General features: G+C 40.9%; 51 protein-coding genes, 1 tRNA gene, 1 rRNA gene, 1 other RNA gene and 4 pseudogenes (1 of these 58 running past the window's edge). 5 read left to right on the top strand and 53 right to left on the bottom strand.

The annotated features are described in order from the left end of the window. The 4 genes from tsaD to QM450_RS07080 form a co-directional block, all read right to left on the bottom strand. Positions 1 to 359, bottom strand: partial view of a tRNA (adenosine(37)-N6)-threonylcarbamoyltransferase complex transferase subunit TsaD gene (gene tsaD, locus QM450_RS07095; protein WP_414320122.1) — the start only. 652 nt of this gene lie to the left of the window's left edge; only the first 359 of its 1,011 coding nucleotides appear in the window; it begins with the start codon at positions 357 to 359; its stop codon lies beyond the left edge, outside the window. Continuing rightward, complete coding sequence (gene rimI / locus QM450_RS07090) at positions 349 to 786, bottom strand: ribosomal protein S18-alanine N-acetyltransferase (protein ID WP_414320121.1); 438 nt, start codon at positions 784 to 786, stop codon at positions 349 to 351. Before rimI ends, tsaD begins: the two co-directional genes overlap by 11 nt. Continuing rightward, a complete protein-coding gene (gene tsaB / locus QM450_RS07085) occupies positions 783 to 1,466 on the bottom strand; it encodes a tRNA (adenosine(37)-N6)-threonylcarbamoyltransferase complex dimerization subunit type 1 TsaB (RefSeq protein ID WP_414320120.1) in 684 nt (227 codons plus the stop codon). Before tsaB ends, rimI begins: the two co-directional genes overlap by 4 nt. 104 nt (positions 1,467 to 1,570) lie before the next feature. Continuing rightward, a complete protein-coding gene (locus tag QM450_RS07080) occupies positions 1,571 to 1,786 on the bottom strand; it encodes a hypothetical protein (RefSeq protein WP_414320119.1) in 216 nt (71 codons plus the stop codon). 282 nt (positions 1,787 to 2,068) lie between these two features. Here QM450_RS07080 and QM450_RS07075 point away from each other — a divergent pair, with 282 nt between their 5' ends. Together QM450_RS07075 and rnjA are read left to right on the top strand one after the other, a co-directional pair. Continuing rightward, a complete protein-coding gene (locus QM450_RS07075) occupies positions 2,069 to 2,302 on the top strand; it encodes a DNA-dependent RNA polymerase subunit epsilon (protein WP_414320118.1) in 234 nt (77 codons plus the stop codon). 1 nt (position 2,303) lies between these two features. After that, positions 2,304 to 3,983, top strand: coding sequence for a ribonuclease J1 (gene rnjA / locus QM450_RS07070; protein ID WP_414320117.1), 1,680 nt, complete (start codon positions 2,304 to 2,306; stop codon positions 3,981 to 3,983). Between the two features lie 105 nt (positions 3,984 to 4,088). Here rnjA and QM450_RS07065 read toward each other — a convergent pair. The 11 genes and pseudogenes from QM450_RS07065 to QM450_RS07015 form a co-directional block, all read right to left on the bottom strand. Next, a pseudogene (locus tag QM450_RS07065) lies at positions 4,089 to 4,966 on the bottom strand (glycosyltransferase family 2 protein). A 327-nt stretch (positions 4,967 to 5,293) separates the two neighbouring features. Beyond that, complete coding sequence (locus tag QM450_RS07060; protein WP_414320116.1) at positions 5,294 to 6,532, bottom strand: hypothetical protein; 1,239 nt, start codon at positions 6,530 to 6,532, stop codon at positions 5,294 to 5,296. Further along, complete coding sequence (locus tag QM450_RS07055) at positions 6,523 to 8,010, bottom strand: glycosyltransferase (protein ID WP_414320115.1); 1,488 nt, start codon at positions 8,008 to 8,010, stop codon at positions 6,523 to 6,525. The genes QM450_RS07060 and QM450_RS07055 overlap by 10 nt, the downstream gene beginning before the upstream one ends. A gap of 545 nt (positions 8,011 to 8,555) precedes the next feature. Beyond that, positions 8,556 to 9,593: an aldose epimerase family protein gene (locus QM450_RS07050; RefSeq protein ID WP_414320114.1), complete on the bottom strand. Its 1,038-nt coding sequence runs from the start codon at positions 9,591 to 9,593 to the stop codon at positions 8,556 to 8,558. Between the two features lie 146 nt (positions 9,594 to 9,739). Next, positions 9,740 to 10,735, bottom strand: a complete 996-nt coding sequence (gene lacD, locus QM450_RS07045) for a tagatose-bisphosphate aldolase (RefSeq protein ID WP_414320113.1) — start codon at positions 10,733 to 10,735, stop codon at positions 9,740 to 9,742. Between the two features lie 10 nt (positions 10,736 to 10,745). Next, positions 10,746 to 11,912 (bottom strand): SIS domain-containing protein, encoded by a 1,167-nt coding sequence (locus QM450_RS07040; RefSeq protein ID WP_414320112.1) that lies wholly within the window; start codon positions 11,910 to 11,912, stop codon positions 10,746 to 10,748. 118 nt (positions 11,913 to 12,030) lie between these two features. Then, positions 12,031 to 12,438 carry a PTS sugar transporter subunit IIA gene (locus QM450_RS07035; protein WP_414320111.1) on the bottom strand — a complete coding sequence of 136 codons (408 nt, stop codon included), beginning with the start codon at positions 12,436 to 12,438 and terminating at the stop codon, positions 12,031 to 12,033. A gap of 3 nt (positions 12,439 to 12,441) precedes the next feature. Then, on the bottom strand, positions 12,442 to 13,263 hold the full coding sequence (locus QM450_RS07030) for a PTS system mannose/fructose/sorbose family transporter subunit IID (RefSeq protein ID WP_061863725.1): 822 nt from the start codon (positions 13,261 to 13,263) through the stop codon (positions 12,442 to 12,444). After that, positions 13,250 to 14,155 (bottom strand): PTS mannose/fructose/sorbose/N-acetylgalactosamine transporter subunit IIC, encoded by a 906-nt coding sequence (locus tag QM450_RS07025; RefSeq protein ID WP_075232293.1) that lies wholly within the window; start codon positions 14,153 to 14,155, stop codon positions 13,250 to 13,252. The genes QM450_RS07030 and QM450_RS07025 overlap by 14 nt, the downstream gene beginning before the upstream one ends. A 26-nt stretch (positions 14,156 to 14,181) precedes the next feature. Further along, positions 14,182 to 14,658 (bottom strand): PTS system mannose/fructose/N-acetylgalactosamine-transporter subunit IIB, encoded by a 477-nt coding sequence (locus QM450_RS07020; protein WP_000156977.1) that lies wholly within the window; start codon positions 14,656 to 14,658, stop codon positions 14,182 to 14,184. Beyond that, positions 14,655 to 16,442: a glycoside hydrolase family 35 protein gene (locus QM450_RS07015; protein WP_414320110.1), complete on the bottom strand. Its 1,788-nt coding sequence runs from the start codon at positions 16,440 to 16,442 to the stop codon at positions 14,655 to 14,657. The genes QM450_RS07020 and QM450_RS07015 overlap by 4 nt, the downstream gene beginning before the upstream one ends. A 324-nt stretch (positions 16,443 to 16,766) precedes the next feature. On the opposite strand from QM450_RS07015, the gene QM450_RS07010 reads away from it, so the two are divergent. After that, positions 16,767 to 17,483: a GntR family transcriptional regulator gene (locus tag QM450_RS07010; RefSeq protein ID WP_414320109.1), complete on the top strand. Its 717-nt coding sequence runs from the start codon at positions 16,767 to 16,769 to the stop codon at positions 17,481 to 17,483. A 271-nt stretch (positions 17,484 to 17,754) separates the two neighbouring features. Then, positions 17,755 to 21,585 (top strand): LPXTG-anchored beta-N-acetylhexosaminidase StrH, encoded by a 3,831-nt coding sequence (gene strH / locus QM450_RS07005; protein ID WP_414320108.1) that lies wholly within the window; start codon positions 17,755 to 17,757, stop codon positions 21,583 to 21,585. Positions 21,586 to 21,901: 316 nt separating this feature from the next. Here the strand turns inward: strH and purB are convergent, their stop codons facing one another. The 23 genes and pseudogenes from purB to QM450_RS06890 all read right to left on the bottom strand — a co-directional run bounded on the left by purB (position 21,902) and on the right by QM450_RS06890 (position 46,257). Then, entirely contained in the window at positions 21,902 to 23,200 is a 1,299-nt protein-coding gene (gene purB / locus QM450_RS07000; protein ID WP_414320107.1) for an adenylosuccinate lyase, read from the bottom strand. Positions 23,201 to 23,254: 54 nt separating this feature from the next. After that, entirely contained in the window at positions 23,255 to 23,482 is a 228-nt protein-coding gene (locus QM450_RS06995; RefSeq protein ID WP_414320106.1) for a phosphoribosylaminoimidazole carboxylase, read from the bottom strand. Positions 23,483 to 23,612: 130 nt separating this feature from the next. Then, positions 23,613 to 24,692 (bottom strand): 5-(carboxyamino)imidazole ribonucleotide synthase, encoded by a 1,080-nt coding sequence (gene purK, locus QM450_RS06990; RefSeq protein ID WP_414320105.1) that lies wholly within the window; start codon positions 24,690 to 24,692, stop codon positions 23,613 to 23,615. After that, complete coding sequence (gene purE / locus QM450_RS06985) at positions 24,679 to 25,167, bottom strand: 5-(carboxyamino)imidazole ribonucleotide mutase (protein ID WP_414320104.1); 489 nt, start codon at positions 25,165 to 25,167, stop codon at positions 24,679 to 24,681. The genes purK and purE overlap by 14 nt, the downstream gene beginning before the upstream one ends. A gap of 201 nt (positions 25,168 to 25,368) precedes the next feature. Further along, positions 25,369 to 26,634: a phosphoribosylamine--glycine ligase gene (gene purD, locus QM450_RS06980; RefSeq protein ID WP_414320103.1), complete on the bottom strand. Its 1,266-nt coding sequence runs from the start codon at positions 26,632 to 26,634 to the stop codon at positions 25,369 to 25,371. 76 nt (positions 26,635 to 26,710) lie between these two features. Next, the gene (locus QM450_RS06975; protein WP_414320102.1) at positions 26,711 to 27,451 is read right to left on the bottom strand and encodes a hypothetical protein; all 741 of its coding nucleotides are present in this window, start codon (positions 27,449 to 27,451) and stop codon (positions 26,711 to 26,713) included. A 24-nt stretch (positions 27,452 to 27,475) separates the two neighbouring features. Beyond that, entirely contained in the window at positions 27,476 to 29,023 is a 1,548-nt protein-coding gene (gene purH / locus QM450_RS06970) for a bifunctional phosphoribosylaminoimidazolecarboxamide formyltransferase/IMP cyclohydrolase (RefSeq protein WP_414320101.1), read from the bottom strand. Position 29,024: 1 nt separating this feature from the next. Beyond that, positions 29,025 to 29,489 (bottom strand): GNAT family N-acetyltransferase, encoded by a 465-nt coding sequence (locus QM450_RS06965; protein WP_281335550.1) that lies wholly within the window; start codon positions 29,487 to 29,489, stop codon positions 29,025 to 29,027. Between the two features lie 44 nt (positions 29,490 to 29,533). Continuing rightward, on the bottom strand, positions 29,534 to 30,088 hold the full coding sequence (purN, locus tag QM450_RS06960; protein ID WP_414320100.1) for a phosphoribosylglycinamide formyltransferase: 555 nt from the start codon (positions 30,086 to 30,088) through the stop codon (positions 29,534 to 29,536). Continuing rightward, positions 30,088 to 31,110, bottom strand: coding sequence for a phosphoribosylformylglycinamidine cyclo-ligase (gene purM / locus QM450_RS06955; protein WP_414320099.1), 1,023 nt, complete (start codon positions 31,108 to 31,110; stop codon positions 30,088 to 30,090). Before purM ends, purN begins: the two co-directional genes overlap by 1 nt. A 36-nt stretch (positions 31,111 to 31,146) precedes the next feature. Then, on the bottom strand, positions 31,147 to 32,589 hold the full coding sequence (gene purF / locus QM450_RS06950) for an amidophosphoribosyltransferase (protein ID WP_414273062.1): 1,443 nt from the start codon (positions 32,587 to 32,589) through the stop codon (positions 31,147 to 31,149). 169 nt (positions 32,590 to 32,758) lie between these two features. Further along, positions 32,759 to 36,483: pseudogene (locus QM450_RS06945) on the bottom strand (phosphoribosylformylglycinamidine synthase). A 198-nt stretch (positions 36,484 to 36,681) separates the two neighbouring features. Next, positions 36,682 to 37,389 carry a phosphoribosylaminoimidazolesuccinocarboxamide synthase gene (purC, locus tag QM450_RS06940; protein ID WP_414320098.1) on the bottom strand — a complete coding sequence of 236 codons (708 nt, stop codon included), beginning with the start codon at positions 37,387 to 37,389 and terminating at the stop codon, positions 36,682 to 36,684. Positions 37,390 to 37,557: 168 nt separating this feature from the next. Continuing rightward, entirely contained in the window at positions 37,558 to 38,898 is a 1,341-nt protein-coding gene (locus QM450_RS06935) for a bacteriocin secretion accessory protein (RefSeq protein WP_414320097.1), read from the bottom strand. A gap of 12 nt (positions 38,899 to 38,910) precedes the next feature. Beyond that, the gene (gene comA, locus QM450_RS06930; RefSeq protein WP_414320096.1) at positions 38,911 to 41,064 is read right to left on the bottom strand and encodes a peptide cleavage/export ABC transporter ComA; all 2,154 of its coding nucleotides are present in this window, start codon (positions 41,062 to 41,064) and stop codon (positions 38,911 to 38,913) included. Between the two features lie 421 nt (positions 41,065 to 41,485). After that, entirely contained in the window at positions 41,486 to 41,662 is a 177-nt protein-coding gene (locus tag QM450_RS06925) for a hypothetical protein (protein ID WP_414320095.1), read from the bottom strand. A gap of 54 nt (positions 41,663 to 41,716) precedes the next feature. Beyond that, positions 41,717 to 41,897: pseudogene (locus tag QM450_RS06920) on the bottom strand (hypothetical protein). 56 nt (positions 41,898 to 41,953) lie between these two features. Then, entirely contained in the window at positions 41,954 to 42,133 is a 180-nt protein-coding gene (locus QM450_RS06915; protein ID WP_414320094.1) for a bacteriocin, read from the bottom strand. Between the two features lie 208 nt (positions 42,134 to 42,341). Next, the gene (locus tag QM450_RS06910) at positions 42,342 to 42,530 is read right to left on the bottom strand and encodes a class IIb bacteriocin, lactobin A/cerein 7B family (protein WP_061863746.1); all 189 of its coding nucleotides are present in this window, start codon (positions 42,528 to 42,530) and stop codon (positions 42,342 to 42,344) included. Between the two features lie 559 nt (positions 42,531 to 43,089). Then, complete coding sequence (locus QM450_RS06905) at positions 43,090 to 43,326, bottom strand: acyl carrier protein (protein WP_414273058.1); 237 nt, start codon at positions 43,324 to 43,326, stop codon at positions 43,090 to 43,092. Positions 43,327 to 43,331: 5 nt separating this feature from the next. After that, complete coding sequence (plsX, locus tag QM450_RS06900) at positions 43,332 to 44,324, bottom strand: phosphate acyltransferase PlsX (RefSeq protein WP_414320093.1); 993 nt, start codon at positions 44,322 to 44,324, stop codon at positions 43,332 to 43,334. Continuing rightward, entirely contained in the window at positions 44,321 to 45,091 is a 771-nt protein-coding gene (recO, locus tag QM450_RS06895) for a DNA repair protein RecO (protein ID WP_414271243.1), read from the bottom strand. The genes plsX and recO overlap by 4 nt, the downstream gene beginning before the upstream one ends. Further along, complete coding sequence (locus QM450_RS06890; RefSeq protein ID WP_414320092.1) at positions 45,088 to 46,257, bottom strand: pyridoxal phosphate-dependent aminotransferase; 1,170 nt, start codon at positions 46,255 to 46,257, stop codon at positions 45,088 to 45,090. The genes recO and QM450_RS06890 overlap by 4 nt, the downstream gene beginning before the upstream one ends. A gap of 153 nt (positions 46,258 to 46,410) precedes the next feature. Here QM450_RS06890 and QM450_RS06885 point away from each other — a divergent pair, with 153 nt between their 5' ends. Then, a complete protein-coding gene (locus tag QM450_RS06885) occupies positions 46,411 to 47,421 on the top strand; it encodes a YeiH family protein (RefSeq protein WP_414320091.1) in 1,011 nt (336 codons plus the stop codon). Positions 47,422 to 47,449: 28 nt separating this feature from the next. Here the strand turns inward: QM450_RS06885 and QM450_RS06880 are convergent, their stop codons facing one another. The 15 genes and pseudogenes from QM450_RS06880 to rrf form a co-directional block, all read right to left on the bottom strand. Further along, positions 47,450 to 47,887 carry a CoA-binding protein gene (locus QM450_RS06880; protein WP_414320090.1) on the bottom strand — a complete coding sequence of 146 codons (438 nt, stop codon included), beginning with the start codon at positions 47,885 to 47,887 and terminating at the stop codon, positions 47,450 to 47,452. Between the two features lie 122 nt (positions 47,888 to 48,009). After that, complete coding sequence (locus tag QM450_RS06875; protein ID WP_000010179.1) at positions 48,010 to 48,978, bottom strand: ribose-phosphate diphosphokinase; 969 nt, start codon at positions 48,976 to 48,978, stop codon at positions 48,010 to 48,012. Between the two features lie 216 nt (positions 48,979 to 49,194). After that, on the bottom strand, positions 49,195 to 49,689 hold the full coding sequence (locus tag QM450_RS06870) for a beta-class carbonic anhydrase (RefSeq protein WP_414320089.1): 495 nt from the start codon (positions 49,687 to 49,689) through the stop codon (positions 49,195 to 49,197). Between the two features lie 159 nt (positions 49,690 to 49,848). Next, entirely contained in the window at positions 49,849 to 50,544 is a 696-nt protein-coding gene (locus tag QM450_RS06865; RefSeq protein WP_414320088.1) for a TIGR00266 family protein, read from the bottom strand. Positions 50,545 to 50,615: 71 nt separating this feature from the next. Then, positions 50,616 to 51,980: a DNA repair protein RadA gene (gene radA / locus QM450_RS06860; protein WP_414320149.1), complete on the bottom strand. Its 1,365-nt coding sequence runs from the start codon at positions 51,978 to 51,980 to the stop codon at positions 50,616 to 50,618. Between the two features lie 41 nt (positions 51,981 to 52,021). Next, positions 52,022 to 52,513: a hypothetical protein gene (locus QM450_RS06855; RefSeq protein ID WP_414320087.1), complete on the bottom strand. Its 492-nt coding sequence runs from the start codon at positions 52,511 to 52,513 to the stop codon at positions 52,022 to 52,024. A gap of 16 nt (positions 52,514 to 52,529) precedes the next feature. Continuing rightward, the gene (locus QM450_RS06850) at positions 52,530 to 53,069 is read right to left on the bottom strand and encodes a histidine phosphatase family protein (protein ID WP_414320148.1); all 540 of its coding nucleotides are present in this window, start codon (positions 53,067 to 53,069) and stop codon (positions 52,530 to 52,532) included. A gap of 1 nt (position 53,070) precedes the next feature. Continuing rightward, positions 53,071 to 53,514, bottom strand: a complete 444-nt coding sequence (locus tag QM450_RS06845; protein WP_020900461.1) for a dUTP diphosphatase — start codon at positions 53,512 to 53,514, stop codon at positions 53,071 to 53,073. A 215-nt stretch (positions 53,515 to 53,729) separates the two neighbouring features. After that, positions 53,730 to 53,827: signal recognition particle sRNA small type (gene ffs / locus QM450_RS06840), an RNA gene on the bottom strand. Between the two features lie 32 nt (positions 53,828 to 53,859). After that, positions 53,860 to 54,327, bottom strand: a complete 468-nt coding sequence (gene tadA, locus QM450_RS06835) for a tRNA adenosine(34) deaminase TadA (protein WP_414320086.1) — start codon at positions 54,325 to 54,327, stop codon at positions 53,860 to 53,862. A gap of 199 nt (positions 54,328 to 54,526) precedes the next feature. Continuing rightward, a complete protein-coding gene (locus QM450_RS06830; protein WP_001832534.1) occupies positions 54,527 to 55,813 on the bottom strand; it encodes an adenylosuccinate synthase in 1,287 nt (428 codons plus the stop codon). Positions 55,814 to 56,044: 231 nt separating this feature from the next. Beyond that, positions 56,045 to 56,281: a sigma(X)-activator ComW gene (comW, locus tag QM450_RS06825; RefSeq protein WP_414320085.1), complete on the bottom strand. Its 237-nt coding sequence runs from the start codon at positions 56,279 to 56,281 to the stop codon at positions 56,045 to 56,047. A gap of 616 nt (positions 56,282 to 56,897) precedes the next feature. Beyond that, a pseudogene (tnpA, locus tag QM450_RS06820) lies at positions 56,898 to 57,284 on the bottom strand (IS200/IS605 family transposase); the annotation flags it as partial. 182 nt (positions 57,285 to 57,466) lie between these two features. Then, positions 57,467 to 57,540, bottom strand: a tRNA-Asn gene (locus QM450_RS06815). Positions 57,541 to 57,545: 5 nt separating this feature from the next. Then, a 5S ribosomal RNA gene (gene rrf / locus QM450_RS06810) occupies positions 57,546 to 57,661 on the bottom strand. Between the last annotated feature and the right edge of the window lie 10 nt (positions 57,662 to 57,671).

The raw sequence follows: 57,671 nt of genomic DNA, 5'->3' as shown, positions 1-57,671 counted from the left end.
ATGAGGTGGCCAGCCATGTGGTTAACGGGAATTAGAGGTAGTCCATGTGCCCAGGCAAAAGCCTTGGCAGCTGACAAACCAACTAGCAAGGCTCCGACCAAGCCTGGTCCATAAGTAACCGCAACAGCTGTTACATCTTCTTCTGTAATCCCTGCTTCTGCCAGCGCCTCCTCGATACAGGCTGTAATGACCTCAACATGGTGACGACTAGCCACTTCAGGAACTACGCCCCCAAAACGTTTGTGACTCTCAATTTGACTAGCAATGACATTGGACAAGAGCTGGTCGTCGTTTTTCAGTACGGCGACACTGGTCTCATCACAGGATGTCTCAAATACTAAAATATATCTATCCTTCATCTATTTCTCTCTTCATGATAATGGCGTCCTCAACTGGATTATGGTAATAGGATTTTCTCTCAGCGATGACTGCCATCTTTTCTTTCTTGTAAAATGCTTGCGCTCGGTGGTTAGACTTTCTAACTTCGAGAAAAATCTCCTTGTCTGCTGGTAATTGAGCAAATAAGACTGATGCTATCCCCTGACCTTGATAGGCTTTTTTGACAGCGATTTGCAGGACTTCTGCTTCAAAAAAATTTTCCTGTACAGCTAGAAATCCAATCACTTCTGTCCCATCATAAGCCAGAGCGTACCAAGTCTGGTCTTGGGACAGATCTGCTTGGATTTGTTCCAGCGTCCAAGGACTGACTGGGTAAACAGCTTCCATGACAGCGTAGATGTCTTGAGCCAAGTCAGACTGCTGTTGGATTCGTTTGATCTCTATCATAGGCGTTTAATGTAAGACTCACCAGACTCGGTGTGGTTCTTAAGCCAGTTTTCCTCAGCTTCAACTCGTTTGAGGTAATTTGGCACAAAATCGTGCAAGGAGTCTGCTTCCTTGTCCCAAGCCAAAAGAGCAAGATTGGCTGCATTAGGCAATGTTTCTTTATAATTAGTCCTTGGCAAGTGTTCTTGAATCTGCTCCACAAAAGGACCAACTTCTCCGACAAAGGTTACCTGACTAGCACCCTTGATTAGCCCAATCACTCGCTCAAAGGGCAGGTGTGCTTCTGGTATGACAGGTTTGGCATTTTCATAAAATCCTGCATAAACATTGTTGCGACGCGCATCCATCAAGGGGACGAACAAACCTTCTTGTTGGTAGGGCACCAGAGCCAAGAGGCTAGACATACCAACTAACTCGATATTCAGAGTATGAGCCAAAGTCTTAGCCGTTGCGACCGCAATTCGTAAGCCTGTGTAGCTACCCGGCCCTTCCGCCACCACGATTCGGTCCAAATCCTTGGGCGTCCAATCCAAACTTGCCATCAAAAAATCGATGGCAGGCATGAGGGTAATACTGTGATTTTTCTTAATATTAATAGTCGTCTCGGCAAGAACCTGCTTGTCCTCTAAAATAGCGAGAGAAAGAGCCTTGCTGGACGTATCAAAAGCTAATACTTTCATAACACATTCCTATCTTTTTGTCTGCTTACTATTATACTACAAAAGCTGGCACATGGGAATTTTCTTTGCCCCCAAACAAAAATGCCCCAGCATGAGCAGGGCATCTAAGCATTTAATCCAAAGTAAAATACAAACCAAACGACATAGGTAACGAGGAGGAGAAAAAGCGAGTAGAGAGTCACAAAGATAATTTTCCACAAGAACTTGGTTTGTCGTTGTTCCAGTTTTGTAAACAGAAGATTCCCCGCATAAACGCAAGCAACAAAAACAATAAAAGCTACCAAACGAGCTCCGATAGCAAAAGCAAATAAGTTATACATAGGGCAACCTCCTTGACTTAAAATCTATATGGAATTATGACAAGCAATAAATTTCACTTCCATTATCAATATAACACATTTTCCTTACTTTTGCAAACGCTTACTCAACAAATCGTCCCCCGACTTTCTCGTTTCTGTCTTTTACTAATTCCCCTTTTTATGTTATAATTGAGATAATTGTAACGAATCAAGGTCAATAAAGACAAAAAATGAACTGGAATCAAACCAGCTTCAAACTGAGCATTTTTGAATATAGCTGACCTGAAAACAGAAAGGAAACATATGATTTACAAAGTTTTTTATCAAGAAACAAAAGAACGCAGCCCACGTCGTGAAACAACACGCTCACTATACTTAGACATCGATGCTAGTTCAGAACTTGAAGGACGTATCGCTGCCCGCCAACTTGTCGAAGAAAATCGTCCAGAATATAATATCGAGTATATCGAACTCTTATCTGACAAATTGCTAGACTACGAAAAAGAAACTGGCGCATTCAAAATTACGGAGTTCTAATATGGCCTATACTCTTAAACCAGAAGAAGTCGGCGTTTTTGCCATTGGTGGTCTAGGAGAAATCGGAAAAAACACATATGGTATCGAATATCAAGATGAAATCATCATCGTTGATGCAGGGATTAAATTCCCAGAGGATGATCTTCTCGGTATCGACTACGTTATCCCTGATTACTCCTACATTGTAGAAAATATCGACCGCGTTAAGGCTCTTTTGATTACACACGGACACGAGGACCATATCGGAGGGATTCCTTTCTTGCTTAAGCAAGCCAATATCCCTATCTATGCAGGTCCACTGGCCCTTGCCTTGATCCGTGGAAAACTCGAAGAACATGGACTTTTACGCAACGCTACACTTCACGAAATCAACCACAACACGGAGTTGACTTTTAAAAATCTCAAGGCAACTTTCTTTAGAACAACCCACTCAATTCCAGAGCCTTTGGGTATCGTTATTCACACACCTCAAGGGAAAATCGTCTGTACAGGTGACTTCAAGTTTGACTTTACACCAGTTGGTGAACCTGCCGACTTGCACCGTATGGCAGCCCTTGGTGAAGAAGGCGTGCTCTGTCTCCTGTCTGACTCGACAAATGCAGAAGTGCCAACTTTTACCAACTCTGAAAAGGTTGTAGGCCAGTCGATCATGAAGATTATCCAAGGTATCGAAGGACGGATCATCTTTGCATCCTTTGCCTCAAATATCTTCCGTCTCCAACAAGCAACAGAAGCTGCTGTTAAGACTGGTCGTAAAATCGCTGTCTTTGGTCGCTCTATGGAGAAGGCCATTGTCAATGGGATTGAACTTGGCTACATCAAGGCGCCTAAGGGAACCTTTATCGAGCCAAATGAAATCAAAGACTACCCTGCGGGTGAGATTCTGATCCTCTGTACAGGTAGTCAGGGCGAGCCAATGGCAGCCCTCTCTCGTATCGCTAACGGAACTCACCGTCAAGTGCAACTCCAACCTGGTGATACTGTTATCTTCTCATCTAGCCCAATTCCAGGAAACACCACTAGCGTTAACAAATTGATTAACATCATTTCGGAAGCTGGTGTTGAAGTTATCCATGGTAAGATTAACAACATCCATACATCTGGACACGGTGGTCAGCAAGAACAAAAACTCATGCTCCGCCTCATCAAACCTAAATACTTCATGCCTGTTCACGGTGAATATCGCATGCAAAAAGTCCACGCTGGACTTGCCGTAGATACTGGAGTTGAGAAAGACAATATATTTATCATGAGCAATGGTGATGTGCTTGCCCTTACTGCAAATTCTGCTCGTATCGCTGGTCATTTCAACGCTCAGGATATCTATGTCGATGGAAATCGTATCGGTGAAATCGGCGCTGCTGTCCTCAAAGATCGTCGTGATTTATCTGAAGACGGTGTCGTTCTAGCTGTCGCAACCGTTGACTTCAAGTCTCAGATGATTCTATCTGGACCAGATATTCTCAGCCGTGGATTTGTCTACATGAGAGAGTCCGGCGACTTGATTCGCCAAAGCCAACGTATCCTTTTCAATGCAATTCGCATCGCTTTGAAAAACAAGGACGCCAGCGTTCAGTCTGTAAATGGCGCTATCGTAAACGCTATTCGACCATTCCTTTATGAAAATACGGAACGTGAACCAATCATCATTCCGATGATTCTCACACCAGATGAAGAATAAGAAAAAATTCTCTGAAATCCTATGACTTCAGAGAATTTTTTTATTTTACAATAAGTTGTACTAATTATTTTTCTTTAATCAACTAGTCTATAAATCCTATCGCTCTCACCGACGCTTGGCCTCAATAGCTTTTTTCACCAAAATCTGTTGATAAGCTTCCATATCTCCGCGTTTCAATGCTTCTTCTTCATGAATGGATAATCGCCATTTATAAGCCTTAATTTCCTTATCCAACAACTCCTGAGGTGCCCCAATCAGATTCAAAATAGTCAGACGCTCTTCAATACTCTTTAAAGGATAAACATCTGCAAGATTAACTGTTCTAGTCACACTTGTGGAGCGTTTTCTATGAATATAAATGGCTTTATTCATATAGGCAATCTTATCTGCTTGAAGGTAAACCTTATAGGTCGTATAATCGTCCTCTACCTTCTGATCCGTTGGATAGACAATATCCTTGAAAAGCTCCGCTTTATAGAGTTTTGCCCACGGAACAGTAAAACATTGACTAAGATTATATTTTCCGTCATATTGATGATGGAACCAATCAAAAGGGCTATACACTTGTTCAAAATAGTTGTCTGCACCTACATGGATTAAAAAACTCCCCTGATCTTCAATAAACTGAGTGAAATTACCAATTGCAATATCTGCATCCGTTTTTTCCAATAAATCATAAAGGCTTTGGATATGGTCTAACTCTAGCCAATCATCATTATCAACAAAGACAATGTAATCACCTGTCACAGCTTCCAAGGCACGATTACGACTGGAAGCAACTCCTCCATTTGGCTTATGGTAAACTTTAACACGCGCATCTTGATTCTTATATCGTTGACAAATAGCTGCTGAACCATCCGTTAAGCCATCATTGATTAAAATAACTTCAAGATTTTGATAAGTTTGTTGAAGAATGCTATCTAAACATTTTCAAGATAGGCCTCTGACATATAAACAGGAACGATAACACTTATTTTTTCAATTTTTAGTCTAAGTGCTTCAAATATCGCTGGATTGATACAATCATATTCTCTTAGCCACAAACTCTTGATTATATTTCTTCCATACTAAGTTGATGATTGAAATACAAATTGTCAGCAAGTGAAGTACTAAACTAGATGCTATACATTTGTTGATGTCTTTATCCAAGCCCAACTACTCTATCATCATAGAAAAAAATTTCATTTTCATGGAATTACTTAGACGATGCAGTCTGCATTATATGATTTATCCTAAACTTACCCCAGCATTAACAATAGATGCTATAAAAATAAATGGATTTCATGATGATTCTTTTGTTTCTCCGTCATTTAAAGAAGTAACTTCAACTCTTCCCTGATCGCTAAGTACGGATTCATCTTTTGTTTATCATAAGCAGATTGATATTTTTCTGGATTTACAAGTTGAGATAATTCGTCAATCATATCTGCGATACAATCCCTTGGAAACACATGGTCAGTGGCATAAAACTCTGGCTGGTGGCACGTTTCCTTAAAAGCATAAAGGATCATGCCATTTTCAAGAGCTGCACGGTTGCCATCAAGTATTTCCTGCGCATGAGAAATATCCAGATAAATGCTACACGTTTGTAAAAGTTTCTCATATATCTCTCTAGACAGACCTGGGTAGAGATGAACATTTGCATGACAATCCAGATCTAGCAGGCGCCCTCCCATTACTGTTAAAGCAGCAATATGAAATTCAAAATCTGGTAGGGCAGATACAAGGACTTCAATTTGCTCTAGTTCTTGCGTATCTGTCAAAATTAAAATATGCGGACGAAACTCCCTAAAGACACCAAGAAACGTTGGCAGATAAATCAGGGGAAGATTCATATTGTCTATCTTTAATTTCAAATCTCGGGTCAGTAATTTCCCACAACGCTCTTTTAGATATGAAATATCTTTCGCGGATAACTCTTCTCTCATATAAAATACTAACTGATTAGATGAGAGGTTAGGCATATCCCTAAGTAAGCTTATATCTGATAATACTAAACAATCACCTGTAGATAATTGTTTATCTAAAATCAGTTTTCTTGCTTCATCAATTGAAGAAAGCCCCTGTTCCCGACCATTTGCTTCTCGATAAAGTGCACGATCATGAGATGAAAAAAGATAGAGTTGCTCTTGATTTTCCTGACCATAAATGTCTATCTCTTTTTTTCCACCACTCCAAATTTCTCTATGAAAACAAGTTCCCGATAAATCGTAATGATCTCTTGCACAACAAACACCTTTGTTATCATACCATTCGACTACCTCCACCATTTGTGGCCACTGAGGATAGCAGTAAATCTTCCCTTTTTTATTTCCTTCCGCTATGATATCTCCTGAAGAAAGAACCTCCCAAAATCGAGGTAAGGGAAGTTGGGTCATGTGTAAGGGACTTGAATTTTCATGATTAGAAAAAAAACTAGTAAAAATATTGTTAATCGTTAATAGTTTCAGTTCCATCCCCATAAGTTCTAAATCTTTTTTTAGGCGATCGTCATCTGAAGACCATTCCCTCGTCAGATAATAATATATCATTTCTTTTTTTATTCCCATTCTCTAGTCAACAATTCATACCATTGTTTTGTTATGCAGTCTGATAAATATTCTTCAGCTAAGCGGTAAGAGCCTTCCCTGAACTGTTTGATTTGTTTGAAGGCTTTCTCTAAAGCTTTTGTTAAACCACCCACAATTTCCTCATCCGAACGAGCATCAAAAGGAACTAAATAACCATTTTTACCCTCCTGAATAAAGGTCTGATTTCCATATGGTACATCTAGACCAACAAGAGCTTGTCCAGAACCAATTGCTTCTAACAAAGTTATACCAAAAGTTTCCCATTCCGAGGTAGCCAGGTAAAGTTCATACTCTTTGAAACGGTTTGAAATTGTCTGATGCCCCTTAAGATTGATATAATTTTGTGCTCCTAGATTGGCAATCTCTGCTTCAATATCCTGCCATAGCATTCCTTGACCATAGATATCTAAGTTGACGTCTGGACAAATTTCATGAAAAGCAACGATGGCTTTAATTGCTAAGTCTAACCGTTTTCGGCGTTCAAACCGCGCGGCAATCATCACAGAATAAGGTTTTCGTTCATCAGCTAATTGCAACTGTTCTAGGGCAGCTACTGGAAGAACGCGAACTTGGCCAGTTTTTCCTAGTAATCCTAAATGCCCTTCTAATTCTTCCTTCTGTGCTTGTGTTGATACTAAAATATCATCAAATTCTTCGGCATATTGAAAAAGGTGATAATATTCAGAATTGATCTGATCTCCCCAATGATGGATGGAATGCACAACACAGGATAATCTTGCATCTCCTTTTAAACGTAAAAGAGGTGATGTGAAGGGAAGATTCTCTAGACGATCAAGAAATACATGATCCTCTTTACTAAACTGCAACTCTGATAAGGCTCGCTCCAAAAACTCTGATTCACTATAGAACCACTCCGCTCCACACCGATAAACTGCTTCAGTATCCTCACCTGGCTCTTTCTTAATCTCTTCAAAGGCTATGGAACCATCTCTATTATGAAACAGTCGGCGAACAACTCTAGCTACTATACCAAATCCAGCATCCACTGCTGTAAAAAATTCTGTGAACAGCTTTTTCTTACCATAATGTTCTCTACGAAGTAAACGACCAAATACATAATAATCTACATAATCCACATAATCCGGTTTTAGACTGTTTTTATGTAGAATGGTAGTCACACCATCTTGTTCTTGAAAAATCAATTCACAATTATTTTCCTTACATTCAGCAGTCAAATGTAAGAGCTGCTTCATATCATCTATACGGATTCCCAAGCTCATATCACGCTGATCTGTCAACAACATATGTGCTAACAGGATTTCTTCCTCAAGATGACCCAAAGATAGGTAGTAGTCCCATTTATATCGAGGAGGGACCTGTGTAAAAACAAAACTGGCAGGGAGGCCCAAGTCGCGAAAAACCTTCCCACGATATGCTTGAGCAACATCTACACCATTGGGTTCTAAACCCACCATAAGATTAAAAGTGTAAAGCATTCTTTAACTCCAAACTAAACTCTAATCACAAGCATCAAAGCATGGACTCCATAAAAGAAGTGAACTAGCGAATGATTAGATTATCTACTAAAACTTTCTCATTTATCTAACGAATTGAGGTAAGCTTTAATCGCCACTACCATCGCTTCAGGAGTTTGTGAAGAAAAAATCTGACTTCCTCCTGTTTGGTCCTTACTAGTATTATCAAAAACTCCAAGTGTTCCATCTCGCAAGCAAGAGAGTTTTTTCCAAAAAATCTTTATAAAAATCTAGTATTTTTTAGTCAAAAGCCTAAATTTATTCCATTTTAATTATACCTTATTTTTAGCAAAAGAGCTATCATATAAATATATCTATTAGATATTATTGACGCATTCAACTATCAATATAAGTCAATCCTCTTTATTCAGTAAAAATATTTGATATATAGAATTATCTTCTAAACTTGAGATTATTTCCTTATTTTTCAAGAATCAAAAAACCTAGATTCTAACAGCTAGTAAATAACTAACGGTTAAAGTCTAGGTTTACTCAGAAAACAATCATTATTTCACAACAAGTTCGTAACGAGTTTTGCTGGTGAAAGTTTCACCTGCTTTGAGAATGACTTGGTCTTTAAGGTCACTATGAATAGCATCTGGTAAAGCTTGCGCTTCTAGAGCAATCCCATTGTGCTGAATCATTGGCTGACCAGCGATAATGACACTCTCATCCACAAAGTTTGCTGTGTAGACCACAAAGCAAGGAGCCTCTGTCTTGAAGAGCAAGAAGCGACCTGAACCTTGGTCATAGAGGAATCCAGCATTGTCATGTCCTGCAGGAAGAGCAAATGGATGGTCCAAACCAGATACGAGTTGGATTTGCTCATCTTCTTCTGCAAAGATATCTTTCAACAAGGCACCATTATAGATATGTTTGACCACATCACGATTAGCATCTGGGGTTTTAGCTGGAACACCATCAGGAGCAATTGGATAAATCCCATCTGTATTCAATTGGAAGACATGACGGTCAATCGTCTGGGTGAAATCACCTGACAAGTTAAAGTAGCTATGGTTGGTTGGATTGACCAAGGTATCCTGGTCTGTCGTTACCTTGTAACTAACTTCGTAGGCACCACTTTCTTCCAAGTTGTAGCTAATCCAGATCTTAAGGTTTCCAGGGAAACCTCCTGTCCCGTCTGCTCTTTCTGTGTAAAGAGTCAAACCATTATCATTCACTTCGACTAGCTCAAACAAGCTAGAATCCCAACCAGTTGAGCCACTGTGGTTACAGTTGCTAGCATTGTTGACTTCAAGATCATAGGTCTTCCCATTGAGTTCAAATGTTGCTCCTGCAATACGACCTGCAACTGGACCTACACTTGCTCCATGTTTAGGGCTATTTCCCACATAACTTTCGAAATCGTCAAAACCTAGAATAACATTGGCAAAATTGCCAGCCTTATCTGGAGTTACATAACGTAAAATTGTTGCTCCATAGGTCATAATTTCCAGTTGGTAACCTGCCTCCGTTTCAAAACGGTAAGCGAGGACATCCTTGCCATCAACTTTCCCAAATACACGTTCTGTGTATGCTTTCATCCTTCTCTCCTTTTTCTATTTCAATTAAGTAAACAAACCATAGAAAGCGCATTCACGTTCTATGGTTTTATTGTATGATTTACAGACACCTTTGTCAAGAAACCATAAATATTTTCTTAACAAAAGTAATTCCTTCTATTTCTATCCTATGCTTCTACACGTTCAGTCCATGAAGTAGCTGTTGTTTGAAGTACTTTATTGAGTTCATCAATGTTTTCAAATCCAGTTGTACGAAGCCATTCGCGAGCTGCTGCTTCACCATCTTTGATGTAAGCTTCAACTGATCCAGCCCATGTTGCACGTCCACAAAGAACTCCGTTGAAGTTTGCGCCTGATTCGTGGGCAAAGACAAGAGTTTCTTGGAAGAGCTTAGCGGATACACCTGCACTCAAGTAGATGTAAGGAAGGTTAGTTGCTTCATCTTGCGCTTTGAAGAATGCTGCTGCTTCTTCACGTGTATGAACGATTTCTCCATCACCAAAGCCTTCAACGTATTTCACGTTAACTGGAACTTCTACTTTTAAGACATCAATGTTGAAACGTGGGTCTGAGAAGACCTTCATCGCACCAATAACTTTATGTGGTTTCACTTTAGCGTATTCTGCAGAACCTGCATCAGCGATCTTTTCATCGTAAGCCAAGATTTCAAGGAAGAATGGAATATCTTCTGCCACACACTCAGAACCGATACGTTCGATGTAGGCTTGTTTTTGTTGGTTGAGTTCGTCAGAGCTATCTACGTCATAGTAAAGCAAGAACTTAACTGCATCTGCACCTTGTTCTTTGATACGTTTTGCAGACCAAACATCCAAGCAGTCTGGCAAACGTTTTGTGCTTGTTGTGTCGTATCCTGTTTTTTCATAAGCAAGGAGAAGACCTGCATTTTGATCAAGAGCTTTTGTAGCTGGAAGTCCGTACTCAGGGTCAAGAAGCATAGATGAAGCGTATTTAGTCAATTCATCTGCTACCAATACTTTAAGTTCTTCCATTTGAGCTACTGTTGGCTCTTCTGTTTGGTATTGAGCCATAAGGCGTTTCAAAGCACCACGTTGGTCAAAGGCAAGAGCTGAGATGATACCATTCTCATCAGAGAGTTTTTCCAAACATGCACGTTTATTTGGGCTTAATGTTAATTTACTCATAGATTCTTCCTTATTTTTCAAATTCGTGAATAATAACACCTTGAACAACACGGTTAACTGTACCTGTAGGTGATGGTGTATCTGGTCTGTTACCAACTTTAAGTGAAGTCAAGAGAGCAAATAATTGACCATAAACAATGTAAGGGAAGACACGGTAAACGTCATTCAGAACCCCACCGCATCCAAGTGCTACTTCCTTAACATTTTCAAGTCCGAAGGCTTGATCGCTCAAGAGAACAACACGACGAGCAATTTGGTCTCCTGCAACTTCACGAACCAAGTCCAAGTCGTACTTACGAGTATAATCTGTTGTCGTACCAAATACAAAAACAACTGTATCTTCGTTGATCAGAGATTTTGGACCGTGACGGAAGCCAACTGGGCTTTCATACATAGTCGCAACCTGACCAGCAGTCAATTCCAAAATCTTCAGTTGCGCTTCGTGAGCAAGTCCGAAGAATGGACCCGCACCTAGATAAATCACTCTATTAAAGTCTAGATCAACCAACTCTTTGACATCTGCTACATTATCAAGGACTTTACGAGCTAAACTAGATAGCACTTCAAAACGTTCAGCTTTAACAGCAAATTCTGTTGGATCAAATACTAAAAGGGCTGTCAACATCATTGAAGTGAAGCTTGAAGTCATCGCAAAGCCAGCATCGTTAGAAGCAGCTGGTTGTAGCAACAATAGATTGCGGTCATCACCATGCGCTTGAAGAGCCAATTTCCCTTCAGCCGCACAAGTAATAGTCACTTGATAAAGTTCATCAACCAAGGCCTTGGCCAAGTCAACTGTTGCCACACTCTCAGGTGAGTTCCCGCTACGCGCGAATGATACCAAAACAGTCGCCACATCTTTTTTCAAATAAGTTTGTGGGTTTGCTACGATATCAGTTGTCGCAATAGCATTAAAATTCCATTTACGTTCATCATAAACTTCCTTGAAGTAAGGAACGAGAGTATCACCTACATAAGCAGAAGTTCCAGCACCAGTCAGGATAACCTTGATGTAGTCATGTTTGTCAGCAATTCCTTGCAAGAAGGCTGCAATTTCATCACGTCGTGCTTGATAAGCTTCAAAAGCTTCTTTCCAAACGTCTGGTTGTTGATAAATTTCGCGAGTTGTGATTTCTGCCCCCAACTCAAGCAATTCTTCTTTTGTATAATCTAGCATTGAGTTCCTCTAATCTATTATTATATTGTTTTTTATTTAAAATATGGGAATGGGAGTAAGCCCCATTCCCATTTATATTCTATGAAATATGTTCTAACAGTATTTCTGTTATTACACCTTATTCATCTTCATCGTCATCGTCGAAGCTTGCCAATAAATCATTAACTTTGACAATGCTTTCTGAAGCACGACTCTTATAATCTGCATCAGCGCCGGTTAGGCTCGCATTGATAAACTCGATAACCATTGGAAGATTCATTCCTGCATAAAGTTCAATGTCACGACCTTCCATAATCAGACGGCTCACCACATTACATGGTGTTCCACCAAGGAGGTCAGCAAAGACTAGGAAATCATCCAAACCTTCGACAGCGGCTTCAAATTTCGCAGTGAAATCTTCTGGTCCATCTTCTGGAAGAAGAGCAACTGCATGAATATTTTCTTGTGGACCCATAATCATTTCTGTGCTACCTTTAAGTTCTTCACAAAAACGTCCATGACTCACTAAAATTAATGATTTAGTCATAAATTATGCGCCCATTCCAAGTGCAAATTTACCAAAGGCAGAAAGAGCCAAGGCAAGCACGATAATGATACCGATAGCTTTTGTAGAGTTCATACCTTTCTTACCAAGCAACCAGAAGATAAAGGCAGTGAAGATTGCTGGAAGCAAGCGTGGGAAGATTGAGTTCAAGATGTCTTGGAAGTCAATCATCTTTTCACCGATTGGCAATTTGTATGAAATTTCAAAGTTGATCATTGTTGCTACAAGAGCACCCATCATGAACACACCAAGTACAGATGCAGCTTCAATCAAAGCTGTCAAAGTACTTTGCATGTTGTTGATAAGGTTAACCCCTTCTTTGTATGCAAATTCCAACTGTTTCCAACGGAAGATGTCATACGCTACTGCAACTGCGATCCAAAGGAAGATACCCCAAGGTTGACCAGCGATAGCCATTGTTGCAGCGATAGATCCCATGATAGCAGGTACAAGTGAACCAAAGATAGTATCTCCAAGAGGAGCGAATGGTCCCATCAAACCTGTCTTGATACCGTTAACCGCATCTTTTGAAACAATCCCATCTTTTTCTTCCATGGCAAGGTCAAAACCAGCGATGATTGTGTGGAAGAATGGTGAAGTGTTGAAGAATTGAGTATGAACTTTCATCATTTCTTTCAACTCAGGAGTTCCATCTCCATACATTTTACGCAATTGTGGCAAGATCATGTAAAGGTAACCTGATGCTTGCATACGTTCGTAGTTCCATCCCAATTGGAAAGTGAACAAGCTACGTTTGTTAATTTGATTAAAATCTTCTTTTGTTAATTTGTAATTAGAATTCGTCATCTTCAATTTCCCCACTTTCTGATGGTGTAGAAGGTGCTGCTACAGCAACTTTTTGGCTGTTCTTGAAGTGAACAACTGCAAGGAAGATACCTACGATAGAGATACCGATCATAGATAATCCTTTGAAGTTGTTGGCAAAGCCAATTTTTTCAGCAACGTCAGCAGGAAGAGTGCCAATGATACCAGCAACTGCTCCACCAAGACCTGTTACGTATGAGTAAAGAACAGTCAACATAGCTGTCAAACCGAATCCCATAGCAAGGTAGTGAAGGTTACGTTTAACTGGAAGGTAACGAAGCAAGATAGCGAATCCAAGACCTGGAAGCATACGACCTGCAAGAGTCAAACCGTCTGCAACCCATTGGAATTCTTTAACAAGGTTTACAACTGCTTGTACGAATTCTCCACCAAAAGCAAGGGCGAAGAATACTGGAAGGGCACGAGAAGCAGCCCATGGAAGCGCACCAAGAAGGTAGTTACGTTCGATTGCTTTATAGTCAAAGCGTTCGATCGCAGCATCAATACGGTGTGCGAAGAATGTAGTAGTCATACGACCAAGTACGTCGAAGTAAGTCAAAAGTGCCGCTACTGGTACAGCGATTGTAGTGATCGCAAGATCTGTTTCGATACCTTGTGAAACTGAGAAAGCTGTCGCAAGAACCGCACCAGAAGTTGCGTCGATACGAGAAGCACCACCGAAGGTACCTACCCCAAGGACAAACAACTGCAAGCTACCACCGATAAACAAACCAGTTGTCAAATCTCCCATGATCAAACCAGTAATGAAACCAGCGAATACAGGGGAACCTGCAGAAGAAACGATCGTCAACTCATCACAGATTTGATAAGCTGAGTACAGAGTGAGAAGTAAAATTTGCCACCATTGTATCATAACAATGACCTCCTAAAAATTTTTTCCTATTTTAATAAGCTCAAAAAGTCTGAAACTGGATCATTTGGAACCATTTGAGCAGTAAGTTTAACACCTTTTTCCGCCAATTTGTGGAAATCTTCTACGTCTTTATCTACAACGTTGATTGAACGTGTGATAGAACGAGTTTCTGGTGTTTGAGACATATTACCAACATTGACTGCTTCAAGCGGTACCCCTGCTTCCACTAATCCAAGGAAGCGGTCTGGTTTACGAGCAACAATAAACAAACGTTGGCTATCATATTTTCCAGCAAGGATATTGGCTGCAGCTTTTTCAACTGGCAAAATACTAAGTTTTACACCTGGTGGTGTTGCAAGTTTCAATCCGCTCTTTTCAACGTCGTTATTAACAACTTCATTGTCAACGACCATGATACGTGAAACATTCAGTTTAGCAGACCAAAGGTTTGCTACTTGTCCGTGGATCAAACGTCCATCAATACGGCATCCTACAATTGTCATAAATTTTCCCCCTTTATATGTTTTAGTGTAGGTTTACGAGTTAAGTGTATGTGATCTTTATACTCCCCTTCAGTTTCAAAGATAATGATGCGGTTAGCACCTTCCTTGAGATAGCTGTGCGGAATATAAAGCGATAAGGTTGGACCAACATTCCAGAAACGACCTAGATGATGGCCATTGACATAGGCAATCCCTTTGCCAAACTCAGATAGTTCTAAGTAGGTGTCCTTCGGAGCCTCAACTTCAAAGTCATAGGCATAAAAGGCAGGTTGTCCTTCTGTCCATCCTTTTGAGAAATCAATCTTTTCAGGATTATCTAGTGGAAGCGGATAGTGTGCCCAGTTCAGCATGAAGTGTAGGTCTTTACAGACACCTGTACGAATCCCTTTTCGTTGTGTATCTGCTAGGAACTTATGCCCGTAATTGACACGCCCCATATTTTCTACCAGAACATCAAAACGAGAGAGCGCTTTCTTTTCTCCTTGATAGAAGATGTCCTCACCAATTTCTGTCTGGTACTGAGTTGCAACCCATTTACCATCTACAAATAGCTGAGCTCTGTCTCGACCGTCAATGATACGGATGCGTTCTTCTTCTGCATCCCAACTAGCTTCTGTACGATAGAGTAGGTAGCCATAGCTTTGTCCCAACTCTTCCATTTTCTTAGGATAGAGACTTTTAGTTGGACTTGTTAGGCTATCCAAGGTCTCAAAGAGAGAAACTTTCTCGACCAGTGGAATGTTTTCAACTTCCATGCTCTCTTTGTAAAGCGGTTCTAATTGTGGATACTCAGGATAGTAAGTTGCCATCATTTTCTTAACTGCCATGTATTTAGCAGTTGGATTCCCAGCTTCATTAAGGAGAGCGTCATAATCATAAGATGTTACTTGTGGTAAATCAATAGTTCCTCGAGCTGAACAACCATTCATAAATCCAAAGTTGGTTCCACCGTGGAACATGTAAAGGTTGATAGAGCCTTGCTCTAGTACCTCATGTACGGCTTCTGCTAACTCCTCTGGCTCACGCGTGATGACTGGTTCTTTCCATCGGTTAAACCATCCATCCCAGAATTCCATACACATGAGTGGCCATTTCTTGCCATACTCATCAAAGAATTCTTGCATTTGCGAGAAGTTAAAGTTTGCTTTTGAACCAAAGTTCCCTGTCACAAAGAGATCATCTTCAATCAAGGTACCAGCTTTCAGAGTTGCTCGCCATGGACCATCAGATGTAAAGAGCGGACAAGTCACTGAACGTTCTTCCATCAATCGGCGAATCTCACGCAAGTAGGTTTTGTCCTCACCGTATGAACCGTACTCATTTTCAACCTGCATCATGAGGATGTTACCACCATTATCCAACAATCTTGAAACAAGACGTGGAAGTAAATGATCATAGTAGCGTCCTACCATTTCTATAAAGGCTGGATCAGAGGAACGGATTCGCATGTCTTTATTTAAAAGCCATGCTGGTAAACCACCGAATTCCCACTCTGCACAGATGAAAGGAGATGGTCGTACAATAGCATACAAGCCTAAATCCTGAGCTGTCTGAAGAAATTTTTCAATATCAAGATTGCCTTCAAAATTGAAGTTTCCCTCAGTTGGTTCATGTAAATTCCAAGCGACATAGGTTTCAACAGTGTTAAAACCTAAAGCCTTGAGATTGTACAATGAATGATACCAGTCTTCTTCAGGAATTCTAAAATAATGAATGGCACCAGATAAAATTTTGAATGGTTCCCCATCTAGGTAAAAATCATCCTCAATTTTAAACCTTGTCATTTTACCACCCCATACTTTTCCGTTTGCGCTTTCATTTGTTGTTATATTAAATGATAAACTAATGAATCCATCTTGTCAATAGATTTTTCAAAAATTATTTAAAATTTTTCTTTTTTTTACTGAATTGTTTTCTAAAATTCTTGTAAAAAAATTTTTTCTTAAATATTCTCGATCCAGATAGCATAAATATATAAGTTTATAACCTCAAATAATTTGTAAGTCAATCACTTAGCCTATTATTTTATTTTTTTACATTATTTACTATCATTTCCAAACCATTTATGGTAAAATCGAAGATGGAGAAGGAAAAAATGAGGTGAAAATATGGCAATTCCAAAGTATCAATATATCAAAGATGAATTGAAAAACAAAATCATTTCAGGTCAATTTGCAAGTGGCGACAAGTTCTACACTGAAGCAGAATTGATTGCAATGTATGACGTAAGTTCGATTACTGTTGTTCGCGCCTTAAACGACCTTGCTAAAGACGGTTATATTGTCCGCCAACAAGGAAAGGGAACCTTTGTGGCTCGCGCTCGCAAGCACAAACTCGTAGAATTTTCTGATGTAGAAATTTTTGAAACCAAGGACGATAAAGTCACTGTTCTTTCCATTGAACGCGGTAACGATCTTAACTACTTAGAAAAATTGGGATTGCGTGGCGATCAATTTTATTACAAAATCGAACGTATCCGTGAATCTAACGGTGTTACTTATATCTACCACACATCTTATATCCCTGAACAATACATCAATGCAAACTATCCAAATCTTGAATACTATAGTTCTATCTATAATCGTTTCAAATTGGACTACCACATTCACATGAATGACGAGCATTTTGAAGAAATCAATGAAATTGTATTTCCAACTCCAGAACATGCTGCTTCTATCCTAGGAGTCGACGCTCAGTTCCCAACTGTTCTCCAAACCAAGACAACTAAACTTGAGTCAACTGGCCAAGTGTTGGAATACATTGAAACTTACAAACGTTCTGATTTCTATAAGATTAAATTTATCTCATGTGATCGCGATCACTAAACATTAAAAAGTCTGAGACAATTGTTTCAGGCTTTTCTGTTTTTCATTATAGCACGCCAGCTTTTAGTAGGAAATAGCAAATGACTTTAAACTATAATTTGGAGAAATTTTACTAAAAACAGAGCAAAAATTGAAAAGCAGTTCAAATTAAATAACTTCTTATATTTTTTATAGGTATTTTATTAAAATACTTGACTTTACTAGATTCAGATAATACAATGGAATCAGTTTGTGAAAACGCTACCAAAACAATAAATTAGGAGGTTATTTAATGAAACCAGAAAATAAACAGCGTTTCTCTATTCGTAAATACGCAATCGGAGCCGCTTCTGTCTTGATCGGCCTTGCCTTTCATGCGCAAGCTGTTGCCGCTGATGGAGTCGTACCTACTACAACAGAGAATCAACCTACTATCCAAGCCGCAGGAGAATCGTCTCCACAGGCCAGCGAAGAAAAACTTGAAACTAGTCCTACACCAGAAGCCGTAGCTCCTGCAGCTCCTGCAACACCTGTAACAAACACTGAAGCACCAAAAGTTGAAGCTACTCCTGCACCTATCGTAGAAAAAACTGTTACAACCGAAGAAACTCCAAGAAAACCAGAAGTAACTGAAGAAGCTAAGCAGCCAGAATCAGAAAAGGTAGAAAACAAAGAAGTTGCTAAAGTTGAAGCTCCTGTAGTCGCTACAGAGAGAACAGCTCAAGTCAATGAAAAACTGGCTAAAAAGAAAATCGTTTCAATCGATGCAGGGCGTAAATACTTCTCTCCTGAACAACTGAAAGAAATCATCGACAAAGCCAAACACTATGGCTATACTGATCTTCATCTCCTAGTCGGAAATGACGGCTTGCGCTTTATGCTAGATGATATGTCCCTAACTGTTGGTGACAAGACTTATGCCAGCGATGATGTCAAACGTGCTGTTGAAAACGGAACAAATGCCTACTACAACGATCCAAACGGCAATCATCTAACTGAAAGCCAAATGACCGACTTGATTAACTATGCTAAGGATAAAGGTATCGGCCTTATCCCAACAGTGAACAGTCCTGGTCACATGGATGCTATCCTCAATGCCATGAAAGAACTAGGTATTGAAAAGCCTAACTTTAACTATTTTGGTAAAGAATCAGCACGTACTGTCGACCTTGACAATGAAAAAGCAGTTGCCTTCACAAAAGCTTTGATTGACAAGTATGCAAGCTACTTTGCTGGTAAATCTGAAATCTTCAACATCGGTTTGGATGAGTACGCTAACGATGCTACTGATGCTAAAGGATGGAGCGTTCTTCAAGCCTATAAATGGTATCCAGAAGATGGATTCCCAGACAAGGGCTATGACAAATTCATCGCCTATGCTAATGACCTAGCTCGTATCGTCAAATCTCACGGTCTAAAACCTATGGTCTTCAACGACGGTATCTACTATAATAGCGATACAAGTTTTGGTACCTTTGACAAGGACATCATCGTCTCTATGTGGACTGGTGGCTGGGGCGGTTACGATGTCGCTTCTTCTAAATTACTAGCTGAAAAAGGACACGAAATCCTTAACACTAATGATGCATGGTACTACGTTCTCGGCCGTAATGCTGACGGACAAGGGTGGTATAACCTAGATCAAGGATTGAACGGTATTAAGAGCACACCGATTACTTCTGTACCAAAAACTGAAGGAGCTGACGTTCCTATTATCGGTGGTATGGTAGCTGCTTGGGCTGATACTCCATCTGCTCGCTACTCTCCATCTCGTCTCTTCAAACTCATGCGTCAATTCGCAAACTCAAATGCTGAATACTTTGCTGCTGATTACGAGTCTGCTGAACAAGCTCTGAAAGAAGTTCCAACAGACCTTACTCGCTACACAGAAGAAAGTATTGCAGCCGTTAAAGAAGCTGAAAAAGCCATCCGTTCTCTCGATAGCAACCTCAGCCGTGCTCAACAAGATACTATTGATCAAGCGATTGCAAAACTCCAAGAAGCTGTTAGCAACTTGACCTTCACTCCAGAAGCTCAAAAAGAAGAAGATGTTAAACGTGAAGTTGAAAAACTAGCTAAGAACAAGGTCATCTCTATCGATGCTGGACGTAAATACTTCACGCTAGACCAACTCAAACGCATCGTTGACAAGGCTAGCGAACTTGGTTACTCTGACATCCATCTCCTCCTTGGAAATGATGGACTTCGCTTCCTACTGGATGACATGACTATCACTGCAAACGGCAAGACCTATGCAAGCGACGATGTGAAAAAGGCCATCATTGAGGGAACAAAATCTTACTACGACGATCCTAATGGAACTACTTTGAACCAAGCTGAAATCACTGAACTTATCCAGTATGCTAAGGACAAAGGTATTGGACTAATCCCAGCTATCAATAGCCCAGGTCACATGGATGCTATGCTGGTCGCTATGGAAAAATTAGGCATCGCAAACCCTCAAGCTAACTTTGACAAGGTTTCAAAAACAACTATGGACCTTGAAAACGAAGAAGCGATGAACTTTACAAAAGCCCTTATCGGCAAGTACATGGACTTCTTTGCTGGTAAGACTAAAATCTTTAACTATGGTACAGATGAGTATGCTAACGATGCTACTAACGCTCAAGGTTGGTACTATCTCAAGTGGTATGGTCTCTACGGTAAATTTGCTGAATACTCTAATAGCCTAGCTGCCATGGCTAAAGAAAAAGGCTTGCAACCAATGGCCTTTAACGATGGCTTCTACTACGAAGACAAGGATGATGTTGAGTTTGATAAAGACGTTATCATCTCATACTGGTCTAAAGGCTGGTGGGGTTACAACCTTGCGTCTCCTCAATATCTAGCAAGCAAAGGTTATAAATTCCTTAACACGAATGGAGATTGGTACTACATTCTCGGTCAAAAACCAGAAGATGGCGGTGGCTTCCTCAAGAAAGCTATTGAAAATACTGAAAAAACTCCATTTAACCAACTAGCATCAACTAAATATCCTGAAGTTGACCTACCTACTGTTGGTAGTATGTTAGCTATCTGGGCTGATAGACCAAGCGCTGAATACAAGGAAGAAGAAATCTTTGAACTCATGACTGCTTTTGCAGACCACAACAAGGACTACTTCCGTGCTGACTACAAAGCGCTACGCGAAGAACTTGCTCAAATCCCTGAAAACTTAGAAGGATACAGCACAGAAAGCCTAGACGCTCTCAAGGCTGCTAAAGAAGCTCTTAACTACAATCTTAACCGTAATAAACAAGCTGAGTTGGATGCCCTCGTAGCTAATCTTAAAGCAGCTAGACTAGGGCTTAAGCCAGCCGCAACTCACTCAGGAAGCCTTGATGAAAGTAAAACTCCTGCTGCTGTTGAAAACCGACCAGAGCTTCTCGTTGAGACAGAAGAAATTCCTTTTGAAATCGTTAAGAAAGACAATCCTAACCTCCCAGCAGGACAAGAGAAAGTCATCACTGTCGGTGTCAAAGGAGAACGTACAAATTATCTTTCTGTCGTGACTGAAAATGGTGAAGCACATGAAACTCTCCTTGATAGTCAAGTGACTCAAGAACCTGTCACTCAAATCGTAGAAGTCGGTAAGCCTGTCACTCACGTAGGAGATGAAGAAGGAGTTGCTCCTGTTGCAGATGCAAAACCACGTGTTGTGATCGAGGACGAAGAAATTCCGTTTACAACCATTACTCGCGAGACTCCTTCGCTACCTAAGGGACAAACTCGTCTAGTAACTGAAGGTGTAAACGGTCGTCGCAACTACTTCTACTCTGTAACTACGGCTACCGATGGAACTGAAGTTAAAACATTGGTTACTAGTGTTGTCGCTCAAGAACCAGTCGCTCAAGTGATCGAAGTTGGCAACCCTGTCACTCATCTTGGTGATGAACATGGTCAAGCTGCTATCGCCGAAGAAAAACCAACACTAGAAATCCCAAGCGAGCCAGCTCCAGCAACTGTTCCTGCTGAGGAAAACAAAGTTCTTCCTCAAGGTCCAGCTCCTGTAGCAAAAGAGAAAAAACTACCTGAAACAGGAACTCAAGGTTCAGAATGGTTAATTGCTACTGGCCTTATGTCAGCTCTCACAGCTTACGGACTTAGCAAGAAAAAAGATTAAAGATGAATCTTTTGATATAAGATAAAAAGCGGGACTTAAGTCTCGCTTTTTTGTGTTGAATATAAGTACTGTTTTACTTGTGAATCTATAGTGGATTGAAATAAGGTATGAACAAATCGATTAGGAAAGTCAAACTTAATTTCTAGAAGTTTTTTAGCAGTTGTAGCGTACTGTTCTAGATTCAATTTACCATAATTTCTAAAAATGTTTTAGAATTCGTAGCGTACTATTCTAAGTTCATTTTACTATCATTTCTAACAATGTTTCAGAATCCATATCGTACTATTCTAGGCTCAATCCACTATATTATAAAATATTAGTCCCCAAGTCCTAGACGGTTAAAGATATCATCTACTCGTTTGGTGTAGTATGCTGGGTTGAAGATTTCGTCGATTTCCTCTTGAGTCAGACGTGAGGTTACTTCTGGATCAGCTTCGAAAAGTGGTTTAAAGTCCACTTGGTTATCCCAAGAGTAGGCTGTTTTTGGTTGTACCAAGTCATAGGCTTGCTCACGGGTCATCCCTTTTTCAATCAAGGTCAACATAGCCCGTTGGCTGAAGATGAGACCGAAAGTTGAGTGCATGTTGCGGATCATGTTTTCTGGGAAGACTGTCAAGTTCTTGACGATATTTCCAAAACGGTTGAGCATGTAGTCAATCAAAATAGTCGTATCTGGTGTGATGATACGCTCAGCTGATGAGTGAGAAATATCACGTTCGTGCCAAAGGGCTACGTTTTCATAAGCTGTGACCATGTGACCACGGATAACACGCGCCAAACCTGTCATGTTCTCAGAACCGATAGGGTTGCGTTTGTGAGGCATTGCTGAAGACCCTTTTTGACCCTTTGCAAAGAACTCTTCTACTTCACGTTGTTCTGATTTTTGAAGACCACGAATCTCAGTCGCCATACGCTCGATAGAAGTTGCGATGCTCGCAAGAACTGCAAAGTACTCAGCGTGAAGGTCACGAGGAAGGACCTGTGTAGAGATTTCTTGAGCACGGATACCCAATTTGTCGCAGACGTATTTTTCAACGAATGGTGGGATGTTGGCAAAGTTACCAACCGCACCAGAAATCTTACCAGCTTCCACACCAGCAGCAGCATGCTCGAAACGCTCGATATTCCGTTTCATTTCGCTGTACCAAGTGGCCAATTTAAGACCAAAAGTTGTCGGCTCAGCATGCACACCGTGGGTACGACCCATCATGATAGTGAACTTGTGTTCTTTCGCTTTGTCAGCGATGATGTTAAGGAAGTTTTCAAGGTCCTTGCGGATGATATCGTTGGCTTGTTTGTAGAGGTAACCATAGGCAGTATCGACCACGTCAGTAGAAGTCAAACCATAGTGAACCCACTTACGTTCTTCACCAAGAGTCTCAGAAACCGCACGTGTGAAGGCCACCACATCGTGACGAGTTTGCTGCTCGATTTCCAAAATACGGTCGATGTCAAAGTCCGCTTTTTCACGAATCAAAGTCACATCTTCCTTAGGGATTTCCCCCAACTCAGCCCATGCCTCGTCAGCCAAGATTTCCACCTCAAGCCAAGCACGGTATTTATTTTCTTCAGTCCAAATGTTCGCCATCTCAGGGCGGCTATATCTATCAATCATGTTTAATTTTCCTTTCTTTTGATGTTTCACATCAGCTAGCAACCAACAGTCGTTTTATTCAAATTCTTCTTTTCCAATAAACACGGATGGGTAGTGAGATAATTCATTGAGATCGGTATCCAATGGTAAATCATAAATTGCTAAATAGTTATCAGGATACTGAGCAGTCAGCTCTTCATACTTAGCTTTCACTTTTTCATGATCGCTACTAGCATACAAGACTTCGACGACTGCCCCAGTCTTCTCTTTTTCGACAAATGCATTTACGATTATTTTAATCATAGACTTTACCTAAAAATCAATCCCTTTCCAGCAGTAGTCGACCGGCTTCTCTCGCTGACTTTATCAGCTACGACAAACCTGGTCAACCTTGCAGGGGTAAGACAACGGACATTGTAATTAGGGTCCTGTCTTACTTCCCAAACTCTTCCACACTATCCGGCACATCACTAAACAAAGTCACATGTCCCATCTTGCGGTTGTTCTTCGCTTCTATTTTACCATACATGTGGAGGTGGGCGCTTGGATTTTCTGTAACATATTTTTCAGCGGCCTTGACATGTTGGCCAAGGACATTGAGCATAACAGCAGGCGCATGCAGTTTGATGGCTGGCAATGGTGCTCCTAGAACGCCAAGTATATGGGTATCAAACTGAGAAAAGTCACAGGCTTCGATTGAGTAGTGCCCTGAGTTGTGGGGGCGTGGGGCAATTTCATTGACAATGATGTCATCAGCTGTCGCAAACATTTCCACACAGAGGGTTCCAGACAACTTGAGCTGTTCTGCGATTTGCACTGCCATTGCTTTAGCCTTGTCAGCTAAACTTGCTGAAATGCGAGCAGGCACGATAGTCTTAGACAAGATGTTGTTGCGGTGGATATTTTCCTGAACTGGGAAAACCGTAACGTTCTTGCCGTTACCAGACACGATAACAGAAATTTCAAGGTCAAAGTTGACGAATTCTTCCAAGACGCAGTCGGCTGAGTCGGCTAGTACATAGGCTTCTTCCAAGTCTGCTTCTGAACGAATGACCTTTTGCCCATGCCCATCGTAGCCACCTGTCGCAGTCTTGAGGACATAGTTTTTCGATAGGTCCATATCTGCCAAATCTTGACTTGAGGTCACAACCTTGTAAGGTGCTACAGTGACTTGAGCCTTGTTTGAGAGAAAATCCTTTTCAAAAATGCGATTTTGAGAGATGCGAAGCAGGTCTGTACCTTGAGGGAGTTGTCCATCCTTGATAACCGCATCCAGACCGTCAGCATCTACATTTTCAAACTCATAGGTGAGGACATCGCAACGCTCAGCCAACTGACGCAGAGCATCCACGTCATTATAAGGCGCCACAATGATTTCCGCCACACGGGATGCTGGGCAATCCGCTGCTGGGTCCAGTGCGATAATCTTGTGCCCCATGTAGATAGCTGAGATTGCCATCATCTGACCGAGCTGACCACCACCGATGATCCCAATGGTTTTAGTTGAGCTCATTTGTAGACTCCTCTGCGATTTTTCCTTGTTCTTCTGCGAAATCCGCTAACGCTGTCGCAATAGCCTGGTCCTCTACTGAAAGAAGACGAAGGGCAAAGAGGGCCGCGTTAGTCGCACCTGCTTCACCGATCGCCATAGTTGCGACAGGCACTCCACCTGGCATCTGGACGATGGAATAGAGCGAATCCACACCGCTAAGGGCACGAGACTTGACGGGTACGCCGATAACCGGAAGGGTCGTTTTAGCTGCGACCATCCCTGGCAAGTGAGCTGCACCACCTGCACCCGCGATGATGACCTTGATGCCACGGCTACGTGCTTCTTCCGCATGTTTGAACATGAAGTCTGGTGTACGGTGTGCGGAAACAACTTTCTTTTCGTAGGCTACACCGAAGCGGTCTAGGACTTCTGCTGTTTTTTGCATGGTTGCCCAGTCAGACTTTGAGCCCATGATGATGGAAATTACTGGTTTCATAGTTAATAATATCCTTTTCTTTTTTGATAATGGTCTTAGGTGGTGGGGACGGAAGCAAACCTTCGGTTTCATTCCTAAAATTTGAGCCCAAGTCTCAAATTTTCCCTAGACCATAACATTCACTGTTCTTGTCTTTTTACCACGACAACCATTATCTTACTTTGGCTCGCTTTCGCTCGCCATTGTCAAATATAGTATCTGTTAATCTTTTAACGCTTTGCTTCCAATGTCGTTTCGGTAGAACAGGCCTTCTGTGTTTTGTTTGTTGAGTTCGTTGTAGATAATGTTTTGGCCGTCTTTGACGGTGTCTGCTGTTGTGACCAGCATGTAGACGCGTCCGCCGTTTGAGAGGAGGTCTTGGCCATTTTCAGCAAATTTCGCTCCAGCATAGTAAGTGATGATGTCGCCTTCTGTCTTGGCTGGAAGCTTAACACCCTTCTCATAAGCGAGGGGGTAGCCGTTTGAGGCTACAACCACGCCCAATGTCACACCCTTGTCCGTCCAAGTAATGGTTGGCTCTTTGCCATCCAAAATGTCAGTGATGTTTTGCGCAAAGTCAGATGTCAAACGAGGCAAGATGATTTGCGTTTCAGGATCTCCAAAGCGTGAGTTGAACTCGATGACTTTCGGTCCATCAGCTGTCAAGATTAGCCCCGCGTAAAGGACACCAAGGTAGGAACGTCCTTCTTTAATCATGCCTTCAAGAACTGGCTTGACAATAGTGTCAACCGCTGTGTCAACTACACTCTGTGGCAAGTGAGGAACTGGCGCATAGGCACCCATCCCTCCAGTGTTAGGACCCTTGTCGCCATCATAGGCACGTTTGTGGTCCTGAGCCGTTGGCATGATGTAGAACTTGTCCCCATTGACAAAGGCAAAGAGAGAGAATTCTTCCCCGTCAAGGAATTCCTCGATGACCACACGCGCACCTGAGTCGCCGAATTTATTGTCCAAAAGCATCTCATGAGCAGCTTCAACTGCTTGCTCAACTGTCTCCGCAACGACGACACCTTTCCCAAGGGCCAAACCATCTGCTTTGACTACGATTGGAGCGCCTTTCTCCTCGATATAGGCCTTGGCATCCTCGAAATCTGAGAAGGTCCCATAGGCTGCTGTCGGAACGTTGTATTTGACCATGATTTCCTTAGCAAAATCCTTAGACCACTCCAGCTCAGCCGCAGCTTTGGTCGGACCAAAAGCCTTGAGACCAGCTGCATTGAAATCATCTACAATCCCAGCTGCAAGGGCATCATCTGGGCCGATAAAGGTCCAAACAATATCGTTGGCTTTTGCGAAGTCAATCAGCTTAGAATGTTCGGAAATAGAGATATTTACCAAATCAAGTTCATCTAAGGTCATCCCGTCATTCCCATGAGCCACGAAAACTTGCTCAACATCTTTAGACTCCAACAACTTTTTGGCAATCGCATGCTCACGACCACCAGAGCCAACAACTAACAGTTTCATAATTCATTCCCTCAAAAATACTAATTTAATCTAGATTTGAGCACACACTCAATTAATAACTTATACTCAAAAATACCTAATGATCAATACGAATATCATTTTCTTTTAAGTATTTCCTACATTTTTTGTATTGCTCTATATAGTAACCATTATTTACTTCTTGATACGTTAAACAATCAACCCCATCTAAAATTTCTAAAGTAGCTTCCGATTTTGACAAATTTTTGTAAATTAGCATAAGCAAATGATAAGAACCATCGACTCCTAAAAATAAAATAAACACAAAAGCTGCGTCCTTTTCTGGAGCATTTGCTCTTAGACTATTTGGCCCTATAATCACTTTCTTTTGTATACTGGAAGGTTTTAGACCATTAATTTTATTATTTAAATGAATATGAATAGCCTCAACTGTTTCAAAATAAGGATACTCTTTTTTGTTATCATAAGAAACATTATCTAGATATGGATATGGAATAATCATATAGTTCCTTTGAATAGAACCTGAATTTACAAATACTCTTAATTGAGGAAGTTTAGTTTCATTCTTCAAACCACTCACAGAAACTTTCGCTTCTCGATAGCCTTCGATTTTCCATGATAATGATAGAGGAGCTCTATGATCACTTTTTCTCCCGTTTATCCATTGCAAATACCCTAACAATACACTTAATGCAAATGCTAATGAACTAATCACTAAAGAAAGATTAATCTTATTAAATTCCTGTGGTATCTGACTAAATACACTAAATTTCCATGCTAACAAGCTTATTGCTAATAATAAAATTATCAACACAAAAATTTTTATTTTTTTATTCATTATGAAATCTTCCCTTTCATTTTCTTAATGTCTAAAATGTCTTACTCCTGTGAAGATCATTGTCAAGCCGTATTTATCAGCAGCTTCGACGGATTCTTGGTCACGGACTGATCCACCTGGTTGGATGATGGCCTTAATACCTGCTTTGGCAATTTCTTCCACGTTATCCGCAAATGGGAAGAAGGCATCAGAAGCAAGAACAGCGCCGTCAAGGCGGTCTTTAGCTTGTTCGATGGCGATACGGACTGAAGCCACACGGTTGGTTTGACCAGGACCAACACCCAGTGTCATGTGGTCGTTGGTTACGATGATTCCGTTTGATTTGACGTACTTGATAGCCTTCCAAGCGAACTCAAGAGCAGTCGCTTCTGTCTCAGTTGGCTGGCGTTTGGTTACCACTTGCCAGTCAGCTGGGCTTTCCTTAACTACGTCTTGGTTTTGCACAAGAAGTCCACCGACAACACCTGTGTATTCTGCTTCCACTTCGCTAGCCTCTTGAGCGTCAAATGGCAAGGCAAGGATACGCAAGTTTTTCTTTTTGTTGGTCAAAATGGCTAGCGCCTCATCCGTATAGCTTGGTGCGATGATGATTTCAAGGAAAACGCCGTGCATCTTCTCAGCTGTCGCAGCATCCACCTGACTGTTAAGAACGACAATTCCACCAAAGATAGACACTGGGTCAGACTCATAAGCGTAGTCCCAAGCAGTCTCGATGTCATCAGCCTGACCGATTCCACATGGGTTCATGTGTTTTAGAGCCACAACGGTTGGACGGTCTTTGAAATCACGAATAATACGAATGGCCGCATCCGCGTCACGAATGTTATTGAAGGACAATTCCTTACCGTTGAGCTGTTTCGCTGATGCAATCGAGTAATCCGTTGGCAAGGCTTTTTGGTAAAAGTCTGCATCTTGTTGAGGGTTTTCCCCATAGCGCATGGCTTGCTTGAGGTCATAGGTCAAAGTGAGTTTTTCTGATTTTGCTTCACCCACTTGAGCTGTGAAGTATTCTGCAATCAAGGCATCATAAGCTGCTGTGTGACGGAAAACCTTAGCTGCCAAACGTTGACGCGTTTCGTAAGTCGTTTCACCATTGGCTGCCAATTCGTCCAAAACCACAGAGTAGTCAGTAGGATCTACCACAACTGTTACGCTGGCATGGTTTTTGGCTGCTGAACGAAGCATGGATGGCCCACCGATATCGATATTTTCAACTGCGTCAGCGTACGTCACATCTGGTTTGAGAATCGTTTCCTTGAATGGGTAAAGGTTGACTACAACAAGGTCGATAAGCTCAATTTGATTATCCTTGGCTGCTTCCAAGTGGCTATCCAAGTCACGACGAGCCAAGAGGCCACCGTGGATATTTGGATGAAGGGTCTTGACACGACCGTCCATCATCTCTGGAAAACCAGTCACATCATCAATGGCAATGGTTTCTACCCCAGCATTGTCAAGGGCAACCTTGGTCCCACCTGTTGAGATGATATCCCAACCTAGTTTTTTGATTTCTTGAGCAAATTCAACAATGCCCGCTTTGTCTGAGACGCTGATTAAGGCGCGTTTAGTCATTCTATTCCTCTTTCTTTAGATCCAAGCGCATAGCGACTTCGTTATTTTCTTCTATAAATCCTGTTTCCTGAAAACCCAAACTAGTCAGTAGGTGCTTCATTTTTTCATTTCCAACCACATAATCTGCGATAATATGATTGCAAGTGCTATCCATCTGAGCCTTTTTGATCAAAACTTCCAAGGCTTTTCGTCCATAACCTATTCCTTGGTACTGCTGGCCAATCATTATCCTCCAGATAAAGTATTCCGCTTCATCCTTATCTATTTCCAACAGGAGAAAACCAACTACAAGCTTATTCCAATAGATTGCCATTGGAAACACATCCCCATTCTCTCGGTAGAGCCATGCGTCAGCTAAAGAGCGTACATTTGGAGCCACGAAACGTGCTCGTTCATCAGCGTCAGATATTTTCAAATCCAGCACTGCCTGAAAACTGCTCTCATCTACTAATTTCATCTCAATCATTTTTTCTCCTAGCAATATTGCATAATCAAAACTTGATTTACTTTTTATCTACTCCCCACTCCCAAATGTTCCAAGACTTCTGGATAGAGTTTGTACTCTGTTTCGTGGATGCGAGTTTCGAAAGTATCAAGGGTATCCCCTTCAAGGCGTGGTACACGAACCTGTTTAATAACCTGACCAGTATCGACGCCGGAGTCCACCCAGTGAATAGTCACGCCAGACTGGTCAACACCTGCATTCCAAGCATCCTCAATCCCATGAGAACCTGCAAATTCAGGGAGATAAGCTGGGTGAATATTGATGATACGGCCTTCATAAGCTGCTAGCAAGGTTGGACCGACGATTTTCATGTAGCCTGCAAGACAAACTAAGTCAATCTTGTGTTCATCCAAGAGCTCGACAATGGCTCCTTCGTAGTCTGCCTTGTTCTCAAACTCTTTAAGTTCAAAGGCATAGGTTAAAATACCAAGATTCTCTGCACGCTCAAGTACATAGGCATCTCTATGATCTGAAAAGACAAATTCTACTGGAAATTGTTCCGCAATCACCTGAAAGTTTGAGCCGTTACCAGAGGCAAAAACAGCAATCCTTTTAGCCATTATTTAATCACCACACTTGCATCCGTCTTCTTCACAATTCGACCGATTTCATAAACTGGTTCGTCAAGAAGCTCTTTGACACGTTCCACATTCTCTGGTTTAACCGCAAGCATAAGACCGACACCCATGTTGAAGATTTCAAACATCTCTTCATGTTTGATTTCACCATATTTTTCAAGAGCTTTGAAAATTGGAAGGACTGGAACTTTGCTTTCATCAATTTCAGCAGCCAAGTCATCCGCGAACATACGTGGTACATTTTCGATGAAACCACCACCTGTGATGTGGGCAATCCCGTTAACCAATTCTTCTTTGATGAGTGGCAAGACAGCCTTGACATAGATACGGGTTGGTTCAAGAAGAACGTCTTTGAGTTTCTTGCCTTCTAACTCAGGCAATACTTCTTCCCCTGTGTAATCAGCAAAGACACGACGCACGAGTGAGTAACCATTTGAGTGGATACCGCTTGAAGCAAGCCCCAGAATCACATCCCCTTCAGCTACTTTTGAACCGTCTATGATTTGAGATTTTTCTGCAACACCGACAGCAAATCCAGCCAAATCATAGTCATCTTCACCATACATACCAGGCATTTCAGCCGTTTCACCACCGATAAGGGCTGCACCAGCTTGCACACAACCTTCAGCCACACCAGCAACAACTCGTTCTAGTTTAGCTGGTTCATTTTTACCAGTTGCGATATAGTCCAAGAAGTAGAGAGGTTCTGCACCTGCAGCAATGATATCATTGACACACATAGCCACACAGTCTTGTCCAATGGTATCATGCTTGTCGTACTTGATAGCCAGCATAAGCTTTGTTCCAACACCATCTGTACCTGAGATCAAAACAGGTTCTTTGACACCTGTTTTTGAAAGATCAAACATACCACCGAAACCACCAAGAGCTCCCATAACACCTGCACGCTCCGTACGAGCAACGTGTTTTTTGATTCGTTCAACAACCTCATAACCCGCTTCAACGTCCACACCAGATTGAGCGTATGCATTCTTATTTGTCATTTGTTTTTTCCTTTTCTTTAATGGAGAATCTGCCGCCTACTTGTAAAAACTAGTCTTTTCTTCCAAACTTCTACGATAGTCTTCTTCATAGTCGTAGAGAGGTGTTGGGTAGTCACCGTCAAAGTAAGCGACACAGAGACCGCCATTTGGCGCATCTGTTTCAATACCAATAGAGTTTATCAAACCATCAATAGAAAGATAAGTCAGACTATCCGCACCAATGATTTGGCAAGTTTCCTCAACGGTATGATTAGCCGCAATCAACTCCTGACGTGTCTGGATATCAATTCCGTAGAAACATGGATAGGCAAGAGCAGGACTACCGATGGCAACGTGAACTTCTGATGCCCCCGCTTCTTTCAAGAGTTGGACAATACGACGAGATGTTGTTCCTCGCACGATAGAGTCATCAATCATGACCACACGTTTGCCTTTCACGACACCAGATACAGCAGAGAGCTTCATTCGCACTCCTTGTTCCCGCAATTCTTGAGTCGGCTGGATAAAGGTCCGTTGGGTGTATTGGTTCTTGATAAGACCCATTTCATTTGGTAGCCCAGACTCTTCCGCAAAGCCCATAGCTGCGCTGAGTGAGGAATTTGGTACCCCAACTACAATATCAGCTTCGTGCTTGAACTCACGTGCCAATTGAGCTCCCATTCTCTTACGAGCCGTATGAACATTGACACCATGGATGTTAGAGTCGGGACGGGCAAAATAGATATACTCCATGGAACAGATAGCCAACTGAGTATCGTTTGTATAGCTGTCATACTGGATGCCACTATCATCAATAATGACAATCTCGCCTGGTTTCACATCACGAATCCACTCAGCACCGATGACTTCAAAGGCACAAGTTTCAGAGGAAACGACAACTGCTCCATTGGCCATTTTCCCGATTGACAGAGGACGGAAGCCGTTTGGATCAAGCGCTGCAATTAACTTATCTTCAAACATCAAGAGATAAGCAAAACCACCTTTAACAAGACTGAGGGCTTCCTTAATTTTACCCATCAGGTTTGGATTGTGGCTACGGCGAATCAAGTGAGCCAAGATTTCTGAATCAGAAGTCGAACTAAAGATTGCTCCTCTTTGTTCCAATTCTTTCTTGAGAGATTCTGCATTGGTCAGATTCCCGTTATGAGCCAAACCAAACTGCATATCGTGAAAGCGGAAGAGGAAAGGTTGGATATTGTCTACAGAAGCTTCTCCCGCAGTCGCATAACGCACGTGTCCAATCGCTCCAGTTCCTGTCAATTTATCCAAATTAGCAGGATTTTTGAAGACTTCTGATAAAAGCCCCATATCACGATGACGCTTCAATTGTCCATGGTCATTGGAGAGGATTCCTGCCCCCTCCTGACCACGGTGCTGAAGACTATGGAGTCCAAAATAGGTCAATTTGGCAGCGTCTGGGTGACCCCAGATACCAAAAACACCACATTCTTCATTAAGAGATTTTACTTCGTATGTCATTTTATATACCTAATTTTTATTTGTGTATCATTCCTTCAGTAGTACTACAGCGGAATGATACGGTAGAAGCTCGTTTCACTCGCAATAACAAATCATTTGCAATTATCGCAAGTTACATCTACTTGGTTTTACATTCACTGATGCTTATCTATTAGAAAAACTGTAAATCTTATTTCCCAGTAAAGTATTTAACCGCTGATGCAAAGAGGTGTTGGTCTTTATTTCCTGGAATATTTTGGAAGAGACCGTCTTCGAAACGTTCTGAGTGACCCATCTTACCAATAATTTGACCATTCTTACTTGTAATTCCTTCAATCGCATTGACAGAACCATTTGGATTGTATTTAGAATCCATGCTTGGCTTACCTTCGAAGTCAACATATTGGGTAAAGATTTGACCATTGTCACGAAGCTCTGCAAATTCTTCAGCTGTCACGACAAATTTACCTTCACCATGTGATACTGGGATGGCATGGATATCACCAACCTCAACTCCGGCAAGCCATGGTGAGTTCGTGTTAGCAATACGTGTTTCAACCATCTTGGCCACGTGTTGGTTAGCATCATTGTAGAAGAGGGTTGGACTCGTGCTGCTTGCATCTTCAAAGTTACCGTATGGAAGAAGACCTGATTTGACAAGGGCTTGGAATCCGTTACAGATACCAATAATCAAACCACCACGTTTGATGAAGCTATCAATAGCTGCACGTACTTTTTCATTGAGCAAGATGTTAACGATAAACTTAGCTGATCCATCTGGTTCATCCGCTGCTGAGAAACCACCTGCAAAGAAGATAATGTTAGCTTTTTCGATATTGTCAACCATGGTGTCAACAGACTTGACAATAGCCTCTTCGTTCAGTGTTACAAATGGTACTAAGTTGACTTTGGCACCTTCTTTTTCAAAGGCCTTAGCGGAGTCATATTCCGAGTTAGTACCTGGGAATACTGGGATGTAAACTACTGGTGTTTCAACTGTTTCTTTTGCTTTGATCACAGCATCTGATGCTACAGCAGGTACTTCTTCCAACTCAGTTGCCTGTGCAAATTCCGTTGGGTAAACCTCTTCCAATTTACCTTGGAAGGCACTGTCAAGTTTGTGTCCATCAAGCGTTACACCGTTGACAGTGAGTGCAAAGTCAGTCACTGTTTGTCCAATCTTGGCAACACCTGCAATTTCTTCAGGCGATGTGAAGACGAATCCACCTAATTGAGCTGTCAAGCTAGTGTCAAGGTCAGCTAATTCGACGTTAGCTCCAATATGGTTCCCAAATGTTGCAAGGGCAAGAGCTTCAACCACACCACCATATTTGACAGCTGATGCAGATGTGACTTTATGGTCAGCTTGGATGGCTTCAAATTGAGCAAAGTTAGACTTGATAAGATCAAAGTCAATTTCTTGTGCCAAAGCTTGACCTGGAATATAGTAAATATTTTCACCAGCAGCTTTAAATTCTGGAGAAAGGACCTTACGCTATCTGCTGTTGTCACACCAAAAGCAACCAAGGTTGGTGGTACTGTCAATTCTTCAAATGTACCAGACATAGAGTCTTTACCACCGATAGATGGCAAACCAAGTTGAATCTGAGCTTCGATTGATCCAAGAAGAGCAGCCACTGGTTGACCAAAACGCTCTGCTTGTTTATCCATTCGCTCGAAGTATTCTTGATAAGAGAAACGAGCCGTAGACCAGTTTGCACCAGCAGCAACCAAACGAGCTGTTGCTTCGATGACTGCATAGGCAGCACCATGATATGGAGACCATTCTGCTACATAAGGGTTGAATCCTTGTGCCATGACTGAAGCCGTATGCGTTACACCATGTTGGACTGGCAATTTCTGTACAGAAGCTTCCGTTGGTGTGATTTGGTAGCGACCACCGAGTGGGTGATTAACTGTTGAACGACCAACTGAACTATCAAAGATGGTTTGTAAACCTTTTTGACTTGCATGGTTCAGGTCAGCCAAGACTTCAAGAGTATCCGCTTCAAGGGTTTCGGCAGATGTTTGACGTTCTTCTGGAAGCTTGACATCCTTGTCAACCACCTTAGCATCTACAACCACACGTACACCGTTTGTATCAAGGAAACGACGTTCCAAATCAACGATGGTTTCACCATTCCAGTGCATGACAAGGTTTGGTTTCTCAGTCACCGTCGCAACAACAACAGCATCAATATTTTCTTTGTTACATGCTGCAATAAAGGCAGCTACATCTTCTGGACGAACCACTACAGCCATACGCTCTTGAGATTCAGAGATAGCAATTTCTGTACCGTTCAATCCTTGGTATTTCAATGGTACTTTGTCTAGATCAATTTCAAGACCATCTGCCAATTCACCGATAGCTACACAGACGCCACCAGCACCAAAGTCATTTGATTTCTTGATCAGACGGGTCACATCTCCGTTACGGAAAAGACGTTGAATCTTACGTTCTTCGATGGCATTCCCTTTTTGAACCTCAGCACCAGCTGTTTCAACAGATTCAACCGTTTGAACTTTAGAAGAACCTGTCGCACCGCCGACACCGTCACGTCCAGTCTTACCACCAAGCAAGATAATCACATCGCCAGCTTCAGGTTTTTCACGGACAACATTTTCCTTAGGAGCTGCACCGACAACTGCACCTAGCTCCATACGCTTAGCAACGAAACCTGGGTGGAAGTATTCACGAACATAAGTTGTTGCAAGACCAATTTGGTTCCCATATGAAGAATAACCGTGGGCTGCTGTTTTAGAAATTACTTGTTGTGGCAATTTCCCAACGCGAGTCGCTGAAATTGGAGCTGTAATATCGCCAGCACCTGAAATACGCATGGCTTGGTAAACGTAGGAACGCCCTGACAATGGGTCACGAATGGCACCACCGATACAAGTAGCCGCGCCACCGAATGGTTCAATCTCCGTTGGGTGGTTGTGGGTTTCGTTCTTGAACATGAGAAGCCATGGCTCTTTCACACCATTGACATCCACGTCAATTTCAACAGAGCAGGCATTGATTTCATCAGACACTTCCATGTCGTCCAAACGACCATTAGCACGCTCATAACGACCGAAAATAGTGGCCATATCCATCAAGGTTTGCGGTTTTTCCGTACGTCCCAACTCATCACGCATGGCAATATACTTGTCATATGTTGACTGCAATTGTTTTTGGAATTTAGAAGCTGAAAAGTCGATATGTTTTAACTCTGTCTCAAAAGTCGTGTGACGGCAGTGATCAGACCAGTAAGTGTCCAAAACCTTGAGTTCCGTCTCAGTTGGTACGCGCCCGATTGACTTAAAGTAGTCTTGGATAAAGAGCAAATCATCCACTTCCATAGCCATCCCTTGCTCGGCCTTGTAGCGAGCAAAGTCTTCTGCTGTATAGTTTTCAAAGAAAGTCAATTTCGGAATGGTCTTGTCTGACTCTGAAAATTCCTGCTTGGCAATCCCTGTCGTGATGTCCTTGAAACGAGAATCAACTGGATTAAGCAAGTAGTTTTTGACTGCTTCTAACTCCGTCGCGTCAATATCTTTATTGACCAAGTAAAGTTGGGCTGTATTGACTGTCACATCACTCGAACTTCCCAGCAAAAGCAATGCTTCTTGCGAAGAAGCTGCACGCTGGTCAAATTGACCTGGCAGGCTTTCAATGGCAAAGAAAACATAGTTGGCAAGATCCGCCTGTACAGCAGCTTCGTCCAAGACATGGTCTGTCACCTGCTCAGAGAAGATATGTTTCTCTGCAGGTGCAAACAGGTCTTCTGCCAAATCAAATACATCATACACTTGCACGATACGAATACTTTTCAAGCTTGATAGTCCCAAGTTATGCTGGAGTTCTCTAACCAAACTCTCTGACTTGACCTGAAAATCAGCCCTTTTTTCAACAAAAATACGTTTATCCATCAATTCTTATTCCTTTATTTCAGCTCTTGCAATATTCCAACGACCTTGAGGTTGTTATTTCAAACCTTACAACTTTTCCTAGACAACTTCGTCAACGTCGATTAATTCACCCAGACCTCTACGGAGTGAAAAGGTCTGGGGACCTTTTCAGCCTGAGTCCTTTTAGTTGAGAGACGAAGGTTTTCCGTTGCTAACAGATTATTTCAAACCCTGCAACTTTTCCCAGACAATTTCGTAAACGTCTGTTAGTTCTCCTAGTCCTCTACGGAAAACATCCTTATCCATGTGGTTGCCATCCGCATCCCATAAGCGGCAGTTATCTGGTGAAAATTCGTCTGCCAAGATAATCTTGCCATCCTTATCAAAACCAAATTCCAATTTGAAGTCAATCAAGCGAAGACCAATTTGTGCAAACCAATCTTTCAACAATTCATTGATACGACGCGTTTCTTCCTTGATATAAGCAATTTGCTCATCGTTGGCAATATCCAAAAACTTCACATGCTCATCATTGATGAATGGATCATCCAAATCATCATTCTTGTAGTAAAATTCAACGATTGGAGTCTCCAAGTCCAAACCTTCTTCCACACCAAAACGTTTTGAGAAAGAACCTGCAGTTACGTTACGAAGCACAACCTCCAAAGGAATGATTGTCACTTTTTTATTCAATTGTTCTGTGTCAGAAATACGTTCGATAAAGTGTGTCGCCACACCAGCAGCATTCAATTTTTCAAAAATAAGAGACGAAATCTGATTATTCAGCACACCTTTACCCTCAATGGTCTCTTTACGAGCTCCATTCAGCATGGTTGCCTGGTCCTTGTAGACCGACTTAATCACATTTTCGTCTTCTGTAGTATAGATATCTTTAGCTTTTCCCGTATAAATAAGTTTACTGGACATTTTCTTGTTCGCCTTTCGTATTACTTTACATCATTCTAACACAGTTTTTACCAAATATCAAATATTTCACGAACTATATTCGATATCGTATCTGAAAAAGTACAGAAAAATCGCAAACGAATTTTCATTTGCGATTTTCTAAGATTGATTTGAATTAGAATGCGAACTTTATTCTTGTTTCAAAAAGCGATCAAGATAGTAGCGGAAAAAACTCTTCCTCCCCGTAATCATAGTCAAACGACCTTCAAGTCCATAACGAAGTTTTTCTGCTTGTTCAACATTCAAATCCGTCTCTGCCTCTAATTTAAAGAAATTACCCTTTTCTGTCTGAGTCGCACTGGTATCGATATTCGTAATCTTGGATATCAATACTAGCTGCTTATTCGCATCCGTTACCGTTGTAAATCGTACCTCATTTCCATGCTTGAGTCCAGCCACTTCCTTAGAACTGATATAAGCTGTTAGTTTTGCCTTTCTCTCTCTAGCCAACTGCGGAAAAAGGTGAGCGAGAATAGTTCCTTCTGGAATGATGGTAGATCGACTATGCTCAGAATTCAAATGTAGAACACCATCTTCTGTTGCTGTAATTTTCCCCTTCTCTAAAAGATTTCCTTGAATCTTTTTACCCGACTCCGCTTCAAGAATTTTCTGATCCAAGAGCGTTAATTCCTGGCCTACCTTGGCTAGTTGCTGAGATTTTAATGACTCCAACTGACTTCCTAAACCAGAGGCATAGACCTGCTGGGTTCCTGATCCTGCATACTGTACTCGATAACCTGCAAGAGTTGACTCCAGCTGAGTGATTTGAGCATCTAGCTGAGATAAGGCCTGATGTTTGGCTTCTGATCCCTGCTCTTTTGTTGACTGATAAATGGCATAAGCTGGATGATCACTCTCTAAGTGTCCATCACCCTGAATAGCGGACTTGGCTTGCTGATATTCTTTAATTTTAGACTGGGTTTCTCCGATGAGATTGCCTAATTCTGTCTGACTACCACTGGCTGCTGCATTTTGAGCTGATATACTAGCATTTTGTTGCTCAACCTGACTCCGTAAACTAGCAACTTGATTTAGATAATCTAAAAAACTATGCTGATAGCCAAATTTATCTGCTTCTGGAAATTGATCACTTCCTGCTTGAAGGCTTGCTTTTAAATACTCCAGTTGAACCTTCTGATCCTTGAGCATTTCCAACTGACTGGCATAATTCTCAGCCTGAACGGCTTCTGCTCCCTCTTGGTATTGAACGAGAAGATCCCCTTGCTTGACAAACTTATTTTCAGCCAAATGATTCGCCACAATCTTACTATTACTACTAGACTGAATGGTAGCAATAATACGAGCAGGTTCTACCGTAGCTCCAGCTGTCAAGCTTATCTCCTTTTGGGCAAAGATTGAAAAGACTAGCAGGAACAAAAACAAGATAAAACTTGGAAAAATCACATAACTAGAAAAATTATGGTAACGACGATTGTAAAACTCAGCACTTTCTAAAAATTCTGATTGCATCTTTTCTCCTCTCTAACTATTCACCAAGTGGGCATAAAAACCACCCTGAGCCAACAAATCTGCATGTGTACCTTCTTCAACAATCTTGCCCTGATCCAAAACGACAACCTTCTCTGTCCGCTCAGCAATGGTCAAGCGATGGGCGATGAAAATCAAGGTCTTATCCAAAGCCATCAGATTATCGACAATTCGCTTCTCGGTCAAAATATCCAGACTGCTGGTCGCCTCATCCAAGATCAAGACGGGCGCATCGGTCAAGAGAGCACGCGCCAGAGCGATCCTCTGACGTTGCCCACCTGAAATCCCTGCCCCATCCGAAGTCAATTCTGTCTGGTAATTCAGTGGCATACACTCAATATCCTCCCGAATCTCTGCCAACTCCACTGCTCTCAAGATATCCTCCTGGGTCGTCCCCTCCTTAGCTCCAAGAAGAAGATTCTCCAAGATCGTTCCATTAAAAACGTAGGGTTGCTGAGGCAGATAATTGATATACTGGCGCAGAGCCTTTTTATCAATCTGATTGAGATTGACGCCACCCAGACTAATCTCCCCCTGACTTGGATCGTAAAAATTAACCATCATCTTAGCCAAGGTCGTCTTACCCGATCCTGAAATTCCCACAAAAGCCACTTTAGAACCTTGCGGAATGGTCAAATTGATATCTGACAAGACGTCTCGACCATAGCCATACTTGTAGGAAACCTGTTTGAAGGTCATCTCTCCCTTCATCAAGCTCAAATCCTCAACCGTTTTCTTCTCCTCAAACTCAGAAGCTACCAGATAAACCTCATTTAGACGGTTATTGGCAACCTGCGCTGTCTGAAGCTTGGTTTGCAGATTGATGATATTTTCCAAAGGATTGGTAAAGTAAACAAGCAAGGTATTATAGGTAATCAACTGCCCCAAACTCATCTTGCCATCCATGACCAAAACAGCCCCCATCCAGAGAATACCGACATTGAGTAAGAGATGGGCAACTTTTTTCAGAGCCTTTTGCTGACTCTCTGCCCGACTATAGGTAAAGGATTTCTTCAGATAATCCACAAATTCCTTGTCAATCTTTTGGTAACGCTGACTTTCACTTGTCAAAGACTTGATTGTCTCAATACCATTAATGTCCTCGATGATAGAAGAAGACAGAACCGCATTGGCTTCCATGGTATCCCGATTCATCTTTTCAAACGGCTTCATAAAAGCAAAGATAATCACTGTGTAGATAGGAAGCGCCAATAAAGTCATAAAAAAGAGATTGGTATTTTGTGAAAATAAAACAAGTGAAATAATGACGACCGTTGACACATCTAGGAAAATCGAAAGAATGGTCGAAGCCAGCGCATCAATGATACTGTTAGCATCCGTAAAACGAGACACGATTTCCCCTGTTCTGCGTGTCGCAAAGAAAGACATAGGCAGGTGAAAAACATGCTTGATGTAGGATAAAATCACATCAATCGACAAGCGTTGCCCCAAAATAAGCAAGAGATACTCCTGAGCGTAAGACAAGATCTGCTGGAGAATATAAACGATAACCAGCCCAATAGAAATAATCCCCAGCGTCGAACGCATCTGATCTGGCACATAGGTATCAATGATAGACTGCAGATAGTAAGAACCCACAATGTTAATCAAGGTGACCAAGAGTGTTGCCAAAACGATATTGGCAATCAAGCCACGCTGCTTCACTAATATAGGGATAAAAGAGAGCAGACCATTCTTTTGATCCTTATGAGGCTTATAGTCTGGACTAGGTGCCATAAAAATAGTGATTCCTGTCCACTCCTTGGCAAAGCGCTCACGAGAAATCTTGGTCAGCTTAACACTAGGATCTGGATCAGCAATATGAATGTTGTTCTTGTCCTGCCCAGTCACCACATAATAATGGAGCAATTTCCCTTCCTTAAGCACATGAGCCACAAAAGGAAAAGTTACATCTGGCAAATCAAACAAGGTCATGTCCGCCTTTATTGCTCGCGTCTCAAAACCTATCTCCTCAGCAACCTTGACTAAGCCTAAAGCCGTAGTCCCATCCATGGTCGTCTTGGCCAACTCTCGCAAGTGAGCCAGAGAATAATAACTACCATAATAACCAAAGACCATGGCTAATGAAGCCACACCGCAGTCCATCTGGTCTACCTGAGGACAATAATGCCGTTTACTAAATTTCATATCCTACTCCTTTTCCTAACAATCTCCAAAGAAAACTTTGTAAGATTATTTTATCCAAACAAAGAAGCAAAAAGAAAATTATTTCTAAAAAAACAATAACTGCACCTGAACAGCACTTTTTCCTAAATAAAAATAGGCAGAACAAAGGTCCTACCTAGAAAATATAATGATTAATATTTCTTACCTTTTCCAATTTTTGTCAATCATATACAAAACTATAAATGAAAACAAGGGAGATACAAGATAGCTTTTTTCACTCATTGTCACCTTAAAATCTAGAATAGCAAGTACTTTAAAAAGCAAAAGATTCATCAGAAATAAGAAAAGGAATGTTAGAAAAAATTTTAAAGTCTTATTTCATTGATAACAACTAAAAGATGATTATTCAATAGCATTTGCCACATACTAATAATAGTTCTCTTTAAACCTTGTCTTTACCTGAATCTAAATAACTCATCATAAAAAGCAGCATCGGAACAAATAACTCTGTTTGGAAATATTTTTCAACTTTAAAGGTGATTACATTTAAATCCCCCAAAATGCAAAGCACTCCAAAAATAATTAAAAAGGCTCCCATTACATTTTTTAGATTTTTCATACAAGTTCACTTTTATTCCTTTTTAGTCCAACTTAATGATTAGTTTCTAATAGATCATTTTTTATTTTCTGAACTACACTTATATCCTACATAAAATAACCCAAACAGAATTGGATAGGCTTCTAGATAAAACAAGTTATTGATCGGTTTTTTTAAAAATCAAATACGTTACAATATAGATAATGACTGACACGATAAAATATCCCTCAGCAAATCCCAATAAAAATTTTTTTATGACAATCCTATTTAATTTTTAATAGTATGTATCTGATTTCTACAAAGTATTTTATCTTAGCTAAAATAACCCCATACAGCTAGTCCTACAGCAGATATTCCTCCGACAACATACCCCGCAATCTTAATTCCTACCGGAACAGCTACTGCTGCTGCAGGAACTACTCCTCCAGCGACCGTTGCTAATTCATTTTCTGTCATTGCTGTAAAACGATTATCATTTACTAAAATCTCCATTTTTGAATCTCCTTATTCTAATTCACTTTCACTTTAAATATTTCTTTTCTATTAATATAGTATGTCAATACCACTAACAGAATGCAGTTCTCCAATGATACCTTTTCTAAATTAAGTAGAGAATAAATTAATAATATACTGTAAGATATTAAAATAAATCCTACATATATATTTTTCAACATTATATTCATAAAACTCACCTAAAGTTTTATTTCAGATTTTTTCCAACGTGATAAAGTCCTGCTCCTAGCATAATAGCACCCCCTGTTACAGAAAAACCTTTAAACGCAGCTACTCCAAATGCTACTACTAGCGGTGCAACTCCCCCATCCACTTCCATCAACTCTTCTTCCGTAAGAGCTGCAAAGTTCTGTTCCATTTTGTCAAAGTTTGTCATTTTTTCTCCTTTATTTTTATAGTTTTTTATTTGTGATTGTTAACCTTTAAACCATTTTAAAAGCCAAATTGGATAAATAACTGAAATAATCATTCCTAATCTCCTTCCTCTTCTTCTCATTTATCTATTCGAGAAATCATTTTAAAATGAATAAATTTAATTTATTTAAAATACAATTTGATAAACCATGGAAGTAAAATTGGTAAATACATTAATCAGACTCCTTTCCTCTTCTTCTCACTTGTCTATTCGTAAATAATTTTAAAATAAACAGCTAAGTCAAATTTATTTTAAAAACCACTTGATCAACCACGGATAAAGACCTGTCACATACATCAGTAATCCTCCTTTTTTTGTTCTCATCTCTTTTTTCGTAAACTCATACTCTTCGAAAATCAAATTCAAACCACGTCAGCTTCACCTTGCCGTACTCAAGTACAGCCTGCGGCTAGCTTCCTAGTTTGCTCTTTGATTTTCATTGAGTATCAACTATAAAACTTCAACATTTTATCTGTTTTCGAGAAACAAAAAAACAACATGACTTGCATGTTGCTTTATGTTAGATTTTATCTTTAATGGCTTTTAATACATCTGCCACACTTTGGAGGTGATCGATTTCTTCATCACTAATTTCGATTCCAAATTCATCCTCAATGGTTAGTACAAATTCCATCAAATCTACCGAATCAGCATCCAGATCATCCTTCAAGCTCAAGGCCTCTGTGACTACAAAGTCTTCCCCTTGACGTTCTTGGATGATAGTCACAATACGGTCAAAAATTTCTTTTTCTGTCATATATATTATTCTCCTGAAAATTCACGCGCAGTTTGAGCAACTACGTCTGTTTCTAGCATGGTACGAATCTGACGAATCGTACTGTATACAGCCTTGGCATCACTTGAGCCATGAGTCTTAACAACAGGCGCCTTAACACCAAACAAGACTGCACCTCCAACGTCTGAATAGTTGAGTTGCTTTTTCAAACCTCTAAGACTATCCTTAAGAAGAAGAGCACCAAGTTTTGCTCGAAGTCCACCACCTGTAATAGCATTTTTTAGCAAGCCCATGATCCCCATGGCTGTACCTTCAATGGATTTGAGCACAGCGTTTCCCGTGAAACCATCTGTTACGACTACATCAGCAACGCCATCCATCAAATCACGCGCTTCCACATTACCGATAAAGTTCAAACTCTCATCAGCTACTAGCAAGTCATAAGTTTCCTTGCGGAGTGGATCTCCCTTGCTACTCTCTGTCCCGTTATTAAGCAAACCAACTCGTGGTTTTGCAATTCCACGAACATTTTTAGCGTAGAAAGAACCTAGGATGGCGTATTGATGAAGGTGATGGGCTGTGTTTTCTGCATTGGCACCGAGATCTAGCATATCAAAACCTTTCCCATCAACTGTTGGTAAGGTTGACATAAGCCCAGGTCGGTCGATATTCTTGATACGACCTACGATGAAAAATCCGGCCGCAAGCAAAGCACCTGTATTTCCTGCAGAAAGAACTGCATCTGCCTCCCCATCTTTGACAGCCTTAGCCGCCAAGACCATACTGGCATTTTTCTTCTTACGGATGGCTCTTGTAGGCTCATCGTCTGAATCGATTTTTTCATCAGTATGGATAATGCTAACGCGCTCTGTAGCTGTTAGATATTGCTTGATTTTGCTTTCATCTCCGTAAAGTTGAATCTCAATATCTGAAAAGTCAGCAAGTGCTTGATTGATTCCCTCTACAATAGCTTGAGGTGCATAATCGCCACCCATTGCATCTACTGCGATTTTTTTCATTTATCTTCCTCTTTTAATAATTGTCCCCAATCGGCTAGGGAATCAATAAATTTCTTTGATTTTAGGTGAATCCCGACGTACTCTTCGTAAATCTGGTCCATAAACTTGCGCAAGTCTTGCTTAATTTCTGACTTGAGCGAAATAGTCTCCAGAGTATCAAAATCAATGGCTTGAAATTGATTGAGAAGATAAGGGATATTGGGATTCAGATGACATCGTTTCTCATCCTCATGATAATGCTCTGGGCAAAGACAGGCTCCATATTTGAAAGAAAAGTCAAAAGCCTGGCCAACCCGATGGCAAAAGACACACTCATTAAAATTAAGACCAATCCCAAACCGTGTCAAAATCTGAATTTCAAAAATATTAGTCAAAATCTGATAATCTAAGCCCTCTTCCATCAGCTCTAATGTCTTCTGCAAAAAAGCAAATAAAGGAGCGTCCTGCTGATTATCCTGCAAACTCGCATCAGCCAAGGCTGCCACATAGGTCGCATAAGCCATGGTAAAGAGATCACTATTGATCCTTGGAAAGGTCATTACCTCATGATAATCTTCTATATAACTGAGTCCATCATCATTGATGCGCAAGAGAAAACGAGCTAGCACCAAGGGCTGAATAACAGGAGCCAGTTTTGATTGACCAGCGTGTTTCACAAAAAACATGCGCTTGCCTGCCTGTTCTGTAAAGATTTTAACAAGCTTATCATCCTCTCGAAAATTTCGATTGTAAAGTACTAAACCCTGACTCGTAATCGATTGAATCATGCTTCTCTCATGTACTCCTCAAGACGTTTCATAGCCTCTCTGATGGTTTCCATACTAGCCGCATAAGACAAGCGCACATAGCCTTCTCCATACTGACCGAATGCAGCACCTGGGATGAAGGCGACAGCCTTCTTATGGGCAAAATTCTTCAGAAAAGCAAAGGAATCTTGATCATAGCCTGCTGGAATCTTAGCAAAGATATAAAAAGCACCGTCTGGCTTGATGATTTCAAAACCAAGGTCAGTCATCTTCTCAATAATGTAGTCCCGTCGTTGGATATATTCCTTCTTCATCGGTTCCGCATCATTCTTACCAGCTGTCAAAGCTTCTACCGCAGCGTGTTGAGCCATGGTGTTTGCAGCAGTTACCAAATACTGATGGCTCTTGATGAGTTGAGCCGTAAAGTTTGCTGGAGCAAAGATAAAACCTAAACGCCAACCTGTCATAGCATGGGATTTGGATAGACCATTGATGATAATGGCCTGATCTCTCAGCATAGTACCCAGCGATACATGATTTTCCCCTGTATAAGTTAATTCTGAGTAGACCTCATCACAGACAACGAAAATCTCATACTTGCGTAAAACGTCAGCCAAGGCTTCCAACTGTTCGCGACTATAGGTAATGCCTGTAGGGTTAGCTGGATAGTTGAGAATGACTGCTTTGAGCTTATCACCCTGCTCCAAAATTGCCTTCTCTAGCATTTCAGGAGTTAAGACAAAACCATTCTCAGTCGTGTCAATCTCAACAATCTCTGCACCAACTAGATTGACAATAGGCTCGTATCCTGGATAGGCAGGAGCTGGCAAGAGAACCTTGTCTCCTTCCTCCAAAATGGCTGTCAAAGTAGCTGATAAAGCTTCTGTCGCACCAATTGTAACCAAGATTTCATTTTCAGGATTGTAGTCCAACTGATATTTTTCTTTTACAAAATCACTAGCTGCTTGGCGTAAGGTCAATAAACCACTCATACCTGTATAGTAGGATTGGTCTTGGTCAATGGCTCGCTTTGCAGCCTCCTTGACATGGTCTGGCGTTGTAAAATCTGGTTCTCCCAAGGTCAATCGTAGTACTCCAGGAATCTCAGAGATGGCCTGATCAAACTGACGAATCAAGGAAACTTGAATCTTATCTAATTGTTTATTAAAGCGTTTGGTTAAGTCCATAGATACCCTCCTTGATCAAAGAACATATGTCTATTATACTACAAAAGATCTCTGACCGCAAAATTACATCTAGAATTAGCCTTCCAAAGGCTTTCTATTTACTTTTTTCCGAGATAAGATTATAATAAGGAGTATTTATTTTCGGAGGTTTTTATGTCATTTCTATCAAAAAATTGGGCAGGACTGTTAGCCTGTCTGATCATTTCTATCATCTCTTGGGTTTTAGGAGGCTTTCTGCCTGTTGTGGGAGCACCTGTTTTTGCCATCTTTATTGGCATGATTCTCCACCCATTTCTCACTTCCTATAAACAACTAGATACTGGTTTGACTTACAGCTCCAAGAAATTGCTTCAGTATGCAGTTATCTTGCTTGGTTTTGGACTCAATATCTCTCAAGTTTTCGCAGTTGGAAAATCTTCACTCCCTGTCATCCTCTCAACTATTTCTATTGCGTTGATCATCGCTTATCTCTTCCAGCGCTTTTTTAACCTAGATACAAAGCTAGCTACCTTGATTGGAGTTGGATCTTCTATCTGTGGCGGTTCTGCCATTGCAGCGACTGCTCCTGTTATTCACGCCAAGGAAAAAGAAGTGGCCCAAGCCATTTCCGTTATCTTTTTCTTCAATGTCTTGGCCGCACTTATCTTTCCAACTCTAGGAACCTGGCTTCACCTATCAAACGAGGGATTCTCCCTCTTTGCAGGCACTGCGGTCAATGATACTTCCTCTGTAACAGCCACTGCCAGCGCCTGGGATAGTCTTTACCACACAAACACTCTTGAGTCTGCTACTATTGTCAAACTGACACGCACCTTAGCTATTATCCCTATCACTCTCTTCCTTTCTTACTGGCAAAGTCGTCAACAAGGCAACAACCAAGGAGTAAAACTTAAAAAAATCTTCCCTGTTTTCATTCTCTACTTTATCCTAGCTTCCCTGCTAACGACCACCCTTACTTCCTTCGGTGTCAGCAGTAGCTTCTTTGCACCTCTCAAACAACTATCTAAATTCCTCATCATCATGGCCATGAGCGCTATCGGTCTCAAAACCAATCTCATTGCTATGATTAAGTCCAGCGGTAAATCCATTCTTCTTGGTGCCTTCTGCTGGATTGCCATCATCCTGACTAGCTTGGGTATGCAAACACTCATCGGTATTTTCTAAGACAAAAGGTAGCCCGCAAGCTACCTTTTTATTGTTCAATAATTAAGCGTGTATGTTCTCTCTTAATACAACGATTCATCACGATATCATCGCAACCTCCAGCACGCAAGATTTCTTCCGCTTCTAGACTTTCAAGTCCTAGTTGCGCCCAGAAAATCTTAGCATCTGCCTTGAGAAAATCACGTGCTACATCAGGCAGAAATTCACTACGACGATAGACATTGACGATATCTACAGGGAAAGGAATCTCAGCTAGACTGGCATAAGCCTTTTCTCCCAAGATTTCCCCACCTGCAGCCTTAGGGTTTACTGGAATGATTTTATAGCCACGAGCCTGCATTTCCTTTGTCACTCGATTGCTCGTTGTTTCTTCACGATCAGACAAGCCTACTACTGCTAGAGTTTTACTAGTTGCTAGATACTGACGGATCACGCCATCACTTGGATTGATAAATTCTTGAGTCATAAAAATTCTCCTTTTTCCATCAGTATAGCACATTTTGAAAGGGTTTGCAGAATTCTGCTACCAAAAAACTCCCAACAAGGCCTATCACTTTGTTAGGAGTTTTGTCTGATCCAACGAATTCGTTAGATTTTTTTCTCAATACTAAATAATGGAGATAGAGGACGTTTTTCGTGGATACGGATGATAGCATCTGCCAAGAGATGAGCGATAGAGATTTGCTCAATCTTATCAATCAATCTCTCTTCTGGTAGGTAGATAGTATCCAAAACAACTAATTTTTTAATAGCTGATTTTTGGATATTATCCATAGCAGGCCCTGAAAGAACTGGGTGCGTACAACTTGCGTAAACTTCGACAGCACCAGCTTCAGCAAGAGCATCTGCCGCATGGCAAATAGTTCCAGCTGTATCGATCATATCGTCAATCAAGATACAAGTCTTGCCTTCTACTTTACCAATGATGTTCATCACTTCACTGGTATTCATCTTGTCTACGCTACGACGTTTGTCAATAATAGCAATTGGAGTTTTCAAAAACTCTGCCAATTTACGAGCACGAGTCACCCCACCATGGTCTGGGCTGACAACCACATAGTCAGAACCAACCATTCCACGACGCTCAAAGTAATCTGCAATCAAAGGAGCACCCATCAAGTGATCAACAGGAATATCAAAGAATCCCTGAATCTGCGCAGCGTGCAAGTCAATCGTCAACAAACGATCCACTCCAGCTACTTCAAGCATATTTGCTACAAGTTTTGAAGTGATTGGCTCACGCGCTCTCGCCTTTCTATCCTGACGTGCATAACCATAGTAAGGCATAACAACGTTGACAGATTCTGCACTGGCACGTTTCAAAGCATCTACCATAATCAAAATTTCTAGCAGATTGTCATTTACAGGTGAGCTAGTTGATTGTAGGATAAAGACGTGTTTTCCACGGATCGATTCTTCAATATTAACTTGAATTTCTCCATCTGAAAATTGACGTACGGTTGATTTTCCCAACTCTATCCCAATCTCTTGCGCCACACGCTCTGCCAATTCTCTATTTGAAGAAAGGGCAAACAGCTTTAAATCAGAAAAAGACATGATTTCCTCCAGTATTTATGTATCGCTTGTGTTTTTTCACAACATTTTTCCAACTACCATTGTAGCGCTTTTTTCTTGATTTTTCAATAAAAAATAAGACAAGAGTAGACATTTATACCCTTGCCTTGTGCTCATTTATATTCCCTATATTCAAGCAAAAATGTGACAACTTATACATTCTATCTCATGGGAAGATAGGAACTCACAAAGGAAACGTTAGTAGACCTCTCTCATACTACCTGTATCCACATCATAAACTGCACCTGAAATAACGACATCATCTGGAATCAGTGGAGACTCTCGAAGTAACTGCATATCCTCACGAACACTCTCCTCAACATCTTGAAAAGGGAGAAAATCTTGACCCGAGACATCAACCCCTAATTCTGTTTTTAAATGTTCTTGAAACTCTTCGTTTTGAAATGTCTGTGCACCGCAGTCTGTATGATGGAGCACCACAATTTCCCTTGTCCCCATTTGTTGCTGGGAAATCACAAGCGAGCGAATCATATCCTCCGTCACTCGACCACCCGCATTCCGCAAAATATGGGCATCCCCAAGAGCTAATCCTAGGGCTGGGGCTACGTGTAAACGCGAGTCCATACAAGTTACGATTGCAACCTTGGTCTTTGGTTTGATTGATAAATGGAGATCTCCATGCAATTCTACATAGGCTTGATTGGCTTTTAAAAAATTTTCAAAATAGGACATGACAACTCACTTTCTAGTCTACCAGATAATTTGAACACCAAATTATTTATCTCCTATCTTACCATCTTTTCTTTGTTTTGTCAGTTGTCAACCTTCATATACAAAAACAGGGACAGAGACATCCAGCTTCTAGCTTGGGCTTCTGTCCTAGTTTTATGTTTATGATCCTTTTTGGATATACTTATTGAGTGAACCTGCAAAGCTCTGAAGATTGAGACTTTGTACGTAGACCTCACCAGTTCCTCGGAAGGTATTCACCACTCCTTCGCCTGTACCAATAGACTGCCAGAAGCCATTTTCTAGGTGAATATCATAGTCCAAAGATTGACTCCAAGCCACCACATGGGCATTGTCAATCGTTATTTCTTGGTTTTGAAGCTCAATTTTCTTAATAGAGCCAAAAGCATTGGCCAAGAGAGTTCCCTGACCTTGGGTAGTCATGACAAAGAGACCACCTTGCCCTCCGAACAGAGCTTTACCAATAGACTGACTCTCCATAGTATAGGAAGCTGTACCATCAAGAGCTAGAAAGGCCCCATCATTCAGTCGATATTGTTTTTCACCTAGTTCAAGAGCAATTACTTGCCCAGGAGTATCTGGTGCTAGAGCAAGGTTCCCGTTATCAGACTCTGCTACAGCTTGAGTAATGAAGGTGCTTTCACCAGAAACCATTGAACGTCCTACAGCTTTAACAAAACGCCCTAAACCAGAACCGCTAGCATTGAGCTGAGTATTGAGACTTACATTGGGTGTGTGGTAGACCATGCTCCCCCGCTGGATATAGACGGTTTCTCCTTGATTGAGTGACAACTCTACCAAAGGAAATTGCATATGACTGTCCATAGAAAATTTCATCAGAAATTCCTCCTTGTTTTTAATAAATATTGGCTATAAAGTGTTTTGCAAACTAAAACTGAGTAAGACTATTAGGCAAAGACTTTTTTCAAGACTTCCTGAATAGTCGTCACTCCAATCACCTGAATTTCCTTAGGTGGCTTGATTCCAGTTAAAGAATTCTTTGGTACATAGATTTTTGTAAATCCAAGTTTAGCAGCTTCGTTGATACGTTGCTCGATACGATTTACGCGCCGAATTTCTCCAGTCAAACCTAATTCTCCTACAAAACATTCCTGAGGATTGGTTGGCTTGTCCTTATAGCTTGAAGCAATCGCAACTGCAACTGCCAAGTCAATAGCAGGCTCATCCAATTTGACACCACCAGCAGATTTGAGATAAGCATCCTGATTTTGTAAAAGAAGCCCTGCTCGTTTCTCCAAAACAGCCATAATCAGACTTGCACGATTGAAATCAAGGCCTGTTGTAGTTCGCTTGGCATTTCCAAACATAGTCGGTGTTACCAAGGCTTGAACCTCCGCAAGAATAGGACGGGTTCCTTCCATAGTCACCACGATGGACGAACCAGTTGCTCCATCTAAACGTTCTTCTAGGAAAACTTGACTCGGATTGAGAACCTCAACCAAACCACCTGATTGCATCTCAAAAATCCCAATTTCATTGGTCGATCCAAAACGGTTTTTGACCGCCCTCAAGATACGGAAGGTATGGTGGCGTTCCCCCTCAAAGTAAAGCACCGTATCCACCATATGCTCCAACATACGAGGACCCGCCAAGGTTCCTTCCTTGGTCACATGACCGACGATAAAGATAGCGATGTTATTGGTCTTGGCCAGCTGCATGAGTTCTGCAGTCACCTCACGTACCTGGGAAACAGAACCCTGAACTCCAGAAATCTCAGGAGACATGATGGTCTGGATAGAGTCGATGATGAGGAAGTCTGGCTGAATGCGCTCCACCTCTGCCCGCACGCTCTGCATATTGGTCTCTGCGTAGAGATAAAACTCACTATCAATATCACCTAAACGCTCTGCACGGAGTTTGATTTGCTGGGCAGACTCCTCCCCGCTGACATAGAGAACAGTTCCTACTTGAGACAACTGGGTTGAAACTTGTAAGAGCAGGGTTGATTTACCAATCCCTGGATCCCCACCGATAAGGACAAGACTTCCTGGTACCACTCCTCCACCAAGAACTCGGTTAAACTCCTCCATCTCAGTCTTGGTTCGATTGACATTGATGGAAGTTACCTCAGCCAGTTTCATAGGTTTAGTTTTCTCACCTGTCAAGGACACACGCGCATTCTTGACTTCTGCAACCTCGACTTCCTCAACAAAAGAAGACCAAGACCCACAGTTTGGACAACGTCCTAGATATTTAGGGGAATTATACCCACAATTTTGACATACAAATGTCGCTTTTTTCTTTGCGATGATTCTAATCCTTTCATTTTAAAATCTCTTATTAATTTCCCAAATCAGTAACTATTTCTTTTCAGAACAATCAGTCCACCATCATCCGCATGGACATAATACCCCCCATCAGGACTAAATCCAAAAATATAGGGTAAATAACCTTTATAAATTTGAGTCCTAGTTTCTTTATTCTCTTCCCAATAAATGGTTAAAATCGGATATTCTTCAGATTGGTCTTTAGCCATTGTCACTCGGATGTCTTTACCATTATACAAAGGAAGGCTTCCACCATATTGTCCAGCGATAGGGATAGGAGAGTCGTAACCATCACACATAGCTACTAACTCTATCTCATCGTAATCCCCATCTATTGGAGTGACTTGACCTTTTTCACTATCGATGATGGACATATATTCTGAAGAAATGCAAAGGATTTTTTGATAGTCTACTGGAAGAAAAGCCAAGTAAAGAAAACCTCCAATACTAATCTCATACACCTTCTTATACCCTTGACAATTCTCTGCGGTAAAAGCTTGAAAATCCTTATAGCTCATTTCATTGTGCTTCTTTCTATATCTCTATCTCACACTCAATCACTTGGCAAAAATCAATCTTCTCGTCTGGTACAAATTGGCGCATGAGCATTCCGTGAGTTACAATGATCATAGTTTTATAATTTTTATATTTTTCCAAAGCTCTTAAAAAACGATGACGCATCTCTAGATCAGTTTCATAGCGATAAGGAGAATCTTCAGATAAACCTCCTTGATGTTTTAGATAATATTCATGAGCTACCAATACACTAGTTAAATCAGAGTTAGTGCCATCTAAGTCTGGACGCCACTCATGAAAAAACGGCTCCACAAATAAATCCAATCCTGTTTCAACTGCTATATAATGTGCTGTTTCTAAAGCCCTCGTCACAGACGATGAAATAATAATCTCTGCTTTTCCAAAACATGCAGTTTTAGCAACTTCTTTTGCCAGACTGCGACCTTTTCCTGTCAATGGTGCTAAATCACGACCAAAACCACTATAGAGTTGCGGATTTTCAAGTTTATCAAGCATACTATAATCTGGCTCCCCGTGACGTACAAAGATAATCTTCATCTTAGTGCCCAGTTGATCCAAATCCACCAGTCCGAACGCCATCTGCCGCATCGCCATCCGCAATCAAAAATGGAGCAAAGATAGCCTGAACCACACGTTCCCCAACTTCAAGAACAACCTCTTGGTCTGTGATATTCTTCATCTGCGCAAAGATATGTCCTTCATTTCCTGGGTTACCATAATAATCTCCATCAATGACACCCACAGAGTTAATTAAAACCAAGCCCTTCTTACGAGGGTTTGAAGAACGATCATAGAGGTAGAGAACCTCAGTCGGTTGCATATAAGCCTTAACCCCTGTCGGAACCAAGACAATCTCTCCTGGCGCAATAACCGTACGCACTGCAACCTTTAAATCGTAACCAGCCGCATGCGCTGTCTCACGCTTAGGCAATAAATTCTCATCTGTAAAACTCGAAACCAATTCAAAACCACGAATTTTCATAATTTTCTCTTTTCTATTATCATTTATTCTAGATTATTCTATCTTATTTATTCGGAAAAAGCACGAAAAATCTTCTATATTAAATAAAGAAAAGTGTCCTATCAAAAAGCAAACAATAAAATCATACAAAAAAATTTAAAGATATTTCAAATGTCACTTATTTTCCCCTTTATTAACAAACTCATTCTTTTTTAGCCACACTTAAACTATTTTCTTTAAAGCACAAAAAAAGAGCACACAATTCACTTCGCTTAGGGCTGCTGGATTCCTCCCCTGACCCGCTTCACGCAGAACTGTTGCTCCATTAATTATTATACCACATTCCCAAAGATTTTAAAAGAGAAATTATTTTTTCCGTCGATTTCTGAAAAATTCCTGCATAATGCCAGCACAGTCACTCTCTAAAATGCCCGTCTCAACCTCTACACGATGATTAAGACGCTCATCTGTCAAGATATCATACAGACTTCCAGCTGCACCAAATTTCTGATTTTTAGCCCCATAGACTACCTTTGGGATACGGGCAAGCCCAATCGCCCCGCTGCACATGACACAAGGCTCAATGGTCACAAAAAGTGTGCAGTCCAACAAACGCCAGCTCTCTTCCCTCAGATTCGCATTCTCTATGGCCATAATTTCCGCATGCATGACCGCACGTTGCAACTCCTCACGTGCATTGTGGCCCCTACCAATGATTTCTCCATCCTTTACAATTACGCAACCTATTGGGATTTCATCATGCTCTAAAGCAATCTCAGCCTCTCTCAAAGCTTCCCTCATAAAGACTTCTTTTTCTTCAACTGTATAATTCATCAATTTCCCTTTTACTACTTATCGATTTTATTATTATATCATGAATCCCAACACAAAAAAAGCCACCGAATGCGGTGACTTTATAGGGAGATTATTATGAAAAAGAAAAGTTTAGGATATTTGTTACAACAAGTTAGGAGGTCTTCTTGTAACTGTCTATAGTATACCCGACCTATCTTAAACAAATCTTAAAAATCTCTTAGGACCAAACACTTTCTAAAATATTTGTTTGTTCACGACCAGGACCTACTGAGAAAGTAGAAATACGAACGCCAACCAATTCACTCACACGACGAACATAGTTACGCGCATTCTCAGGAAGATCTTCTAAATTACGAACTCCGGTAATATCTTCTGACCAACCTGGCAACTCTTCATAGATAGGCTTGCAACGTTTCAATTGCTCAAGACTAGCTGGATAGTAGTCAATACGTTGACCATCAAGATCATAGGCCACACAGATTTTCACAGTATCTAAACCACTCAAAACATCAATAGAGTTCAATGAAAGGTTAGTGATACCAGAAACACGACGACTATGGCGCATCACAACGGAGTCAAACCAACCTACACGACGTGGACGACCAGTTGTTGTACCATATTCATGACCGACTTCACGGATACGTTCTCCCACTTCATCAAACAACTCAGTTGGGAAAGGACCGTCTCCTACACGACTGGTATAGGCTTTACATACACCAACAACCTTGTCAATCTTACTTGGACCAACACCAGAACCAATCGTAACACCACCAGCCACAGGGTTTGATGACGTAACAAATGGATAAGTACCTTGGTCGATATCTAGCATAACACCTTGTGCACCTTCAAAAAGCACACGTTTCCCGTTATCAAGCGCATCATTCAAAATGACAGATGTGTCTGTGACATATTTCTTGATTTGTTGACCATATTCGTAATACTCTTCAAAAATATCATCGAAAGCAATCGCTTTACTGTCATACAATTTTTCAAAAAGACGATTCTTTTCAGCAAGGTTACGTTCTAAACGCTCACGGAAAATATCTTTATCCAAAAGATCTGCGATACGAATCCCGACACGAGCAGCCTTGTCCATATAAGCTGGACCAATTCCCTTGATTGTAGTACCAATCTTATTGTCTCCCTTAGCTTCTTCTTGCAAACGATCCAACTCGATATGATAAGGCAAAATAACATGCGCGCGATCAGAAATACGCAAGTTATCAGTTGTCACACCCTCCTCATGAAGATAGCTCAACTCTTTTACAAGAGATTTAGGATTTACAACCATACCATTCCCAATAACAGAGATTTTTTCAGGGAAGAAAATACCAGATGGAATCAAGTGCAATTTAAACTTCTTACCATCAATCACAATCGTGTGACCTGCATTATCACCACCTTGATAACGTGCAATCACCTCTGCATTCGCTGAAAGGAAATCTGTAATCTTCCCTTTACCTTCATCACCCCATTGGGTACCTACAACAACAACTGAAGTCATAATCTTGTCTGAGCCCTCAGGCTCTTCCTTTCTCACATACATGGCAGGAATCTCACCTGCAATTATATCTTACAATTTATTATAATAAAGATTCTCAATTTTTTCAAGACCAAAGACTAGAATCATTAGGGAATTAGAGAAAATTAGAAAATTAATATTAAAAAAATATTGTAAATTTATATTATGAAAAGAAAAAACTATAAAATCGTTCGGAAATATGAAAATTATAAATTATCCCCCAACATAGTCATTTGAAATCAATAGCTGTTCAATGTACAAACGGTAGCAAGTTCTATAGTGGTAAGAAAATAAAGGATGCATAACATCAAGCTTGTACCGAACTAAATAATAGAGTAAAAATCGAAGATGAAAAACTTCCCATTCTAAATCATTATCTACTAAATAACTATATTCCTTTTCAATAACATCATAAAAATCAAGATATTGTTCATAAATCTGTTCAATCATTTTATTTAACTCCATTTCTATTGATAAAATGAGTATAACAAAAAAATAGAAGAATCAGGGAAGATACTTCTATCATGTACTATAATGAATATTCAAATAAATAACAGATAAAGACAACTAACAGATCAGGTGCACAATACTACATTTCAAAAAAAGATCTAAAATTTTCCTAATGAAAGAGAAACAAATACTGTCTAAACTATGATGGCAAGACCACACAATCCACTAAAGAATTACTTATAAGACCTATTAAAAAAAACTTAAAATAAAACACTCAAATCTAACAAACTTATAAAAATATTAAATATTAATAAAGTGGCAAATATAAAAAGACAAAAATGACCTCTGAAAGATAAATCATGACAACCCGTCTAACAGGTGGTTTGAACCAGGACTATAAGCCCAAATTACCAGCCAGCGCCTAAAGACGCTGGCTTTCACCTTGTTCAAGCTGGCTCGTCACTCGCCTCTTAAAGAGGCCTTGGTATTACTTACCACTATCCCTAAAGGGATCCTCATATTCTTTTACACTCAATTTATCTAGTGCTATATCATGCTTTACTCGTTCTCAAATTTTCATACTCGTGAAGAAATCATCCACTGGATAATTTCTTTAATCTTGAATATATTTCTTAATTGTGGCTTCATTGAGTCCAACCGTACTCACATAATAACCTTCCGCCCAAAAATGACGATTCCCAAACTTGTACTTGAGATTAGCGTGTTTGTCATACATCATGAGTGCACTTTTACCTTTTAAATACCCCATGAAACTTGAAACACTTATACTCGGTGGAATACTGACTAACATATGTACATGGTCTGGCATTAAGTGACCCTCGATAATCTCAACTCCTTTATAACTACACAAGCGATGAAATATTTCGCCTAAACTACTTCGATATTGATTATAGATTACTTTTCCTCTATACTTAGGGGTGAACACAATATGATACTTACAGTGCCACTTTGTGTGCGATAAACTATGTGCCTTTTGTGCCATATTTTTCTCCTTTCGCTTTACAATTGGCTTGAACACCTTTATTGTATCGTATTTGGAGTTTTTGGGGTATAACCTTCGACGCGCACCTACATAGCGGGTGTTTTTTTGTCTCGCTCCGTGAGGTGCGATACATACAGACTGAAAGTCACATAAAAAAAGACGTTCCAAGGAACGTCTACATACTCCGCCAGTAGGACTCGAACCTACGACATCATGATTAACAGTCATGCGCTACTACCAACTGAGCTATGGCGGATTAAAGCTAAGCGACTTCCTTATCTCACAGGGGGCAACCCCCAACTACTTCCGGCGTTCTAGGGCTTAACTTCTGTGTTCGGCATGGGTACAGGTGTATCTCCTAGGCTATCGTCACTTAACTTTGAGTAA

The organism is Streptococcus infantis, assembly GCF_047464615.1.
Lineage (GTDB): Bacteria > Bacillota > Bacilli > Lactobacillales > Streptococcaceae > Streptococcus > Streptococcus infantis_Y.
Note: the sequence above shows the minus strand (reverse complement) of the source record. Positions and strands in the feature narration are given on the sequence as shown.

Coding starts and splice junctions, on each gene's coding strand:
- rimI (WP_414320121.1), bottom strand. CDS start 786: ATGATAGAGATCAAACGAATCCAACAGCAGTCTGACTTGGCTCAAGAC.
- tsaB (WP_414320120.1), bottom strand. CDS start 1,466: ATGAAAGTATTAGCTTTTGATACGTCCAGCAAGGCTCTTTCTCTCGCT.
- QM450_RS07080 (WP_414320119.1), bottom strand. CDS start 1,786: ATGTATAACTTATTTGCTTTTGCTATCGGAGCTCGTTTGGTAGCTTTT.
- QM450_RS07075 (WP_414320118.1), top strand. CDS start 2,069: ATGATTTACAAAGTTTTTTATCAAGAAACAAAAGAACGCAGCCCACGT.
- rnjA (WP_414320117.1), top strand. CDS start 2,304: ATGGCCTATACTCTTAAACCAGAAGAAGTCGGCGTTTTTGCCATTGGT.
- QM450_RS07060 (WP_414320116.1), bottom strand. CDS start 6,532: ATGGGAATAAAAAAAGAAATGATATATTATTATCTGACGAGGGAATGG.
- QM450_RS07055 (WP_414320115.1), bottom strand. CDS start 8,010: ATGCTTTACACTTTTAATCTTATGGTGGGTTTAGAACCCAATGGTGTA.
- QM450_RS07050 (WP_414320114.1), bottom strand. CDS start 9,593: ATGAAAGCATACACAGAACGTGTATTTGGGAAAGTTGATGGCAAGGAT.
- lacD (WP_414320113.1), bottom strand. CDS start 10,735: ATGAGTAAATTAACATTAAGCCCAAATAAACGTGCATGTTTGGAAAAA.
- QM450_RS07040 (WP_414320112.1), bottom strand. CDS start 11,912: ATGCTAGATTATACAAAAGAAGAATTGCTTGAGTTGGGGGCAGAAATC.
- QM450_RS07035 (WP_414320111.1), bottom strand. CDS start 12,438: ATGACTAAATCATTAATTTTAGTGAGTCATGGACGTTTTTGTGAAGAA.
- QM450_RS07030 (WP_061863725.1), bottom strand. CDS start 13,263: ATGACGAATTCTAATTACAAATTAACAAAAGAAGATTTTAATCAAATT.
- QM450_RS07025 (WP_075232293.1), bottom strand. CDS start 14,155: ATGATACAATGGTGGCAAATTTTACTTCTCACTCTGTACTCAGCTTAT.
- QM450_RS07020 (WP_000156977.1), bottom strand. CDS start 14,658: ATGACAATTGTAGGATGCCGTATTGATGGACGTTTGATCCACGGACAA.
- QM450_RS07015 (WP_414320110.1), bottom strand. CDS start 16,442: ATGACAAGGTTTAAAATTGAGGATGATTTTTACCTAGATGGGGAACCA.
- QM450_RS07010 (WP_414320109.1), top strand. CDS start 16,767: ATGGCAATTCCAAAGTATCAATATATCAAAGATGAATTGAAAAACAAA.
- strH (WP_414320108.1), top strand. CDS start 17,755: ATGAAACCAGAAAATAAACAGCGTTTCTCTATTCGTAAATACGCAATC.
- purB (WP_414320107.1), bottom strand. CDS start 23,200: ATGATTGATAGATATAGCCGCCCTGAGATGGCGAACATTTGGACTGAA.
- QM450_RS06995 (WP_414320106.1), bottom strand. CDS start 23,482: ATGATTAAAATAATCGTAAATGCATTTGTCGAAAAAGAGAAGACTGGG.
- purK (WP_414320105.1), bottom strand. CDS start 24,692: ATGAGCTCAACTAAAACCATTGGGATCATCGGTGGTGGTCAGCTCGGT.
- purE (WP_414320104.1), bottom strand. CDS start 25,167: ATGAAACCAGTAATTTCCATCATCATGGGCTCAAAGTCTGACTGGGCA.
- purD (WP_414320103.1), bottom strand. CDS start 26,634: ATGAAACTGTTAGTTGTTGGCTCTGGTGGTCGTGAGCATGCGATTGCC.
- QM450_RS06975 (WP_414320102.1), bottom strand. CDS start 27,451: ATGAATAAAAAAATAAAAATTTTTGTGTTGATAATTTTATTATTAGCA.
- purH (WP_414320101.1), bottom strand. CDS start 29,023: ATGACTAAACGCGCCTTAATCAGCGTCTCAGACAAAGCGGGCATTGTT.
- QM450_RS06965 (WP_281335550.1), bottom strand. CDS start 29,489: ATGATTGAGATGAAATTAGTAGATGAGAGCAGTTTTCAGGCAGTGCTG.
- purN (WP_414320100.1), bottom strand. CDS start 30,088: ATGGCTAAAAGGATTGCTGTTTTTGCCTCTGGTAACGGCTCAAACTTT.
- purM (WP_414320099.1), bottom strand. CDS start 31,110: ATGACAAATAAGAATGCATACGCTCAATCTGGTGTGGACGTTGAAGCG.
- purF (WP_414273062.1), bottom strand. CDS start 32,589: ATGACATACGAAGTAAAATCTCTTAATGAAGAATGTGGTGTTTTTGGT.
- purC (WP_414320098.1), bottom strand. CDS start 37,389: ATGTCCAGTAAACTTATTTATACGGGAAAAGCTAAAGATATCTATACT.
- QM450_RS06935 (WP_414320097.1), bottom strand. CDS start 38,898: ATGCAATCAGAATTTTTAGAAAGTGCTGAGTTTTACAATCGTCGTTAC.
- comA (WP_414320096.1), bottom strand. CDS start 41,064: ATGAAATTTAGTAAACGGCATTATTGTCCTCAGGTAGACCAGATGGAC.
- QM450_RS06925 (WP_414320095.1), bottom strand. CDS start 41,662: ATGAAAAATCTAAAAAATGTAATGGGAGCCTTTTTAATTATTTTTGGA.
- QM450_RS06915 (WP_414320094.1), bottom strand. CDS start 42,133: ATGGAGATTTTAGTAAATGATAATCGTTTTACAGCAATGACAGAAAAT.
- QM450_RS06910 (WP_061863746.1), bottom strand. CDS start 42,530: ATGACAAACTTTGACAAAATGGAACAGAACTTTGCAGCTCTTACGGAA.
- QM450_RS06905 (WP_414273058.1), bottom strand. CDS start 43,326: ATGACAGAAAAAGAAATTTTTGACCGTATTGTGACTATCATCCAAGAA.
- plsX (WP_414320093.1), bottom strand. CDS start 44,324: ATGAAAAAAATCGCAGTAGATGCAATGGGTGGCGATTATGCACCTCAA.
- recO (WP_414271243.1), bottom strand. CDS start 45,091: ATGATTCAATCGATTACGAGTCAGGGTTTAGTACTTTACAATCGAAAT.
- QM450_RS06890 (WP_414320092.1), bottom strand. CDS start 46,257: ATGGACTTAACCAAACGCTTTAATAAACAATTAGATAAGATTCAAGTT.
- QM450_RS06885 (WP_414320091.1), top strand. CDS start 46,411: ATGTCATTTCTATCAAAAAATTGGGCAGGACTGTTAGCCTGTCTGATC.
- QM450_RS06880 (WP_414320090.1), bottom strand. CDS start 47,887: ATGACTCAAGAATTTATCAATCCAAGTGATGGCGTGATCCGTCAGTAT.
- QM450_RS06875 (WP_000010179.1), bottom strand. CDS start 48,978: ATGTCTTTTTCTGATTTAAAGCTGTTTGCCCTTTCTTCAAATAGAGAA.
- QM450_RS06870 (WP_414320089.1), bottom strand. CDS start 49,689: ATGTCCTATTTTGAAAATTTTTTAAAAGCCAATCAAGCCTATGTAGAA.
- QM450_RS06865 (WP_414320088.1), bottom strand. CDS start 50,544: ATGAAATTTTCTATGGACAGTCATATGCAATTTCCTTTGGTAGAGTTG.
- QM450_RS06855 (WP_414320087.1), bottom strand. CDS start 52,513: ATGAGCTATAAGGATTTTCAAGCTTTTACCGCAGAGAATTGTCAAGGG.
- QM450_RS06850 (WP_414320148.1), bottom strand. CDS start 53,069: ATGAAGATTATCTTTGTACGTCACGGGGAGCCAGATTATAGTATGCTT.
- QM450_RS06845 (WP_020900461.1), bottom strand. CDS start 53,514: ATGAAAATTCGTGGTTTTGAATTGGTTTCGAGTTTTACAGATGAGAAT.
- tadA (WP_414320086.1), bottom strand. CDS start 54,327: ATGAATTATACAGTTGAAGAAAAAGAAGTCTTTATGAGGGAAGCTTTG.
- QM450_RS06830 (WP_001832534.1), bottom strand. CDS start 55,813: ATGACTTCAGTTGTTGTTGTAGGTACCCAATGGGGTGATGAAGGTAAA.
- comW (WP_414320085.1), bottom strand. CDS start 56,281: ATGATTGAACAGATTTATGAACAATATCTTGATTTTTATGATGTTATT.